Source organism: Alicyclobacillus contaminans DSM 17975, from assembly GCF_000429525.1.
Lineage (GTDB): Bacteria > Bacillota > Bacilli > Alicyclobacillales > Alicyclobacillaceae > Alicyclobacillus_A > Alicyclobacillus_A contaminans.
This window is the reverse complement of sequence record NZ_AUCA01000002.1, coordinates 1-57,671: the sequence shown is the minus strand read 5'-3', so window position 1 is coordinate 57,671 and position 57,671 is coordinate 1. Positions and strand designations below refer to the sequence as shown.

The following is a 57,671-nucleotide window of genomic DNA, read 5'->3' as shown; positions in this document are numbered from 1 at the left end:
CCAAAACGGGCGGAGCCACGCTCCGCCCGCTCAGCCTCGGGATTACTTTTTCAACCACGATCCAATCGCATACGCGTTGACCTGCCGGTTCATCGCCGCAATCGACGTGGTCAACGGAATGCCCTTCGGGCAAACCTGCACACAGTTCTGCGCGTTGCCGCACTCGTGAATGCCGCCTTCACCCATGAGGGCTTCCAGGCGCTCCTGCCGGTGCATTTTCCCGGTCGGATGTTCATTGAAGAGACGCGCCTGCGAAATCGCAAACGGCCCGATGAACGACGTCCGTTCATTCACGTTTGGACACGCCTCCACGCACGCACCGCAGGTGAAGCAGCGGGACAGTTCATACGCCCACTGCCGATCCACCTCCGGCATTCTCGGCCCAGGACCGAGATCGTACGTACCGTCAATCGGAATCCACGCCTTCACGCGCTTCAGAGCGTCGAACATGCGGCTGCGGTCGACAATCAGATCTCGAACCACAGGGAAGGTGCGCGCTGGCTTCAGGCGAATGGGCTGCTCCAATTGATCCACAATGGCGCTGCACGCCTGACGCGGCTTGCCGTTGATGACCATCATGCATGCGCCGCACACTTCTTCCAGGCAGTTCATCTCCCACACCACGGGTGCGACAGGATTTCCGTCTTTATCCACCGGATTCCGCTGAATGGCCATCAAGCACGCAATCACGTTCATGCCCGGCACGTAATCCACCAAAAACTCCTGCGTATACGGCTTGGAATTAGGACCGTCCTGTCGCTCAATGATCAAATGCACCGTCTTCTTCGCTGTTGCCGTTGCAGTTTGGGTCACGACATTAATCCTCCTTCTTGCCGTAGTTCCGTTCACGCGGAGGAATCAGCGAGATGTCCACCTCTTCGTAGGAAATCTCGGGGCCATCGGGCGTAAACGTTGCAATCGTGGTCTTCAGGAAATTCTCGTCGTCGCGTTTCGGGAACTCCGGCTTGTAGTGCGCGCCGCGGCTTTCATTGCGCATGAGAGCGCCGATGGTGATGACACGCGCCATCTCCAACATATTCCACAGGTGCCGCGTGAACTGAGCCGACTGATTCTGCCAGCGCGACTTATCCGGCAGCTTGATTCTCTTCCAGCGTTCCTGAAGCTCCTGAAGTTTTTCGTCGGTCCGCTTCAACCGATCGTTGTAGCGAACAACGGTTACATTTTCCGTCATCAACTTGCCCATCTCACGGTGCAGTTGATACGGGTTCTCCGTCCCGTCCAAACGCATGATCTGTTCAAATTTCTCTTCTTCACGTTTCAGGTATTGATTGAAGACCGCCTCCGACACATCGTTCGCCGACTTCTTCAGGCCCTTGATGTAGTTGACCGCATTCGGACCTGCCACCATGCCGCCGTAAATCGCGGACACCAGCGAGTTGGCGCCGAGGCGATTGGCACCGTGGTACTGGTAATCGGCTTCACCCGCAGCGAACAAGCCCGGAATATTCGTCTGCTGATTGATGTCCACCCAGAGTCCGCCCATGCTGTAGTGGACGGCCGGGAAGATGCGCATCGGAACTTTCCGCGGATCGTCCCCGACGAACTTCTCGTAAATTTCGAGGATGTTCCCGAGCTTCACATTCAGCACATCCGCCGGAATGTGGGAGAGATCCAAATACACTTGGTGCTCTCCGTCAACGCCGAGCCCCATATCCACGACCACATGATAAATCTCCCGAGTCGCGATGTCACGCGGCACCAGGTTTCCGTACTCCGGATACTTTTCCTCCAAAAAGTACCAGGGCTTGCCGTCCTTGTAAGTCCACACGCGTCCGCCTTCGCCGCGAGCCGATTCCGACATCAACCGCAGCTTGTCGTCTCCAGGGATGGCGGTGGGGTGAACCTGAATGAACTCACCGTTCGCGTACTTGACGCCCTGCTGGTACAGTGCGGAAGCCGCCGATCCGGTGTTGATCTGCGAGTTGGTGCTCTTTCCGAAGATCATGCCGTTGCCGCCGGTGCACATGACGACGGCGTCGCCGCGGAAGTAGTGGATCTCCATGGACCGAAGATCTTGCGCCACGATGCCCCGGCAGATCCCTTCGTCATCAATCACCGCGCCAAGGAAATCCCAGCCTTCGTATTTTGTCACCAGACCGGCGACCTCATGTCTGCGCACCTGCTCGTCCAACGCGTACAACAACTGCTGTCCCGTGGATGCTCCCGCAAACGCCGTGCGGTGGTGCTTCGTGCCGCCGAAACGGCGGAAGTCCAACAGACCTTCCGGCGTCCGGTTGAACATCACGCCCATGCGGTCCATCAGGTGAATGATACCCGGCGCCGCTTCGCACATGGCCAGCACCTGTTTTTGGTTCGCCAAAAAGTCGCCGCCGTAAATGGTGTCGTCGAAGTGAATCCAGGGAGAATCCCCTTCACCTTTCGTATTCACCGCTCCGTTGATCCCGCCCTGGGCGCAGACGGAGTGGGACCGTTTCACAGGTACCAGTGAAAACAAATCGACGGGCACACCGGCTTCCGCCGCTTTGATGGTCGTCATCAGGCCAGCCAAGCCGCCGCCGACTACGATAATGCGTTGTCCGCTCATGCTGCGTTCCCTCCTTCGTCGTTTCCGGCCATCACCGGAATGGAACCGAGTCCATCGTCGTTATGCACTGTGGGTAAACGCGAGAATTGCATCGATGCCAATGCCAGCCAGCACGACAAACAGAAGCATCGAGACATAGGCGGTCACGCGCTGCGCCCGTGCGCCCACCGTAATCCCCCAGTGAACGCAGAACGACCACATGCCGTTCGCGAAATGGAACGTGGCCGCGACAACACCGATGATCATAAACCACAGGTAGGCTGGATTCGAAACCAGCTGATGAACCATGTCGAACGTCGGCGCTTTTCCGGAGAACCGAGTCGTCCATGTATGGTAGATGATAAACACAAACGTGATGATGCCCGTGATGCGCTGCAGGACAAACATCACATTGCGCCACCAGGAATACTTGCCCGCGTTATATCCCGAGGTAAACGCCACGTACAGCCCCACGACGCCGTGATACACAAGCGGTAAGAAAATAAAGAAAAACTCAATGTAGGGCAACAGTGGAATGGACTGAATCGCATCCACCGCGTTGTTGAACGACGCTGCACCCTTGGTCGCTGTCGCGTTGGTAAACAGGTGTTCCAACAGGAACAGCCCCACTGGGATTACCCCGGAAAGTGTGTGTAGCCTGCGCAGCAAGTACTCTGTGTGTGGTTTCATCTGTGCCACGCCTTTGCCTCCCTTCTAAATCCACCATAATTACCCGGTCCGGACATATGTAACGGCAGTCTCCGTGACTGCCTGCCAGATTGGGGATTCCCGCTGCCACAGTAAATTGTAATGGTTGTCACAGACAGCGTCAAGAAATCGTTGGCCCCGAAACGTCCCGCTGCACAGGCGTCTCCGATGGCTGTGTGTACTGTTGCACATGCTGTTGAATAGCCTCCGCCAGTTTTCTCGAAATGCCAATGGTTTGAAACGATTCCAGCGGGGCCGTACGAATGGCCTGAAGAGAGCCGAAGTGCTTTAACAACGCCTTGCGCCGCTGCGGTCCAACGCCCGGTATGTCATCGAGCACGGACTGCAACCCGGTTTTTTTGCGCTGTTGCCGGTGGAACGTGATGGCGAACCGGTGAACCTCATCCTGAATCCGCTCCAGCAAATAAAACGCCTGCGAATGGCGATCCATCTGCACGGGCTCGTCCTCATCCCGGAAGAACAGTTGTTTGGTGCGGTGCCGCTCGTCCTTGGCCAAACCGCACACCGGCACATCCAGGTTCAATTCGTTTTCCAACACGTCCAGGGCGGCCGCCAGTTGTCCTTTGCCGCCATCAATCACAATCAGGTCCGGCAGCGGCAGCCGTTCCTTCAGCACGCGGGTGTAGCGACGGCGAATCACCTCGCGCATGCTGGCGTAGTCGTCGGGTCCGGTGACCGTGCGGATCTTGTATTTCCGATATTCCGAGCGGGCCGGCTTCCCATCGATGAAGCACACCATGGCGGCGACCGCATCGGCGCCCTGGATATTGGAGTTGTCAAACGCCTCAATGCGGCGCGGTACCGGAATGGCCAACACTTCGCCGAGTTCCGTAATCGCGCCGAGGGTTCTGTCCATCTTCTTCTCCATCAACCGCAGCCGCTCGTCCAGCGCCACCCGGGCGTTCTCGCAGGCCAGTTCCACCAACTGCCGCTTCATGCCACGCTGTGGGTGAAGGCATTTTGCGTTCAGCCACTCGGCCAGCGCATCGCTGTTTGTGCCTTGCGGAAGCAGAATTTCCTTCGGAATGTCCGGTTGCTGGTAATAGAATTGTTCCACATATGACATGAAATCTTCCGCCGGTTCTCCGTGATGGGGAACGATGTGCACCGAGCGCTCAATGACCTTTCCGGCGCGAACGTAAAATACCTGAACGCACAGCAACCCTTTGTCTGCGTGGTATCCAAACACATCGCGGTCCACGAAGTCGGTGACCGTCACCTTCTGTTCCTGCATCACGCGGTCGATATGCTGAATCAGATCGCGCAGCTCCTTCGCCCGCTCGAAGTTCAGTTTTTCCGCCTCCGCCTCCATGCGCTCCCGCAGCCGCCGCTGCACCTCTGTATGGCCTCCGCTCAGAAACTGTGCGATTTCACGCGTGATGTCCGCGTAGGTGGTCGGTTCCACCGGGAATTCGCAGGGCGCCAGGCACTGCCCGATATGATAGTACAGGCAAACTTTCTTCTTGAGCGTCTTGCACTTGCGGAGCGGATAGAGCCGTTCCAACAATTTCTTCGTCTCCGCCGCGGACGTGGCGTTGGGATATGGGCCGAAATACTTCGCCTTGTCCTTTTTCACACGGCGGACGATTTCCAACCGAGGGTGCGCCTCATTGGTGATTTTGATGTATGGATACGATTTATCATCCCGCAGCATGATGTTGTATTGGGGCGTGTGCTGTTTGATCAGGTTGCACTCCAGCAACAACGCCTCGGCCACGGTATCGGTCACAATGTATTCGAAATCGCGAATCTGGCTCACCATGAGCTGCGTCTTGCCATCATGCACGCCGGAAAAGTATGACCGCACCCGATTCTTGAGAACCTTCGCTTTACCGACGTAGATCACTCTGCCGGATGCGTCCTTCATCAGATAGACGCCCGGCTTGGCGGGGAGCAAACTCAGTTTGTCGCGCAGCCACTCCGTCATCTCGTCCCCTCCCTTCCCCCGGTTTACGACGGTTCACCAATCACCAATTGCTTGACATTATCCGTCTGTTGGACCCATGCCGTGTACTGATCACTCACTGTGAACCACTGGACTGGCCCCGCGAGCGACTGCGCCGGCGTTTGATTCACACCGCCCGTGTCCGCCAACGCATGAAACAGCACCTGAATGCTTCCGCTGTCCGTATCGTCCGGAGTGGTCTCCACCCACCAAGGTTGGCCCGACGTCCCCTGCACCGCCCAGTGCGGTCGTCCGTCCATCGGCGGGCCATCAAGGCGGGACAACTGCCCATCCCAAGACAGGCCGTACCACGTTTCATCGACCCCCACGTCCGCCGACACCTGCCCGGCCACCCCCTGAAAAATCAATCTATCACCGGTGATCACCGGATTCTTCATAAAACCGAACGGTGCAGCCAATTGCTTGGCTTCCCCCAATGCTTGAAGGGGCACGTCTCCCCGAAGGGTATACACGTCAATGGGAAGGCTGACGGGCCCGGACGATTTGGCGGCCGATCCGGTCGTGCCGCCGCTGACGACAGCGGTCTGCACCACCACCTTGCCGTCGCCCACCGCAATCACGCTTTGCTCGCCGCCGTCAAACGTCTTCACCAAACTCGATTTGCCGGTGGTGAGAGAGAGCAGATACAGCTGAGAAATGGTCGTGCTGCTTTCATCCGCCGCGGACCATTCGACCACGGCCACAGCCCACCTGCCCGTCACGCGAAAATCCCAACGCTTCACCACCCAGCCGATGTGCTTCGTATTTCCATTGCTGTCGGCGGAATCCGACGGCGGCAGCAGGTCCATCTTCCCAGCGGGCGTCGGATGCGCCGTCAGGGACTCACCGGAGCCGGTGAACGGAATCTTCTCCACCGTAATGGACGGCCACGAGGTGCTCGTGGTACTCAGCGTAGGAATATACAGTGCGGACGACGTCACAGCCAGATGCTGCAATTCGGTTGTCGATGGAGCGTCGCCAGCCAGGCGAAATTGCGCCAGCACGACACCGGGAAAGTTGCCCACAGGTGGCGGCAGGTTGTTTGCCTTCGAAGCTGTGAGGGCAGACGGCGCGGCTGCCGACACAGTCAGTGATCGTCCGGAAACACCGTAGGCAATGGCAGCGAGCGCCAACACACTCGCAGCGGCCATGCCGTACGTCACCCAGCGCGGCCCGCGTTGTCGCTGTTCCGCGTCCAGCCGCGCCGCGTGCGCAAGCAGCCGTTGGCGCGCCTCTGTCACCTTGGCTTCCGGCACCTCTACGGTGGTCGCATACTCAATCAGTGCGGAGCGGATGGAATCCCACGTATCCGCCTCCCGGTCCGCGCCGGACTCGTGCGTCATCGCCGTTAGGAATGCGGCCTGCAGGCGATGCTCCACGTACTTTCGCGGACGGCGCAAGGTTCGAGCGGTGGTGGACACGGCGCCGTCCACCAACAGAAACGTCAATACCACCAGTTTGTCGTCGTCGGACAACCGGGAAATCCAAAATAAGCGTTGCAATATCTCCGGGGTTTCAACCGCATCCAATGAAGGTGCATCCGTCCGTTTTTCCGCATGCACCGCCATCGCGTCGGGCGACGGTTCGGTCGTTTCAGCCACCGTGCCTGACACCCGCCGGGCATAGCCGAGGCACTCTCGCAGCACAGCGTGCACCACGGCCGCGCACGGCGTGGGGAAATAACGAACGCGCGACAGCGTTTCGTACACGCGAAGCCAGGTGTTCACCACAATGCCCGTTGGAGGTTCATCCATCCCAAACCACAGTTGTGCCGCCGTATAGACCGTACCGAACAACGGCTCCATCCAAGCCTCCACCGTTCGCAACCGCCTCTCCCGGTTGTATCCGCGCGTGTACACCGATTCCCCCTCCATTCGTCACACGGTTTGACCATCTTCATCATATGAAACATCGACCATTCAAGAAAGTCACCGGTCGCATTCCGCCCGCGATATCCTGCACAACAAAAAAGCGACTTCCCAATCGGAAAGCCGCCTGGAACGTGAGTGGTGGGTCATGAAGGACTCGAACCTTCAACCTGCCGATTAAGAGTCGGATGCTCTACCAATTGAGCTAATGACCCACATCCATTGGTGACCCTAAGGGGATTCGAACCCCTATTACCGCCGTGAGAGGGCGGCGTCCTAACCATTAGACGATAGGGCCTTGGCTGCCGAACTAGGACTCGAACCTAGACTAACTGATCCAGAGTCAGTCGTGCTACCATTACACCATTCGGCATTGCCTCTCGTCACAGCGCTCAGCGCCGTTGACAATTTGAGATTATACAGGCCGCCTACCACGTTGTCAACGGCTTATTTCATGGAATTTCTAACCATACACAGAACCACGTCGAGCGGTTGCCGTACGCAAAACCGGCAGAGCACCCGCCCTGCCGGTTTGTATCCCTCGCATCACAATTCTGAGCGATTCGTCCGTATCCAATTTGCGGCGCGGCGCAGTCGCGATTGGCATGCGGCGCGTCCCAGCAGCGCCATGACATCAAACAACCCGGGCCCGACCGTGACACCGGTAATGGCCAATCGGGTCGGGTGAATCAGCATGCCGGCCTTTACCTGCCATTCCGCCGCCAAGCTGCGGTACGTCTGCTCCAACGGCACAACGCCAAACGGTTCCACCTGGTCCAGGATATCCGCCAATCGCTCCAACCGAACATCCACGTCTTCCCCGGCGAAGTGTTTGCGTACGCCTTTCTCATCATAGGCCACCGGGTCTCGGAAGTAATAGGACACGTTCTCCACCAAATCCGCTGCATTCCGCGATCTCTCCTGCGTCGCGGCGAGCACTGTGCGAATCCAGGCCAGCGTGCGGTGGTCCGGATCGGCTTCTACGTAGCCGCGTTCACGCAGCGTTGGCCAAACCATACTCAGCACCACATCCGGTGAGAGGGACCGAAAATACTGAGCGTTCAGCCATTCTAACTTTTTCACATCGTAGACCGCCGCGTGGCGCGTCACCTTGTCCAACCGAAACACCTGGATGGCTTCTTCTCTCGACAGAATCTCCTTGTCCTCGCCCGGAGCAAAACCGAGGAGCAGCAGGTAATTGATAAGGGCGTCGGGTAGAATCCCTTGATCGCGATATTCCTGAACGCTCGTGGCACCGTGACGCTTGCTGAGCTTGCTTCGGTCGGGGGCCAGGATCATGGGTACGTGGGCAAATTCAGGCACCTTCGCCCCCAATGCCTCAAACAGCACCACGTGCTTGGGCGTATTGGAAAGGTGTTCCTCCGCGCGAATGACGTGCGTGATGTGCATGGCGGCATCGTCCACGCAGGAAGCGAAGTGATACGTGGGCATGCCGTCCGGTTTCCAAACCACGAAGTCGTCCAACTCTTCATTAGAGAAGACCACGTCCCCGCGAATGCGGTCATGGACGACGGTTTCTCCCTCGATGGGCGACTTGAACCGGTAGACGGGGGTTTCTCCCGCAGCCATTCGCTCTGCCACCTGCTCTGGAGTCAAATCCCGGCAACGCCGGGCGTAGCGCGGAGCGCGCCCGGCTCGTTGGGCCGCTTCTCGGTCCGCCGCCAGCTGCTCCTGGCTGCAGAAACAGGGATACACTTTCCCTTCATTCAACAGCCGCTGCAGAGCTTCGCGGTAAATGGCGGATCGCTCCGATTGGCGATACGGCCCGAAGGGCCCACCCACATCCGGACCTTCATCCCAGTCGATGCCGAGCCATCGAAACCCTCTCAGAATTTCTTGAAGCGAAGCCTCCGTGGAACGAGCTGTATCCGTGTCATCGATGCGCAGGACAAACGTCCCTCCGGACTGCCGCGCAAACAGCCAGTTGAAGTACGCGGTGCGGGCGCCCCCAATGTGAAGCGAACCGGTGGGACTCGGCGCAAATCGCACGCGCACCGGGGTGTGGTCTTCTGTCATTGCCAATACCTCCAAGCTGCGTATCTGTTCATGCGTAGAATGAAACCCTAAATCTCAACCTGCATGGAGAGGTGATGCTGCTTGACCCATCCAAAGGATCTCATCCGGCCTGTGCACAGCCGCAATTCCGGATGGTACAATCCGGGGCCCATCAACGAGTCGGAATTTCCCAACGCGGAACTGTCGGTGGTTCAATCGCGGGATCTCAACATCCTGCCGGAAGAATTTCCGGAGGGCTCGTACGGCAGTTCCATCGTTGAGCAGAAGCTCGGGAAAACGTCGCCATGGAAACCCGGACAGGCCACCGAAAGTTCTCACCGAGACCAGAATCCCGTCACTTCAGACGACAAAATTCCCCGCGGCGAACGTCCGTACGGCGCTCCGCAGGGAACCATTGAAGGGCAGAACTGAAGCGCGCTGTGAACAGGACAAGCTCCTTTATTGTAGTCCAAGCGGCAGTCGGAGACAAAATGGTATAGTAGTGGATATGTTCAACGGTGACAGGCCGTTGATCCCATCCCTGCAGAGGAGCTGTGGCCATGCATCAATACTGGTTTTGGATTGGGAGTTTCCCGGTCCGGGCGTACAGCACCATTTTTGCCCTGGCGTTTCTGCTTGGTCTGGGTGCAACGCTGTACTTTGCCAAGGCGGACGGCAAGAAGGACCTAGTGCCGCATCTGTGGAACCTCGCGCCCATGCTGTTGCTCGGGGGGATTATTGGAGCGCGCTTTTGGCAGGTGTTTTTCTTTGATTGGCCGTACTACGCGAAAAACCCCGGAGAAATCATCGCCGTGTGGCACGGAGGCCTGTCCATCCAGGGCGGCGTGGCCGGCGCGTTTCTCGTGGGCGCGTGGTACATCTATCGGCACGGCTTGGCGTTTTGGTCGCTCGCCGACGTGATTGCCCCGGGGCTGCTGCTCGGACAGAGCATTGGCCGCGACGCCAATCTCATGAATGGGGACGCGTTCGGCGACCCGACCCACGGAAATTTCGGACTGTTGTATCCCGAGGGCACACTAGCACGCCAAACCTACGGAGACCAGCCTCTGTGGCCGGCCGAGGTGTGGGAAGGCCAGGCGGATGTCATCCTGTTTGCGCTGCTGCTGTTGCTCAAACAGCGGAAATGGCCGGATGGGGTGCTGTTCCTGTACTACCTCGTAGCGTACAACGCCGTTCGCTTTCTGCTCGAAATGCTTCGCGGCGACTCGCCAAGATACCTGTTCCACTGGGACGCCGCGCAATGGACCAGCGCCCCCCTGGTGGTGATTGGCGTCATTCTGTTGGTCTGGCGGTTTTGGCAAAGCAAACAAACCCAACCGTCGTCGAATTGAGTCAACCCCGATGCCTGCGGCATCGGGGTTGCTGACTTTCATTCCCTACACGAAACCGTACACGAAAGGTCTCTTCTCAGACTCGAGCGGCGAGGACCGCCCGCAACGCTTCGAGGCACAGTGCATTTTCCTCCGGCGTTCCATATGTGATGCGCACCCATTCCGAGAGGCCTGCAAATCCCGTGCGGACCATCACACCGCGTTTCATCAGCGCCTCCGTGGTCGCTCTTCCGTCGCCCGTGCGAACGAGGATAAAGTTTCCTTCGGCGGGCGTTGTGCGCAATCCGAGCGCCTGACACTCCGCTTCATAAAACGCACGGGACGTTCGCGCGTGCTCCTGTGATGCGCGGCGGTGCGCAGCATCCGTCAACGCCGCGGCCGCCGCTCGTTGCGCCACCCGATTTACATTGAACGGTTCGCGAACGCGGTTCACGTAACTGAGCAGGGATTCATTCGCCAGCGCATATCCCACTCTCAGCCCGGCCAAGCCGTACAACTTCGAGAACGTGTGCAGTGCCACCACGCGCTCATCCCGAAACAACCCCTCGTCTCCGACCACTCGCTCCGGATTCAGACTGTAATCGTTGTAGGCAAAGTCGAAAATCACCACCACATGCGCCGGCAACGCCTGCAACAGCCATTCCGCCTGCGCGCGGGTCAAGATGGTTCCGGTCGGATTGTTTGGCGAGCACAGGTAAACCAGTTTGGTTCGATCCGTGACCGCATCCGCGATCGCTTCCACATCATAGGAGAAATCCGGGCCAAGGTCCACACGGCGAACCGATGCGTGCATGATGGCCGCTCCGAAGGAATATTGCGAAAACGACGGATGCGGCACCACGACCTCATCCCCAGGCTCCAAGAACGTCTCCGAGACCAGTTTGATAATATCGTCCGAACCGTTGCCCACCAACACCCGCTCCACCGACAGTCCGTGAAAATCGGCAATCGCCTGGCGCAGACGCTCACTGGCGCCATCCGGATAGTGATGCAGCGTGGCAAGTTCCTGCTGTATTGCTTGAATGGCCAGTGGTGACGGGCCCAACGCGTTCTCATTCGCGTTCAATTTAACAACGCGACGGAAACCGTACATTTTTTGCAGCTCATCGTCGGTCAACCCGGGGACATACGGTTCAATGTCTCCAATCCCAGGCCGCACCAGCCTCGCGACGTCCAACATGGCGTGTTCCCCCTTCACCGTACAACCCGGTGCCGCGTCCAGCGAGAATTGCATACCACTCGGTGGACGGCTTTGATACAATAAAGCCTGCAGTATATCGTGCATTCTAGCACACGTTCCCCGGACCAACAATGGGCGCGCCGGATGCGGCACCCATGTGGCCTGGGCATTTGCTATGGAAAGGGGCCAGCCGTGTGGCGACAATTTTCCCAACCTTGTCAGACATACAGGCCGCACAACAGCGTCTGTCGGGTGTGATTTGGAACACGCCCGTGGAATACTCGGAAACGTTTTCCCAGCTGACAGGCAACCGTATCTACTTCAAACTGGAAAACCTCCAGAAGACCGGGAGTTTCAAACTTCGCGGCGCCTTCAATAAGATTGCCAATCTCTCCCCTGTGGAACGACGCCGCGGCGTCATCGCAGCCTCGGCCGGGAATCACGCACAGGGCGTGGCGTTCGCCGCCCGACACCACTCGGTGCCCTGCACCATTGTCATGCCTGAGAGCGCCAGCTTGGCGAAAGTCAGCGCGACACAAGGCTACGGAGCCAGCGTCGTGCTTGCGGGCAACTCCTATGACGACGCCTATGCGCATGCGCTGAAGCTGCAATCCGAGCATGGATACACGTACGTACACGCTTTTGACGATCCGCATGTCATCGCCGGGCAGGGCACGGTCGGCCTGGAAATCATACAACAGCGGCCCTCGGCCCAAGCCATCGTGGTTCCCATGGGTGGCGGCGGGCTAGCGGCCGGCATCGCGGTGGCCGTCAAATCGCTTCGTCCCGACATTCGCGTCATCGGCGTAGAAGCCAGCGCGGCCGCCTGCTTTCGCCACGCGCTGGACACCGGCAGAGTGGAAACCATTCCGGCGCAGCCGACCATTGCGGATGGAATTGCCGTTCGGCGCCCGGGAGATCTCACGCTGGCGCTGGCCAAACAGTACGTGGACGACATTGTGACCGTGGAAGAAGAAGAGATTGCGCGGGCCATGGTGCTGCTGTTGGAGCGCTGCAAACTGGTCGCCGAAGGATCCGCAGCGGCTGCGCTCGCCGCGTGTATGTACGGCAAAGTTCCCGCGGGCATCGGAGAGGTGGTGGTGCTGTTGTCCGGCGGCAACATCGATGTCACCATGTTGTCCCGCGTCATTGAACACGGTCTCGTGGAAGCGGGCAGGTACCTGCGCCTCGCAGTCACGGTGGCCGACAGGCCCGGCGCGTTGCGCGACCTGTTGGACGTGTTGGCCACCCTCGGCGCGAATGTGCTCACCGTTCAGCATCACCGGGTTGGATCGAGCATTCTGCTGGGCCAAACGGAAGTGGAACTGGACTTGGAAACGCGCGACCAACGCCACATCGAACAGATTTTCTCCACCTTGCGGAGCCGAGGGTACACCCCTGCCGCGCGGGGATGAATCGTCCGCCGGGAGCGCCCTGGACGGCCTCCCGGCGGGTCGCATTCCCATCGCTCACCGTCAGAGAGTATAGAAACCAACGGCCATCACCAGATACGCCCCGAATGCCATCGCGCCTTCCAACCAGTTCGATTCCCCGTCCATCATCAGCACACCAACCAACAGCGCCGCCGCGCCCATGCAGGCCAATTCCGGCCAACTGAACAGGAGCGGCATGGGATGGCCGATACACAGACTGGCAAAAAACAGTGCCGGCGCAACGAACATCGCCACCTGCAGACTGCTTCCCACCGCAATTTCAAGGGAGAGGTCCATGCGGTTTTTCCACGCCATCCAAACGGCGGACGCATGCTCAGCGACATTTCCAATCACCGCAACCACCACAACCCCCATGAACACTTCGTTCCAACCGAGGGAAGCGGCCATGGTCTTCATACTGTCCACGAGCCACTCGCTCTCCAGTCCCACCAGCACCGTCGTGACCAACAATATGCCCACGGCTGGCCACAGACGCCAATGGCGCTCTGCCTCTCCTTCGCCGGCGATGGTATCGATGGAAACGAACAGTTCACGGTGTGTGAACAACGAAAAATACAAACCGGAGGCGTAGAGCAGCAGGGACACCGAGGCCACAACGGCAGACAGCGTCAAACTCGCACCGGCCCGAGCCGTCGAAAAAATGGCGGGCAGGATGAACGCCACGCCAATGCTCAACAGCAGCATCGATGCATTGCTGCGGGCCGCGCGAATATTGAAGCGCTGGATGGGGTGACGAACGCCGCCGACAAAAAAACTCACGCCGAGCACGAACAACAGGTTGCCGAGAATCGATCCGGTGATGGACGCTTTCACGAGCGTCGTCAGCCCCTCACGCAACGCGATAATCCCGATGATCAATTCCACCGCATTGCCAAACGTTGCGGACAGCAACCCGCCCAATCGCGGGCCCGCGTGCGCTGCGATGGATTCGGTGCTCCTCCCCATCCATCCGGCCAGCGGAATGATGGTCAGGCACGCCAGAACGAAGATGGCCACATCCCCGGCATGCCAGACGACCGATGCCGCGCTGCATGCGACCAGCACCGCCGTCAGCGGTCCAACCCATTTTTTCAAACGATGTTCCCTCCATCTTCTCTGCTGTGCTTATTTGGAGAACAGTGCATATCCGGATTTGCGCAGGAAGGTGGTCATCCATGTTGCGGCCAGCGCTCCTGCGAGACTCACTGCGTACAGAATCCATTCCGGGATGGATAACTCAAAACCAATCCGGGCAAACAGCCAGACGGACGCGGCAGCGAACAACCCCCAGGAAATCCATGACCGGCGAAACAGCATGTTCAGAAACAACCCGAATCCAAACACCGTGACGAGAAACAACACACCTAACAAAAACCAAAACCCGAACATTCCGCCACCTCCCGAGCCAGCTCCGCACTGATTCCGCTCCATATTGTCGCAGTTTTCATTATACTGAAAGGAGAAAAGGGCGCCAACGAAAGGAACGTGTCAGATGCCAGGTCTTCGTATTGCTTCTTTATGCCCAAGCAACACGGAAATCGTCCATTGTCTCGGACTCAGCGAATCGTTGGTGGGTGTGGATCAATACTCCGACTATCCGACCGACGTTGTGGCACGTCTGCCAAAACTGGGTCCAGATCTGCACATCGACATCGACAGACTGGTTCAGCTGCGCCCGGACCTGACGTTATGCTCGCTGTCCGTTCCCGGTATGGAAGCGGTGGTGGAACAGGTGGCGAACGCGGGACTGAACCACCTCGTTCTGTCCCCGAACGGGTTCTCGGACATCTGGCAGGACATGTGGATGGTGGCACAGGCCGCCGCTCCCCATGTCAACCTCCCCCGCGCCCGGCAGCAGATTGACAACCTGCGGCGTCGGGTGGAAACCATTGCGGAGCAGACGGCCAGGATGTCCCATCGCCCCAAACTGTATTGGGAATGGTGGCCCAATCCCATCGTTTCACCGGCCGGGGACAATTGGCTGTCGGAACTGAGCGTCTACGCGGGTGCAGAGAACATCTTCGCCGCCGAACACGGTCACCAGGTCCAGGACGACGGACGTCGCGTACTGGCTGCCGAGCCGGACTGGGTGCTGGCTGTGTGGACAGGCATCCCCCAGCATAAGGTTCCCGTCCACAAACTCCTTCATCGATCCGGCTGGGATACCATACCAGCGTTTCGAACGGGTCAGGTGCTCATCCTCTCGGAAGGACTGTACTGCCGACCTTCCCCTCGCCTCGTCGACGGTCTCGAGCAATTGACCAGCATCCTGCATCCCGCGCTTCGACATGCGCTGGCGCTCCGCCCCCCGGAGCACTACGCGCCCATCCGATATGGCAGCGGGGCGTGGCGGCACTGAACGTCCTGCCACGCCCCGGACCGGGATCTATTCACATCCGGATTCGAATCAACCACACGGCTGCGCGCGACGGCCCAGTGCAAACCTGCTCGGGCCGTCAGTAGTGCTTCCACGCGTCCGGATCCTCTTCTTCCGGATGGCGGCGGCGATACCACCAACGGTAAATATAGCGAACGAGCAGCACCAGCGCGCACAATGCGACAATCCCGCCGCCAATCCACCGCATGGCCGCATCGTGGAGCTTTCTCGCCAGAAAATCAAACAATTCCCATCCACCGATGGCAAACGCAGCAAACATCCAATCCGGCCAACCTCGAACCATCATTTCCTCCTACAGGGACTCCCCATCAAACAAGGACAACTGTTTGGATTCAACTCGCTCAACTTCCCGCGACCGCACGGGTTGTCCCAACAGCGCCTGCCAATCCTGGGCGTTGGTCACCGCATAGTCGGCCTGGTTATTGTTCATGAGCACATGCACTTCCGACACCTGATGGGCCCATCGCTGCACCATGGGCAACAAGGCCGTCAGTTCATCTTTACCATACAAATAATCGAAACGCTGCTGCGACGATGCCAGGCCCTTCTGGTACCAGGTTTGTTCGTTGCGTCCGTGCAGGCGGAACATCACATACCGCGAGTTGGTCACGTCCGCCACCAGCGGAATGGTGCCGTTCCCAATCTGAGGTTCATCGCAGACCACGTTGACGGCGCGCAATTCACGCAGCCAACGCAGGGTGGATGCGCGCGCCGAGTTGGAGAACCAACTGCGGTGGCGAAACTCAATTGCGACGGCGTATGACGAAAATGCCTCCACGATTTGCTCCACATAGTGCACATGCTTCAAGGATGGAACAAACCAAGGGGGAAACTGAAACAGCACCATGCCCAGCTTGCCGGCGTCTGCCAAGACATCGAGCGCGTCCATGAAATCGCGCATCTGGCGCCGAACCTCGTCTACCGGTGCAGCCCCCCGGTCGTGCAGCGTAAACGTGCGGTATGCCTTGACGTCAAAGCGGAAATCCGCCGGCGTCTGCCGTACCCATTCCTGAACCGTGGCCCGTTGCGGAATCCCGTAATATGTACTATCCACTTCCACCAACGAGAAGTATTGACTGTAATAAGCCAAGCGTTCAGCGGGTTTGACGTGCTTGGGATACAAACGCTGGTGGTCCGCCCAGGCACAAGTGCCAACCCGAATCGTCATCCCAACGTCACGCCTCCCCGTCGCGCCTTTGGCATTATATCATCCTCCCGAACTGCACATCCATCCATGGCTCCGCATTCCGCCGAATACATCGGATGCCTCAACACCGAAATGTGCGGTGCTGCAGTGCGTCTGTCGAGGCACCGTCCGCCACGCACTCCAAAAACACACCTTGACGAAAATCACCGCAGCGCTTGCGCCGCTCCGCGCGAACTCTCGCCACATCTTCCAGGGAGAGTCCCTGTGTCTCCAACCACGCATCGATGCAATCGAGCACATCGGCCAGCGCCTCGAGACTCGCCGTGGACGCAAACTTCTCCGCACTGCGCACCACTTCGTCGCACAGGGCTGCGGGCAACCGGTCGCGTGACAACACCTGATAAACCGGTATGTTCCCCATCGCCTCCAGCATTTCTGGAATTTTGTCGCGGACCAATCGCTGGTGCTCCTCAACGTTCGGAGCGCCGGACGGTCTGCGGGTTTTCTGTGTGAAACGAACATCCGGATTCATGCGTGTCCACCTCCGGGCCATGATGCCTTCACGAAACATTGTGCACAGGTATTTGTATTTTCGAACAAAACATTGGATCATGCAAATGGCAATTCCACAGCAACTTCTTCGCAGGTTCGGGCAGGCTACCCCGCAGGAGGGATACCATGCGAGGAGTTCGGACTCATCACACATCGTCTCGACGCTCGCGGAAGTGCTGGCTGCGGGCTGCTCTGCTGTGCACTGTGTTCGGGTGCGCCATCCTTGTGATGGCTTTGCGCATGCACATGTCGACGCTCGAAGGCCCCCATCCGGACAGCTCCCACTCGATCGTGGTGAAACCCCTTGCCCGGGCCGCGAGCCAGGACAGGATGAATGTTCTGCTGCTCGGATCGGACGCCAGATCCCGTCGAGAACCCGGCAATACCGATACGCTGGTCTTGTGCAGCATCGACTACGCCGACCGACGCGTTGAATGGCTCTCCATTCCTCGCGACACCCGCGTTCAATTCCCTGACGGCCACTTTGGAAAAATCAACGAAAGTTTGGCCATCGGCGGTCCGACACTGACCAAACAACTGACGGAAGACCTGACCGGTACGCCGGTTCATCATTACGTGTTGGCACGCTTCGACGGCGTGGTGCAACTGATTGATGCCTTGGGCGGTGTGACGCTGCCGGTGGAACACCGCATGAACTACGATACGGGGGATACGCGGTTCGGCCATATCCATCTTCGTCAGGGCATGCAGAGATTGAATGGTGAACAGGCACTCGGTTTCTTGCGCTTTCGGCACGATCCCCTCGGAGATATCGGACGAACGGCGCGACAGCGAGAACTGTTAACCGCGCTGACAAAGCAATTGTTCCAACCGACCAACCTGATGAAACTGCCTGGCATCACGCGGCAGGCGACACAGATGACCGAGACCGATCTTTCGATGTGGGAGTTGACACGTCTCGTCAGCGAGGTGCCAACGTACCAACATTTTCGTTTGGTCGGCGCGACATTGCCCGGATCGTTCCACAATCCGGATCCCATGGTTCCGGGCGACCAAAGCTACTGGATCGTCAATCCCGTTCAGACGCGGTACGCGGCCCACCTGCTCTTCGAAAAAGGATGCGCCTGGAGAGAACCGGTTCAGGACATGGCGTATACAACACGCTGGCGTCCGCACAAGCCGCCGCTTGAAAAATAACAAGGCGAATCCGTGTGTTGCCACACGGATCCGCCCCAACAGCACACCCGAATCAGTATTTTTCCGACACAACTTTCGCTTGCGTGAATTGCAACAGCAGGTCGAAGCCGCCTGCCTTTGAGTCGGTGCCGGACATGTTGAAACCACCGAACGGATGCACACCCACCAACGCGCCTGTCGACTTCCGATTGAAGTACAGGTTCCCGACATGGAACTCCTGTCGCGCGTACTCGAGGTGATCGCGGTTGCGACTGAACACGGAGCCGGTCAACCCGTACTCGGTGTTGTTGGCAAACCGAATCGCTTCCTCGAAATCTTTCGCTTTGGTCACAGCCAGCACGGGTCCGAAGATTTCCTCCTGCGAAATCCGCGCCGTCGGCTCGACGTCGGCGAACACGGTGGGTTGGATATAGTACCCGTTGCCCTCCGCTTTGCCGCCGCCCACCAGGAGTCGGCCATCTTGCTTGCCAATCTCGATGTAGGACAGGACCTTGTTATACGCCTTTTCGTCGATGACGGGGCCAACATGGCTGCTTTCGTCCATACCGGGGCCAACTTTCAACCCTTTGGTCAAGTTCACAATCCTGTCCAACATTTCGTCATAAACATCCTGATGAATGATGGCACGGGACGCCGCCGAGCACTTCTGTCCAGCGAAGTTGAACGCGGAAGCCACAATCTGCCGTGCTGCATCGTCCAAATCCGCCTCGTTGTCCACGACAATCGCGTCTTTGCCACCCATTTCGGCCACCACGCGCTTCAGCCAGATTTGCCCCGGCTGAACTTTTGCAGCACGCTCGTAAATCCGGCAGCCCACGGCGCGGGAACCCGTGAAGGAGATAAACCGCGTCTTCGGATGATCCACCAGGAAATCGCCGATAACCTCAGGCGCGCCGGGCACGAAGTTGATCACCCCGTCCGGAACCCCGGCTTCGCGCATGAGTTCCATGAATTTCGCGCCAATCACGTTGGTCGGCGTAGCCGGTTTCAAGACCACCGTATTGCCAGTGACAATGGCGGACACGGTCATACCGGTCAGGATGGCGAGTGGGAAGTTCCAGGGTGGAATGATGATGCCCACACCCAACGGAATGTAATACTGTTCGTTGTCCTCGCCTGGAATCCGCACGAGTTCTTGCCGCTCGCCCATGCGAATGGCCTCGCGCCCATAAAACTCGAGAAAGTCGATGGCTTCCGCGGTGTCCGCGTCGGCTTCCGCCCACGTCTTGCCCGCTTCATAGGTCATCCACGCCGAAAACTCATGCTTGCGCCGGCGCAGGATGGCCGCAGCTTTGAACAGGTAACGAGCGCGTTCTTCGAACGTCTTTCGCTTCCAGCTCTCAAATGCAGACAGCGCAGCCTGCATGGCCTGTTCCGCCAGCGACTGATCTGCTTGGGACACACGTCCAATGACCTGGTCCAACTGCGATGGATTGATGGACACCTGTTTTTGCTCGGTCATAATTGCCTTTCCACCGATGTACAGTGGATACTCCCGGCCGAGTTCAGATTTCACCTTCTCGAGCGCGGCCAGCATGTCCGCGCGGTGTTCCGGGACGCTGAAATTGGTAAATGGTTCATTTTGAAACGGTTTCAGCATGGTTTCCCTCCAAGATGATTCACCCCTGCGGGTGGCCCCCATCCTCGCCCCCGGGGAGGTGTATAGTCTCATTGTACCTGTTCTCATTGAAATGGGCAATTGTTTAACATGTTCTGTAAATTGAACGAAAAGAATCTTTCCGCTTTTGCGAAAAACAACTTACCACCACACGCTATAGTACATTTGCTCCGCCCACGGATCCATCGCGTACGCGCCGTATCCCGCCGTCGGATGATAGGGGGCGAGCAGCGGATACGCGGCGGTGAAGGCGGAGGCCACGCCGCTTTCGGCAGCGTTGCGCAGGGCGCCATACGGCATCAGCCGCTCTGCGCCACGCATCCACCAGGGCAACGCGAGTCCGTCCGCCGTTTCACAGTGCCACACATACCAGTCCCACCACAGGTCGAGCAGCCGTTCATCGTAGGATCCGCTCGTTGGCTGCGGATTGGCGCGCGAAGGGCTTTCCAACGCCCGTGTGTCGTTATCGGTCCACATTCACATCCCCACTTCCATTCTCCTCCGCCTGGTCTGACGGATGTTCCAGAATAGCGTATGAGGTGGGCCGATGGACCGTTCCGAGATCCTGCAAAATCCAATCCACCGCTTCGGACAAATCCGCAACCACCGCATGGGCGTTGGACGGGGGCACCCCAATGCGAACCGTTTTCATCCCGGCTCGCTGCCCCGCTTCCACGTCGCTCTCCCGGTCACCCACCATGTAGCTGAGCGCCGGCGTAAAACCGTGTTTCCGCTGCAGGGACAGGAGCATACCCGGTTCCGGCTTGCGGCAGGAGCAACCGGTCCCCGGCGCGTGAGGACACACCTCGATATCTGTCACAACGGCCCCCGCGGCGCGCAATTCCTGCTGTAGCTTGCGGTGAATGCGGTCAAGGGTGCGGATGGACAGGTAGCCCAATCCCACGCCCCCTTGATTGGTGGCCACATACACTTCCAGTCCTGCGTCGTTCAGTTTGCGGATGGCGGGACCCGCGAACGGAAACAGATAAAGGTCCGCAGGGCTGTTGACGTAATGTCGATGGTCATTGATAACCCCGTCTCGATCCAAAATGACGGCCGACTTCACAGTTCCGCCCCCGCCAGCGCGCACAGGTGTTGGAACACAGCCGCCATATCCGCGTCTCCCAGGTCCTGTGCCTGTGCGCCCAAATACGTGGTGAGGGCGGTGGTCATGCCGGGCAACGCGGCGCTGTATTGCACCGCAAAGCGAGACAGCAGCGCAAGATCCTTTGTCATGTGCTTCAGGGCAAAACTCGGATGGTACTCGTCATCGAGCCACAATGGACGCTTACCGGCCAAAATCGGAGACCACATGCCGGTTTCGCTCAATACGTCCAAAAACCTCTCGCGTCCGAGACCTGACTTCTCCGCCAGGGCCATGCACTCCGAAGCCGCCGCGACGGTGGCTGCCAGCATGCCGTTGACCAACAATTTCATGGCTGCACCACTACCAACCGGCCCCAGGTGATGCACCGACTTGGCCATCGTCGCCAACAGCGGTTTCACCCGATGGAACGCAGATTCGGAACCGCCCGCCAACACCACCAGCGTTCCCGCCTCGGCGGGTCCAACAGATCCGGACACCGGCGCGTCCATCCACTCGACCTGATGTTCTGCAGCCCGCAGCGCGAATTGTTTCGTTTCATCCACACCCACCGTGCTCATGTTGACGATGAGCGCTCCTTGGGAGAGCGCGTGAATCGCACCAGATTCGCCAAATACCACGTGTTCCACCGCAGCTCCATCGGAGAGCATCAGAAACACCACATCCGCATGATCCACGGCCATGTGCAGGGAATCGGCCACCTGGCAGGGGGTCATGTCAACAGACTTTGGCGTGCGGTTGTACACCGTCACGGGATAACCGTGTTTCGCCAGGTTGCGGGCCATGGGGACGCCCATTTGACCGAGACCAATCCATGCGATTTTGTTCATGTGCAGGACCCCTTTCTATTGGATTCGTCCTCTACAATCTCCACGATGCGCGCAACAATACGCAGGAATTCCCGCGTGTCTTCCGCCCCCAGTTGTTCCAGGATGCCGCGTACGCTGCGCGCACGCAGGGTGCGAATGGCGGCGAAGCGCGCCCTGCCCTCGTCCGTCACGCGCACGTGGACCACACGGCGATCATCACTCGACCGAATTCGCTCCACGTAGCCCATTTTCACCAACTCGTCGCACACCTGCGTCACTGCACCTGCGCTCAAACCGGAGACACGGGCGATGTCCGAGGCCTTCGCGTACCGACAGGTGCAGAGATAGCGCAAAGTGAAGATCTGACTCGCAGTCAATCCGGGCGACTGTTCCATGAAAAAACTGCGAATGGTTCGTTGAAAGCGCGTCAGTACATCTTCTAAATCCTGCAATTGTTGTTCATAGTCGTTCGTGGTCGGGTCCGTCATCCATTCACACTCCCGTCACTCCGTTCAGCGGGAGCCGACATCACAGCCGGCCACGCTCGGATTGAATGCCTGTCCGCACCTTCAGTTTACCAATGGATCCGTTCGTTTCACAAAGGCGAGGCCAAGGACGAACGTGCGCAATAAAAAATCTCCGGACCTCAGGTCCGGAGATCACGGTGGCACTGGAACACGAAACCAGTTCCACCGCCGTACAGCGGGCGGGGCGCGCCTGCCTCACGTGAACGACGGCCTACACGGCCGCGCTAGGAACGATTCTGCTTGCCGGAATACCCGGCCCAAATCGCAAGGATAACCAGAATGACGCCAAACACAATACTGTTCCACAGACCTCCGGTATTGTCGGAGAAACCATATACCCACGGCGAAATGAGGACCCACAGGCCAATGATGCCACTCAACCACAGCTGCCACATTGTGACCTCACCTCCTTTCCAGTGGGAAGGTGCGCCCCATTTCATCTATATGCGCGTTCGCGATGTGCAGAACGGCATCTGTCCACGCGGACAGAGCCCGCACAAGGGATCCCCTTACTCACCGTCGCGCCTCGTGTGATTCATCTCACAGGAACCCATCGCATCATGGGGTATACTGTTGGTTTGAGGATTGGATTTCTGAAGGAGGGCGCGCGATGGATGTTCGAAGCGTCTATGAACGGATTGGCGGAGCGGAAACGCTGTCGAAGTTGGTGGACCGCTTTTACGCCAAGGTTCAGGCTCATCCCAACCTGTCGAAACTGTTTCCGGAGGACATCACGCCGATTCGAGACAAACAATACAAATTCTTGACCCAGTTTTTTGGCGGCCCACCCCTGTATACCGACGTGTACGGTCCGCCCATGATGCGCTACCGCCACCTGCCCCATCCCATCACCCCAACCCGCGCGAAGGAATGGTTATCCTGCATGGCGGAAGCCATGGATGAGATTGAACTGACCGGTCCCGTCCGGGACTTCATGATGGAACGGCTCAGCATGGTCGCTGAGCACATGGTCAACCGCGAAGACTCACCCTCCACCGAACCGACGGATTCTCCAGCCAAATAGAAAGGGGCCCGCAACGGCCCCTCTCCAGTTATTGAATTGGCTACCCGCGGAAGTTCGCCGTTGGACGAACGCGGCGCGCCACCCACGCCAACCACACGGCCAACAGAAGATACAGAATCAACGATCCCCAGTTTCCGAGCAGATTTGCACCCGGCAATTGGATTTTCGCGCCAGCGAGCACGGCGAGCAGAATCCCAATCAGCGATTCTCCCGCAATCAATCCCGACGCGGCCAGAATGCCCCGCTCCGTGATTTCCCGTTTCCACTCTTCGCTCTGTTCTCCGCGCGTGCGGGTGACGAGCCAACGGACGACGCCACCGAGAAACACCGGCAGACTCGTGTGAATGGGCAGATAAATTCCGACAGCCACAGCCAGGGATTCCACGCCCAGCAGTTCCATGACCACCGCCGACGCGGCGCCGATGAATATCAGGTCCCACGGCATGCTCGCGTTCATGATGCCTTCGACAATTAATTTCATCAGCACGGCTTTCGGAGCCGGCAATGCTTTGCTGCCAAACCCGTACGCATGATTCAGCAACAACAGCACCCAGCCGATGGTGACACCCGACGCCACTGTGCCGATGAGCATGGCGAACTGCTGGTTCCGCGGCGTTGCGCCGACCAGATACCCGGTCTTCAAATCCTGAGAAATATCGCCGGCGATGGCGACCGCCGTACAGATAATGGCGCCGACAATCAGAGATGCCACCATGCCCGACATCCCGGAGTACCCGGCGGCACGGTATACGGTCGCCACAATCAACAGCGTGGCGATGGTCATGCCCGAGACCGGATCGGAAGAAGATCCAACGATACCCACAATCCGCGAGGATACGGTGACAAACAGAAAGCCCACAATCAAAACCCCGAGCGCGCCAATCACGCCCACCTTCAATTGCGGAGAGAACGCAATGACGAGCAGAATTGCCACGGCCAGCACCAGACTGAGGGTGCGAGGAATGTCCCGTTCCGTGCGCAGGCCGCCGAACGTGCTGTTGCTGTCCATGCTCTCCCGCAATCCTCGAATGGCACCGTAGAAGGTGGCCCACAGCGTGGGCAGCGTACGCAACAGGCTGATGATGCCTCCCGCGGCCACGGCGCCGGCGCCGATGTAGCGGATGTAGTTATCCCAGATGGCCCACGCGTCCATGCTCTGGATGGGACTGGTCCCTGGAGCAATCACGCCACCGTGCTGGCCGAAATACGCAATCATCGGAATCAGAACCAGCCAGGCGAACACGCCGCCAGCGGCCATCAACGCGCCGATGCGCGGTCCGATAACAAATCCAACCCCGAGCAGCGACGGCAGGGTGTCCATGCCAATCATGCCCTGGCGGAAACCCGCCACGCGCATGGAGATTTCGGATGGGAACCACGTCAGACCGTCCTCAATAAATTTGAAGATCCCGCCCAGCGCCAAGCCCCCAAACACCAGTTTCGCCTTCTTGCCGCCTTCTTCTCCGGCCATCAACACCCGGGCGCATGCCGTCCCTTCCGGATACGGAAGCCGGCCGTGTTCTCGGACAATCAGCATGCGTCGCAGCGGGATCATGAACAGGACGCCGAGAATGCCCCCTGTCAGCACGATGAGAGTCAGCGTCAACATGCGCGGGTTGACATGCCACAGAAAGAGGGCCGGCAGCGTGAAGATGGCCCCTGCCGCCAGCGCCTCACCGGCCGTCGTCATGGTCTGAACCATGTTGTTCTCGAGGATGGAGTTGCGGCGCAACAACCCTCGGATGATGGCCATGGAGATCACCGATGCCGGAATGGAAGCGCTGATGGTCATTCCAATGATGAGGCCGAGATATGCGTTGGCGGCCCCGAACACAACGGCCAAGATGACGCCGAGAATGACCGCTGTCCACGTGAACTCGCGGGGGTGTTCGTGCGGTGAGATAAATGGTTGAAATTCATTGGACGGCTTGGATTGCAGAAGTCATCCCTCCCAGTTGAATATCGTGCTGACTTTCGGATGTCTGCCGGTTCCCCTCAACTTGGGTTTAGCATTTGAAGGAAACCCGGAGAATAAACGCGCACGTCAAAAAGGGGCCCCGCCAGCCCCTGTGACGTTCGCCATGGCTCTGGGGAATGTGCCCCAGTCCGTCTCACCGGGCCCATCTGCGTCGTACGCCCTGTGCCTCAGTCCGACTCATATCCGTTGACCACGAGGTCGAGTCGGCCCGTCTCCGGATCCATCACGAGTCCGTGCACCGTCAGTGTCTTTGGCACCAGCGGGTGATTTCGGATGGTGCGCACCGTTTCGCGAACGCTGTCCGGTATGGACTCGATCCGCTTGAACCACGTGTGCAGGTCAATCCCGGCGTGCTCGAGCATCTCGATGGTGGCTCGGGAAATGCCATGCTCCGCCATCCGCTCAAACATGGCTTCCGGATTGATGCTGCCCATCCCGCATCCATAGTGGCCAATCACGCAGACCTCCTCGGCGCCGAGTTCGTACGCGGCCACAAGGATGCTCCGCATGGTGCTGCCGAATGGATGGGAGATAACGGCCCCTGCGTTCTTGATGAACTTGGCATCGCCGTTCTTGAGATTCATGGCACGGGGCAACAAATCGGTGAGCCGAGTGTCCATACAAGAGAGAATGATCAGTTTCTTGTCCGGAAATTTCGACGTCCGATATTGCTCGTATTCGTGGCCTTCCACGAATTTTTGATTGAATGCCAGAATTTCTTCTAAACGATTCAATGCAATATACCCCTTCGCTGTATGATTCCCTGTGCCATAGACTGGCGAAGCACCACGGCGCACCATCGGTCGTGGCTTCCGTGCGGCCTTCACGCACTGCTTTGACGCTGAGCGCTCGATGGGTCACGTCAATTATATCTCACGCTGGCCCGTGAGAAAAAAAGAAAAATTCATCCTCGATTGCCCCCACACCTCCACGGACTCCCTTCATCAGGTGACATATCGCATGCGGCGCCCGTCTCGGCTGGCAGTTCGATGCCTCTGGAACTATAATCCCGATTCAGTGCTGGACGCTGCGGGACGCAGCCCCATGCCCGCGTTCAGTTCACCCCGCAAGCGCAAAAGGAGCGGCCAACTCGGCCGCTCCCCTGTACCTTGCTTCGATGCTCCTCAGATCAGGCTGCCTAGAGGCAGTTTCGAAACGCATCTGTCTCTCACGAACCCTGACGTTCGATGCTACGGATTTCGGTGGGACAAACTCTCTGCCGTCAGCATTTGCTGTAGCCACACGCTTCGCACTCATAGCATCCGCCGGTGCGAACCAAGCTGTGTTGGTGGCAATTCGGACACAGATCTTTCGCCACCGCGTGGTTCCGCAGGCGAGACGCCTCTCTCGTGGCGGATTCCTGTCCGCTGGCCCACTCCTGGAACGCCGCCTTACGCATCGGGAATGTCTCCGAGTGCTCAATCAACGCCTTCGCAATCGCGTCCGGCACCGATGTGATGCGCCGGTCGCCAAACCCGACCGAGTTCGATCCGCCAATTCCCGCAAAATGTTTCACCAGCTCGGCTTCCCGGTTCGGATTGTGAGAATCGCGCAGGTACAGCGTGATGGCACGGCCCAACGCTTCGTTCGCCGCGTAGACATCGCTTCCGGCTTTGCCGATGTTTACGAAAATCTCGAGAGCCAGGTGCTCTTCCGGATCGTCGTTGATGGTGATGTACGCCTTCCCGAGCGGCGTTTCCTTCTTGTACGTCGCGCCGTACAGCACATCCGGACGCCGCCGTTTCACGTACGATCCGCGGGATGCCGCCGACGCCGTCTCTTGTGCGTCCTGTGCATCGCCAACACCTGACACTTCTGCCGTGGACGCCGCGGCGGTGTCCTCATCGGCGTCATCCTTCTTCAGGGACAGCACCTGTTCAGACCGAGACCCGTCGCGATAAATGGTGATTCCTTTACACCCGAGCTCATACGCCAGGTCGTAGAGCCGCTTCGTATCTTCCACCGTGTACGAATTGGGTGCGTTGCAGGTCTTCGAAATCGAGCTGTCAATCCATTTCTGCAATGCGCCCTGTACTCGCACGTGATCTTCCGGTGCCAAATCCATGGCAGTGACGAAGTAGTCGGGCAGTTCCTCGCCAGGATGCGTATCGTAGTATTCCTGTACGATGCCCGCGTTTTCCTCAAACATCCCGAGTCGCGAGTTTCGGAAATAGGACCACGCGTAGTATGGTTCACACCCCGTCGAGCACCCCACCATGGTCCCGGTGGTTCCGGTGGGCGCGATGGTCATGGTGGTCACGTTGCGAACACCGTGTTTCCGAATCGCCTCCACCACGTGCGGGCGTTCCGCAGCCATCTGCTGCATGTACCCGGACTGTAGGAACAGGTCGGCGTCAAACTTTGGAAATGGACCGTTCTCCTTCGCCAACTCCACCGATTCCAGGTACGACCACTCCGCCATCATCCCCATCAGGACATCGATGAATTGCACTGATTCGGGCGATCCGTAGCGCATCCCGCAGTACAACAGCAGATCGTGAAGGCCCATGATGCCGAGGCCGACGCGCCGTTCACTCATTTGGTTGATCCGGTTCTCTTCAAACGGGTAGTACGTGGCGTCAATCACCGCGTCTTGGAAGCGGATTCCAGTCCGCGTGGTCCGCTCGAGTTCCTCCCATTTGACGTGGTGCAGCAGAAAATCCACCCGGTCTTCGTCAAAGTACTTGCTCAACCAACCGCGGATATACGCTTCCTTCTCTTTGTCCTCGAATTCCACACGAATCCCGCTGTCCGCAAAGCCGGTCGCGAATCGGCTCAACACCACCGCGCCCAGGTTACAGATGCCGTTGGCCGGCAGCGGCTGTTCACCGCATGGATTGGTCGCAACCAGCGGGTTGAAGTACCAGGAGTTGGACATCCGATTGGCTCGCCCCAGAAACACCACGCCGGGCTCGGCCGATTTCCACGCGGAGGTGACCAATTCATCCCACAGCTCGCGCGCGGGCAGGACGTCGGTCACTTCCATCCGGCCGCCGCGGGCGGTCCAACCGTCGAAGTCTCCGTCAAACTTCGCCAGAGATTCCGTTGGAACAAACCCAATCTCCCAGGGTTCATCCTGTTCCTTGGCGGCCATGAACCGCTCGGAGATGCCGACGGAGATGTTTGCACCGGTGATCACGCCGTCCACCTGTTTGCATCGAATGAACTTCAGCACATCCGCATGCCGGTCATTCAGAATCAACATCAGTGCGCCGCGGCGCGATCCACCCTGGAGCGTCAACTGACAGCCCACACTCATGATTTCACCAACGCCCACCGGTCCGAAGCCGTCACCGAACACCTGATTTCCTTTGTCGTACAAAAGTCCCCAGGAGTAGGCGCCGGAACTGCGTCCGTTGACGCCGCGAACATAACTGTACCGCGGGCGGAGCGACGACAAGATCAGGGAGACGCGTTTCTTCTCCGCCATGCGCTCCCACATATCACCGAGAGTGGAGGCGATGGTGCTCCGCTGATCTCCCGGATACAGCGCAGTGCCTACCACGTCCGTCATCACCAGCGCTCCACTCTGCAGGATCTGGTCGTACAGCTGCCGCGCCGAAACCTGCTCGGAATACATGACTGGCAGATTTTGCGCCAGCCAGTCCTCAATTCGGCCCGTCCAGATGTCGTCATACCCGTCCACCGTCGTGTCCGGGAACACATAACGCCAGGTCGCATCCTCTTCGACGGCGCGCAGGAATTCTCGGGTGACGCGGACCACCTTCGTGCTGTTGGGGTAATCCGTCGTCAGAAAGTCCGGAAGGTCCGCATGCCACACATCGAGCACCAGGTGCAGCTCCGCTGCCCTCGACCCCTCTGTTTTCGGAATATACGTCCCCTGAGGTGGAATCCGTGACAGATTCATCCCAACGCCGCCGCTGCGGGCTTGAATTTCCAGCGTCTGTCCGAACGATTCGGCATAGTCCCGCATCGTCGGACCAACGCTTGGGATGACAAAGCAGTTGTAGCTCGTGGTTTGCATACCGGTTCCCATGGACGCATTGATTCGACCACCGGGCACATAGCGCCACTGGCTCTGCAATTCGTAAAACCGCTCAGCCCACAGCTCCGGATCATTCGTCACGGCCGCTGCACCGCGGGCCACACGCCGCCACATGTCGCGCGGTGCGGTTTCGAGCAACACGTCAATCTGATGGAACGGCAGGGTTTCCCGCGCACCGTCCTTCAATTCCACCACGGCGGTTTTGTTCTCGTCATCAATCTCCACGACGCGCGCCAACTCGTGGTAGGCCCGCTTCTTGTCCAACACCGCAACCACCAGGGAGCCCACGGTCAGACTTTCCTTCTTCACATCTTTCAGCAGATACCTATCGGCAACAATCCGCTCGCCGGTGCTGCCCAGATAATCCTCAGAAGTAAACGGCAACATACTCTCGTTCAACGTCTGCTCCATATAAGGAACTCACTTCCCTTTGTCAGATGATTCTTTCAATAGCGACAACACTTCCTGGGCGAGAGTTTCAACATCGCGAAACTCACGGTACACCGCGGCGAACCGAACGTACGCGACACCATCGAGGGAACGCAGCGCATCCATCACCTTTTCTCCAATCACGGATGAAGGCACCTCTCGCTCGTACTCGAGATGCAGCGCCCGTTCAATTCCGGACACCACCGCTTCCACCGTCTCCACCGGGATGGGTCGCTTCTCGCAGGATTTCATGACGCCCCGGTACAGCTTTTCCGAGGAAAACTCCTCCCGCTTGGCGTCTTTCTTGATGACCATCAGCGGCCGTTGTTCGACACGCTCATAGGTGGTGAACCGGCGCGCACATTCCGGATTCATGCACTCCCGACGGCGCCGGATGGCTGTGCCATCATCGCTCGTCCGAGATTCTACGACACGGGAATTGTCTGTGTTACAATACGGACACCGCAAAACCATCCGCCTCGCTTTCCGAAAACCGCTTCGAAGAACCTATCCTCCAGACGAGACACCCCTCACTCGCGTAATACAGCTCGTCCCGCTTATGTATAGATACCCTAGATATAGTGTTCTCCCCGCGGGCAAGGACCATTATACACACTAAATATATGGCTATCAAGCCTGCGGAAATTCTGGTGAGATCTCTGACAAGGGCCCGCCATGTCTGCAATCTCAGGGATGACCAACGACCGGATGTCGAAAAATTTTTCACCCGGTTGCACTTCTCGCTGCCCCCCCTTTTCACTCGACGAACAAGTCCGCCACAGAATCCACCGTTTCATCCGCGCGCCATTGGGCTGCCGTCTCCGCCTCGTATGCCACGCCGGTCCGCACGTGAATGGCGTACAATCCAGCCGCCGCACCGCAGGCAATGTCTGTGGCGAGATTATCACCGATGATCAGCGCCTCCTCTACCGCCACCCGGTGACGGGCCAACGCAAAGCGAACAAAATCCGGATTGGGCTTCCCCGCGACGTAGGGCGCAATGCCCGTGGCTGTGGCGACAAAGCTGCCGAGCGCACCGTTGCCGGGCAGGAAGCGTCCGGACACCGGCAGACGCACATCCGGATTGGTCAGAACAAAACCGGCCAGTCTCTGCACCACGTCGCAAAAGCGTGCGAGCATCCGATAGTCCGCATCCGGATCGAGCCCGAGCACCGCTGCCTCGCAGTTGTCCAGGTCTGCCGCAGCATCCCCGGCATACACAGGCTCCAGGTCGACTGCCCGCAGTGCATCCACCACACCGGCCTGGCCAACGTAGGCAATCCGCGCGCCCTTCGTCGCCAACTTCTGGGACAGGTGCCACGCCGCCGCCTCCGCGGAGGTGCATACTTCGGTCGGCTCGGCGGCAATACCGAAACGCGCGAGCTTCAAGCAGACGTCCTGGGGCGGTCGCGTGGCGTTATTCGTAAAAAAGACGGGATGAATCCCGCGCTTGCGCAATCGCGTAACGAATTCCGGCGCCCCCGGGATCACACGGTCGCCGCGGTACAGGGTACCGTCCAAATCAAGCAATGCCAGCCGCCAACGGCGCTCGATATGATGCATTTTCATACCTCCCCGAATGGATCTGGTTTGTCCGCCTGGAAATCGACCCCCGGTTCCGCGCAACCCGTCCGCGCGTTAACCACCCGGGCCATGACGAACAAGAAATCGGACAACCGATTCAAGTACTTGCGAATCATCGGTTGAACCGGCTCGACCTTCTCCAGCGCCACAATCTGCCGCTCGGCCCGCCGCACCACGGTCCTGGCCACATGCCACCAGGCGGCCGCAGGATGCCCCCCCGGCAGCACAAATTGCCGCAGAGGCGGCGTTTCCTCTGACAGCTTGTCAATCATCCGTTCCAATAAATCCACGTCCGATTGGGCGATGTAAAATCCATCCCGTTTCTCCTCCGGTGTGGCCAAATCGCGCCCCACATCAAACAAGTCCCTCTGCACCCGCCTGCCGAAGCGGACGAGGTTCAGCAACTCCGGCACGTCGGCCATCAAAGCCAGCGCCGCGCCGATCGCCGAGTTGGCCTCATCCACGGTCCCGTAGGCCTCCACGCGCGGGCTGTCTTTGCTCACGCGGCGGCCGTGAATCAAACTGGTTTTCCCCTCATCTCCGGATCGTGTGTAAATTTTCACGTTTATTCCCCTCCTTACACGCTACCGCTGTCGCACGTCGGAAAGTGATGTACGATAGAACCATCCATCATCCGCATCTGAACATAGGAGGGATGCCGCTGTGGCCATCGCCATCGAAAGACTCACAGAACACGTGCTTCGGGTTGCCCTGCCAACCCCCACCCTACCGCCTTCCTATGAAACAAACACCTACGTGATTCACCAGGGAGAAGAAGCTCTGGTGGTGGATGTCGGCAGCGACGATCCGGCAATCATTGAAGAATTAGCCAGTGTTCTGCGACAACTCGGCGTTCTCCGGGTCCACGCCCTGATCGCCACCCATTACCATCGCGACCACACGCAAGGATTTCCGTTGCTGCGACGCCATTTTCCGGCACCCATCCAGATTCACGCGCTCGATCTCGCGAATCTACGGACATCTTTGCCAGATGTTCACATCCAGCCCGTACCCGACGCATATCATTTGGGCACCCTGCGCGTGGCGATCCAGCATCATCCCGGCCACACGCACGGCCACATCCATCTTCACATTCCAAATGACGACGTGCTGTTGGTGGGAGACCACCTTTCCGGCGATGGTTCCGTCTGGGTGGGACCGCCCGATGGCCATATGGCGCACTACTATGCCGCGTTGGAAGCCATTGCGAACAGCGGTTGCCGCATCGTCGGCGCGGGCCACGGACGCATTGCGCAAGATGCAGAAACGGCAGCCCGGGAACTTCTCCTTCGGCGTCAGCGGCGCGAAGCGGAGATTGCGGCATTGATACGCCAATCACCGCGAACCCTGAACGAGTTGGTCTTCCTCTTGTACGGCAACAGCATACCCGAAGCTGCCACGTGGGTGGCACGGCGCACGGTTCAGGCGCATATTGAACATCTGTTGGCACAGCGACAGATTGAACGAACCTGGCACACGGCAGGCCACATGGTCTACACGGCGCCGTCGCACAACCCCGTGTCTCCCTAGCTGTCATGCTGCGCCTGTCAAACGAGTGGAGACTACCTGGCAGCGGGGCCCGGTACGGATAGCGAATTCGCGCTCTCTGCCGCAGTCGTACAGGCGTTCAATGCGCGCAGTACGGCGACGGTCGGGATGGCGGCTCGGTATTCTCCCGACTCAATGCCGGACAACAAAACGGACGGACGTTCCCAGCGAACCCATTCGTGTTCCGACTCGTGCAGACGAGGTTCCGGTCCTTCGCCCTGGATGGCAAAGATGAAAAAACGCGTATCGAACCGTTTTGGCATGTGTGGTGGGGTCACCCACCGGCCAACAAATTTCAGGGCCTCGGCGTTCATGCGCCACGCATGGGCGCTCACCAGGCCCCTCAGCGTCGCATCCCCGGACAGCAGAGCACGCTGCTCATCGTCCCGGAGCGCGTACACGCCCGACTCGCAATCCACCCCGCACAGCCAACCGATTTCCTCCGCGCATTCGCGCAAAGCCGCCCTTGCGTACACTTCGTCGTCCGATTGCTGCCGTCCGCGCACGCGTCCCCGCCACCAATCGGGACCCGCCGCCCAGTCTTCGGCATCCAAAGCGCCGCCGGGATACGCCAGGTGTCCCGGCAAGAAACGCATGGACGCGGATCGTTTGAGAATGAGCGCCTCCAGTCCAAACCGGCCGTCCCGAACCAAAATCAACGACGCGGCCGGGCGAATGGGTGGCGCCTCGCGAATCGCCGTGGTTTCCATGTCGCTCCATCCCTTTCCGTAGGTGTTCCAATCCGAACAGGGTGACCATCCGACGCATCCCGCGTCCCTCAGTTGACGATGTATAATGCAAGTACAGCGGTTTCAAAAGGAGTTGACGACACTTGGCCCATCCCTTCTGGAGCTACTGGACGCTGCTCAGCCGCCTGGTTCCACTGGACCGATTCGGCGAAGCTGCCGCATTTGACAGTTCCCTCGAAACGGCGACAGTCCGGGCGGTTTGGACCAGTCTCTGGGCCGGTGTGATCACCGCCACCGCAGTTCTGATGCACCACATTCACGCCATACGGTTCGAGTTCCACCGCTTATCCTCACCACACCCACAAGCGGCCATCTGGTTTGGCATTGCCCTCGCGGTGGGGTGGCTCGCGTCCGGTCCCGCCTGCTACGGCCTGCTTCGGCTCTACACACTGGTTCACCATGTGCTCGTCTTGAACGTTTTCAAATGCCGCGGCCAACGGTTGCGGCTGCTCAATCTCCACACGCAACTGCTTCCGCTCACCGCGCCCTTGGCGGCGGCTTACGCCTGCTGGCCGGTGGCGCCGCGTCTGGGCGCCAGTCTCACCACCGCCGTGGTTGCCTACAGCGTCTGCATCCAGGCTGTCGCATACAACGCGATTTTCCACCGCCGTCGGCTGGGAGGCTTGGGATTGCTCCTCGGAGGCTCGGTCATCACCTGGTTTGTGCTCGCTGTCGGTGCCCTTGCCATCGCCATCTCCGTCGCAGTGCTGTGCTTTTTTGCGCTGTTGCTGCTGCGCGCGGTCAGGCCCGCAGGCTGAGCGGCAAGTGATATTCGCCCGTAAATACCTCGACGGCCTCCCCCGTCATCAATACACGGCCGTCATCCGCCATCTCAATATCCAGGTCTCCACCGAGCAAGTGGACGCGTACCCGTCTATCCAGCCAGCCTTCTCGAACGCCGGCCGCCACACTGGCGCACGCTCCCGTGCCGCACGCGAAGGTGATGCCGGATCCGCGTTCCCACACGCGAAACACCAGTTCCTTTCGATTTCTCGGACTGACGAATTCCACATTCACCCGGTTCGGAAAATACCGATGCCTTTCCAACTGGGGGCCAAAGACGTCCACCGGCACCTCCTCCGCGGACGCCACGGGCAGCACCAAGTGCGGGTTCCCCATCGATACCGGCAGTCCGCGAAAAGTTTCGTCACCAATTGTAATCTCAACCCGTTCCCCTTCGTGGGCGGGACCTTGATAGTCCACGGCCGCCGGGCCAAACCGGGGCACCCCCATGTCCACGGTGACCGAATTCACCCGCCCGTCGGCTCCCACATGCACCTCGGCCTCGACCACACCGGTCTGCACCTCAATCCGGAACGTTTGAGATTGCACATATCCGCGTTCGTACGCGTACTTCGCCACGCAACGCAGCCCGTTTCCGCAATTCTCCGCTTCCGATCCATCGGCGTTAAAAATGCGCATCCGAACCTCCGCATGGGCAGAGGGTCCAATGAGGATGAGCCCGTCCGAGCCTATCCCCTTCCGCACATCACTCACCGCCATCGCAAGACTCGGCAGCGAAATGCCCGACAAATCTTCCTCAAACTCACTGACGTACAGATAACAATTGCCCAGCGCATGCATCTTCGTCATTCTCACGCTGCCCCGTCACTCCTTCACCGGGCTTCACTTCTGCATCGCATCGCCCGTCCTGCTGCCGCATCCAACGTATGCTTTCAGTCTATCACACCATCCGGGTCTATGCGGCGAGGGAAGGATTCTTTGCACACCCCCTTGCACAATACCAGGATCCACGCTATAATGTGTCTCGTCGCTTCAATACGCGGTCGTGGCGGAATTGGCAGACGCGCAAGATTCAGGTTCTTGTGGGCGCAAGCTCGTGGAGGTTCAAGTCCTCTCGACCGCACCAATTGCATACATAGTAAAATCCCTTCGCCGACGGCGGAGGGATTTTTGTTGTGCACGTCGGTGCTCGACGGGAATCCCTTCGTGCGCGCCCGACTTTGGTTCGATTTTCCACTTGCATGATCACGAGGAAGCTTGTACAATAGCCAATGTCGCTGCTGAACAGCGCAACCGAATATGCGGTCGTGGCGGAATTGGCAGACGCGCAAGATTCAGGTTCTTGTGGGCGCAAGCTCGTGGAGGTTCAAGTCCTCTCGACCGCACCAGACAATGATTTCAACTCGTGCGATGTCCCATCTGGGGCTTGTACGAGTTTTTTACTGTAGTGCACGGTTTCGGCCGGTCTGCGGGAACGCGTTCGGTGACCGTCTGCTCATGCGTTGTGTACATGGTATCGAGCGCGTTCGCGAACACTAGAGATGCTCAGATTTCATGATTGCGAGGAGTGTTCGCCGTGACCGATATTCCGTTTGTTGAACCACCATCCGTTCGCACCACGCCCAAACAGGCGCCCAAACTCGGCAAACCAGAGGCTTCGCCAAGAAAAACAAAGCAGACTGCCCCCGTGAGTTCCTTGGTTGACGTGGACAGTCCGGATGATTTTCGGTATGAAGGACGAGTCGATACAGATTCTTTGCCATCGCAGCAGACACGCTGCGTTCCCGTGGACAACCCGGACGATTTGGAGTAGCAGGCAACACCTATCCGCGTCAACTGAACGGCCGGACGAATCCTCCCGGTTTCTGATGAGCAGCACACACGCCATACGGAAAAACGCCGCTTGCTGATAAGTGAAACACGGTGCGCATCCTCCGCTTGACCGAAGAAGCGTTTACCAACAGCCCACAGTGCGGACACCATACCAGCGGACTTTCGTCCGGCCGATTCCGATAATCGACCATGTGCAGCATCTCCCTTTCTGGTGTAGTTGCATGTCGAATGTCAACACAATAACACGTTGAGCGACAGAAAGGTGTCGAACGATGTCGCTGCGCCAAAAATAATTTCGTGTTGCCAACGATGATTTCCCGGCCTCCGTCCACGCCGGGGTATAACGGCTCGGCGTCTGGGGCATCGTAGTCAGTGTAAGGAGGCTGATGTGTGATGGTGACGCAAACCTTCTGATGTCTTCATCGGCAAGGGGTGTGGTTGCGACAATACGTCAGTTCAGCCTTACCGCGAACGGGGCGGCGACGCAGGTCGACCGCCTCTTCGCCATCGCCAAGCTGGCACCGAATACTGGATTCGGCTGCCATCCGGCATCTTTCAGGGAACCGAGACTGAGTTGGGGGGATGGCGATGAAAACATCACCGCGTACGCCGGGCTATGCATTTCGTCACTTCGATGCGCACAGGTTTCGCGCAGATGCCGTGCACATGCTGCACAAATACGACATCCGCGGCAACCATGAAACCACCATCCCTCCGCGGACGGCCGACGGTGAGGATGCTGAACGCATCGGTGACCGTGGCAAACGCTCTCCACTCAAGTGATGGCGGTGTCAGGAAGGTGCCAGCGTCGGCCCTTTCCTGACGGTCCCGCAGTGAGGTGACGTTTCGACAGATCGTTTGAAAATTCGATGAAACCGTGACAGAAGCTTCACAATACCGCTTCCCTATGAGGTTGCGCGCCAGGCGCCACGTGGTACACTGGTGCCAAGCAAGGGCGGATGGTTGTGGATGAGGAAGTGGCATAAGAAGGTGAGTACAATGCAGACCCCAGACAAAATCAATCCGATGGCTCATTTTGAGAGGATATGGCGCATTGGCGAACGGATTGCGGTGCTGGCCGCAGTGATGATTGTCAGTGGTACCATTGGCTACGTTTCCATCCATGCACTTGCCTAATCGACTGCGTGATACGCGGTATATTTGGCCGATGCTTATGTTTCATGTAAAAAGGGCGCGTCTGCGCCCTTTTTGCATGGGTACCCTCCGAATATCCAGTGAATCAGTGTAATAAATCCCGCGCTCCGACATAATGTCCTCTCCAGTAACTGTCGGACAGAGAGGCCAACTGAACTCCGCTCCCCTGCGCGCTGATGAACTGATTTCCTCCAAGGAAAATACCCACATGCGATGCCCCTGGACCGTTTGTATTGAAGAATACCAGGTCACCGGGTGCCAGATTGGCGGACGAAACCGCTTGTCCCATTCCATACATGCTGTAGCTGGAATGCGGAAGGTTCATTCCGAAGTGCCCATAGACGTACGCGACCAACCCGGAGCAGTCAAATCCACGCGGTGAAGATCCCGCCCACTGATACGGTACACCGACGAATTGCCTCGCATAGGACGCGATGGCCTGCCCCTTTTCCGCGAGAGCGGTGTCCAACAGCCCGCCCCCAGAGCGGCTGCTCGTCTGGGTGCTTCCCGGAACGGCCAGGCGTTGTCCAACCCGAAGTACAGAAGATGAAGAGAGGTGATTCAACTGTTCCAGTGTGCTCACCGTGGTGTGGAACCGCTGTGCAATCGACCACAGGCTGTCCCCCCGCTGAACCACGTAGGTTTTGGTGGAGGCGGCTGCCTTCGTGGCCAGGTGCACTGACGACGGCGCCTCGGATGCAAAAGCCGTGGCCGGCATCGCAGCCATGGCGGCCATCGCGGATGCCGTCATCCATCGAAACCAACGTTTCACGCACAAAGCCCCTTTGTTTCCTGCGAGGTTAGTTGACGGGCTCGGGAAAAAGGGCTGTCGTTCCCTACGGCCGACGGTTCAGTGGTCCCGTGTGCCGATTCGCCCCAAGATTTGCGAAGTCCCCCGCCTCTGAGCGCCACAGAGTTCGGAATAATGAACACGCTAGTCTAATTATAAAGATACCTTCCCAATTCGGCAATCAAAGATTCCTAGAATTCATAGAGTACGAAACCGCTTGCAAAATGGTCGGCTGGTATGCGGTAATGAAAGTACGACGTGCTGTACTGCAGCCAGACGGGAGGGGTTGAATGTGAATAAAGTTTTTACATCCGCTGCGGAGGCGGTGCGAGACATCCCCGACGGAGCGACCCTATTGGTCGGGGGATTTGGATTGGTTGGCATTCCGGAACACTTGATTCTCGCGCTGCGCGACCAAGGGACGAAAGATTTGACCTGTGTCAGCAACAATTGCGGTGTGGATGACTGGGGACTCGGACTCCTGCTCCAAACTCGGCAAATTCGCAAAATGGTGTCCTCGTACGTTGGCGAAAACAAGACCTTCGAGCGTCAATTCCTGAACGGCGAACTGGAGGTGGAACTGGTGCCGCAGGGCACCCTCGCGGAACGAATTCGCGCCGGCGGAGCCGGTATTGGCGGCTTCTACACGCCAGCGGGCGTGGGTACCGTCGTGGCGGAAGGCAAGGAAACGCGGGTCATCGACGGGCGTGAGTACGTGTTGGAACTGCCCATTCGGGGCGACTTTGCGCTGATTAAAGGGTGGAAGGCAGACACACTCGGCAATGTCGTATACCGAAAGACGGCGCAGAATTTTAATCCCATCATGGCAACGGCGGGGCGCGTGACCATTGTCGAAGTGGAGGAACTGGTGGAGCCCGGCGAGCTCGATCCGCACATCATTCACACACCGAGCATTTACGTGCAGCGCATTGTCGTCGGCGCCTGCTATCAGAAGCGCATCGAACGGCGAACCACGCGTCCGCGCCCAGCTGCGGAGTGACACATGGAGTGCATCTTCGGTTTCTATCTCGCGAAAGGAGAGATTGACCTTGCCTCTCACACGTGATCAGATTGTCCAACGGGCTGCCCTCGAGATTCAAGACGGGCATTACGTGAATTTGGGCATCGGTATGCCCACCCTGGTTGCGAACCACCTTCCGGACTCCATCACCGTCATTCTCCATTCGGAGAACGGATTGCTGGGAACCGGCCCCTACCCCTATGAAGGAGAGGAAGATCCCGACCTCATCAATGCTGGCAAAGAGACGGTGACTGTTTTGCCGGGCGCCTGCTACTTCGATAGCGCCGAGTCCTTTGCCATGATTCGCGGCGGTCACATCGACGTGGCGATCCTCGGTGCCATGGAGGTCTCCGAACAAGGGGACCTGGCCAATTGGATGATTCCAGGAAAAATGGTGAAAGGCATGGGTGGTGCCATGGACCTCGTGCACGGAGCGAAGCGGGTCATTGTCACCATGGAACACGTGAACAAACAGGGCGAACCCAAGCTGCTGAAGCAATGTCAATTGCCGTTGACCGGCAAGCGGGTAGTGCACAGGGTGATCACGGATTACGCCGTGCTCGACATCACACCGCAGGGCTTCTTGCTTCGGGAAGTGGCCGAGGGGCATACGGTGGACGAGGTTCGACGCCTCACCGGCGCCGACGTTCACCTCTCTCCCGAAGGCGTCACCACCATGCGAACGTCGCGCGCATAATTCGCCCCCAGTGCCGCCGTTCAGCCGACAGCCGAGCTTCTCGGCTGTCGGTCCTTTCACACCGCTGTGCGCCCTAGCCTTTGATTCCGCTTTGGGTTGCGCTTTGATACAATACAGAAGGTGCAGCTGTGGAATCATCTTCACGGTTCAGCAGCTGTTGTCTATGACGCACGAGAGGAGGCTCCCGCTGTGCCAGTGAGTGCAGACGATTTCCGGCAGGCGTTGGGCCGGTTTGCCAGCGGCGTGACCGTGGTCACAACCACCGATGCAGAAAAGCTCGGCGGAATCACGGTGTCGGCTTTTTGTTCATTATCTCTCCAACCCCCGTATGTGTTGATATGCATTGACAAACGATCCACCCTGATTCCCATGCTGCAGCGCAGCCGGGTGTTCGCTGTGAATATCTTGAGTGATGCACAGGCTCACTTGTCGAATCAGTTCGCATCGAAAAGCGGAGACAAATTTTCCGGCGTCGCCTACCAATTGGGTCAACTGGGCGTTCCCCTGTTGGAAGACGCGCTGGCCCATGTGGAATGCAGCGTACGGCATGAATGGGACGGTGGGGACCACCTCGTCTTCGTCGGCGAAGTCGAAGCCACGTCCGTTCACCCGGATGGGCAGCCCTTGTTGTATTATCGCGGACAGTATGGCCGATTCGAGGCGCAAAACGCCTGACCACGAACTGCAAAACAGCCAATCGAACCGTTGTCGATTGGCTGTTTTGATGGATACACTCTCTCAGATCTCCTCCACTGGTGCGTCCACGTTCAGACCCAGGCGCTGCGCCACCCATGGTGTGGTTGTGGCCTGCACCAAAATGGTGGCCAGAATGGCCAGGAATGTAATGGCTCCGACAATATCGGCGCCCTCAACCTCCGAAGCGGCCATCATGCCCGCCAATGCGGCGGGAATCACGCCGGTCTCGCGCACCCAGAACATGAACATCACTTCCCGGGCCGACCACCGCGCCCGCCGATCCACCAAGACGGACGATAGCACGGACGATGGACGTGCCACAAACATCAGGATGGCCACCAACAGCAGCCCCACCCACAGATAGCGATACACCAGGTGAAAATCCACTTGCGTGCCGAGCAGGACGAAGATCAACATGCGAAAGATCAGCGTCACCGCATTGCCGGTGTGATGAATGTTGGCCTCGGTCTGCCGCGCCAAGGGCCAGCCGAACGTCGAGCCGTTCCCAGCAACGACGCCGGCCGTAAAAGCGGCCATCATCCCGCTGGCATGCACCATATCGGCGACCGTGAACGCGCCGAGCGCCAGCGTCAACATGACGATGGATCCGTACTCGTGAAACACACCGAGCCCCTGTTTCGACACCAACCACAGGGCTGCCAACCCGAAAACGAAACCCACCACAAGGCCCATCACGGCAGACGACACGAACGACCAAACGGGCTGGTACCAGGGCAGACTCGCGCCGGAGGTGACGAGACGGATGAGCGTGAACACCAGCACGGAGGCGGTCGCATCGTTGAACGCGGATTCTGATTCCACGGTTTGTTGAAGTCTCGGTTCGATGGGAACGCGCTGAAACACCGGAATGAGCGTCGCCGGATCTGTGGATGCAATCACACTGCCTACCAGCAGGGACACAAGCCAGGACGTGCCCAACAGGAAATGGGCAAACAAACCGACCACGAAAGCGGATACGAGAACCCCCAACGTGGCCAGCAAGCCGATGCTCAACCACACCTGGCGCAAAATCGCCATGCGCACGGCACGGCCTCCTTCAAACAAAATCAAGGTTGCGCCCACATTCAGAACGAACTGGTTGACCTCCGTGCCGGTCGGCTCCGAAATCCAGTTGAGGACGGCCGGTCCGAGCAGAATGCCCAACAGCAGATACGCCGCCACATCGGGAATGCGCGGCTTTTCCGTCAGCCTTCCCACGATGAGCCCGCCCACCAGCACCACGACCAGCACCGCAACGGCATGACTCCAAGAATTCATATGTAGCAACGCCGGATACCTCCAAACCCAAGACGATTCCAACCGACGCTACCGGTCTACCAGAGACCAGGCATCCAGTATATCATATGGAGGCAGTCTCATGGCTTGAGGAGGAATAGGACCGTGGCAGTCCCGTTTCCCGAACGTGTGCAAATCGTACGCAGTCCCCGCCGAAAGAAGACCGTCACATTGACCGTCGAGCGCGGTGTTGTCCGTGTGCTCGTGCCGGCCGACCTGCCGGAGGTCGTGCTGCAACGCATCCTGAAGTCGCGGGAAGCATGGATTCGGCAGCAGTTGGCGAAAGTGGAGACCGTCTCCGACCGCCCATGGCATGAGCGATCGTACCTGTTTCACGGCAAGGCATACCCTTGCCGTTACCATCACCAGCCGAACCAACGCCGTTGGACGTGCACGCTCGAGGATGGCGCGTTTCACGTGTCCGGCCCCAAGGCGAGCCCTGCAGAATCAGACATTCACACGGCATTGTTCCGCTGGTATCGAATGATGGCACGCCGGGACTTTCTGCAGCGATTGGAGCGATGGCGCACGGTCATCGGCGTCACCTATCTCAGAGTGCGCATCGGGAACCAGCGAACACGCTGGGGCAGCTGCAGCAGCCAGGGCAGCATCCAGCTCAATTGGCGGTTGATTCAGGCACCGCCAACCGTCATCGACTACGTCGTCGTTCACGAACTCTGCCACCGTCTGGAAATGAACCATTCGTCGCGCTTCTGGAACCACGTGGAACGAACCCTTCCGGATTACCGGGTCTGCCGGGAGTGGTTGAAAAGACACGGCCAGCGTCTGCATGAACTGCAGGTGTGAACCCACGAGAAGCACGGTTCACAGAACAAGCGCGCCGGACAGCCAATTCCCAACGGACGGAGAAAACGCTATACTGGTACTGCCCAGCTCACGGCTCGGCATATCAGTCCGAAAACTCACGGAATATTCAGCCTCTTATCTCTCAAAACCCTGTTGAACACGGGAGGATGAGCCATGAAAATTTCTCCACTGGGTGCCCTCATCGTCAGTTGCGGAGGCGTATTGGCCATCATACTCTGGGTCATTGGGTACATCTTTCTCCCGAATGACGTAACCCATCGCCAGCTGTCAGCCAACCCCAAAATTCAGACCTCCGTGGCTGTGACCGAGACCAACACTACGTCGAGTACGGCACCGCAAACCGCCGCCTGGTACGCGCTGGACAAGGCGCCAAAAACCCTGGATCTCAGCATTACCTCGAACAATGGAGACAATCCCATGAACTTCAACGGATACAGCAAAGGCGCCCTCAAGATCACGGTGCCCGTGGGCTGGACGCTCAAAGTGACGTATACCAATCAGCAGACCACCGCCCACAGTGTTGGGTTTGTCCCATTCTCGGAGCGGGAATCCCCGAACGGATCGTTCACCCCCGCATTTCGCGGTTCCACCGGACCGGCGGACAAATTTCAAGCGGGTGTCCCCGAGAACCAACCTTACTCATTTTCCTTCGTGGCAGATAAAGCGGGACAGTACGCGATGGTCTGCGGGATACCCGGTCACGCAGCCGGAGGCATGTGGGACGAATTCGACGTGGATGCCAAGGCCAGCGCACCCACCATCACGACGGGCCAAGGAACGGTGACGGTTCATCAGACACAATCATGAGCCCCTACCAACCGGCCGCCCCAACACCGGGCGAACGGTCTCATCCGCTGTGTTTCAGGACTTGATCCAACATCTGCTGCAGTTCTGATCTCGTGACGGCGCCGACGTGCGCGACCACGACGGCGCCAGAGGAGGAGATGATGAAGGTGGTGGGTGGAGCAATGACGCCGTAAGCGTCCACGAATTGACCGTGCGGATCTACCAATGTCAGATACGAAATGCGATGGTCTCGCACAAACCGCTCCGGACCCGATTGACTCATCTCCGTTTGGGAGAAATCCACACCGACAAAGGTCACGCGGCCACGATACTGATGGGACAAGGCGTTCAACACCGGAGCTTCGTCATTGCAAGGTCCGCACCAGGACGCAAACACATTGATGACCAGCGGCTGCCGCAGCTTCAGCAGGTCATCCAGCGAGACCGTGCCGCTTCCGGTCAACTTGGGCAAATCAAAGCTGGGGGCAGTTCGTCCCTCTGCCGACGTGCCTTTCCCCACTTCGTTCACTGCCATGGTGGTTTGCGCGGGCGAGCCACACCCGCTCAATGCCACTGCCACGCATATCATCGCTGTACCGGCCAAACGCAAGGACCACCGCGCACCCATGGAGCAGCCTCCTTACGGCGTATTGGACAAAAATGAAGCAACCACCTCAACATATTCGTCCGGTCGCTCCAGATGAACCGTGTGACCGGCATTCGAGACAACCTGCCGCCGAACGTCGGGGATTCGTTGGGCCATTCGATCCGCGATATCACAGAACTTGGCATCGAGTGCGCCGGTGACCAGCAGAACCGGCATCGTGAGACGTGACAACGAATCCCATAAACTCGGCTGAACGCCCGTTCCCATGCCGCGAAGACTATTTGCCAGACCATGCGACCGCTGCTGTAAACGGATCTCTCGCTGCCGTTCGAGAACATCCGCCGGCAACCTCGACTGCGTTTCAAACAGCGGTAATTGCTCCCACCGGGCCACAAACGCCGGCACTCCGTCCGCTTCAATGGCATCGGCCAAGCGTTCATCGGCGGCCTGACGGCGGATGCGCTCCTCCTCTGCGTCCAACCCCGGAGATGCGCTTTCCAAGCACAGGCTGGCCACCCGATTCGGCGCGTCCTGTGCAATGAACAGCGCGAGCCGTCCGCCCATGGAGTAGCCCAATAGGTGAAAGCGCGCCCACCCCAACTCGGACATGACGGAAAGCACATCTCGAGCTACCACTGGCATGCGATACGCCGACACGTCCCACGGCGCGGAAGACCGCCCGTGTCCGGTGATGTCCACCGTGATACAGGGCCGCACCTGGGCCAATTGGCCCACTACCGTTTGCCAAACCGCACCGCTTCCGGTGAAACCGTGCAGCAGGAGGAGCGGCAGCGTGTCTGTGGAATGGTCCGGCGTTTGGATCACCACATACCACTCGCGGTCCTCGACGGAAATCACTCGTTCCATCGCTCCACCCCCGCCAACGCCGCATCCACGGCGGCCATCAACGCCTGGTGCCATCGTACGTTATCATCACCATCTGTCCTCAGTTCCAGCACGCGCAGCCCCGATAACGCCCACAGGTCCGCAAACGCCGTGGAGAACGACGTCCAATCCCGAACCTGACAATAGACGCCGCCGTACATCTCCACCACCGGTTCGAAGGCTAAACCGTGCGCCGTTCGAAAGTACGGGAACGTGTCCGCATGGGCCGCCTGAGGCAAAAACGAAAAGATGCCGCCGCCGTCATTGTTGACCAAAAGGACCAGCACATCCAGCGCATGCTGCTTGGCCGCCAACAGCCCGTTGAGATCGTGGTAGAACGAAACGTCACCGATGACCAGCACCGTCGGCCCCTCGTGCGCCGCCGCGGCGCCGAGCGCTGTCGAAACCACTCCATCGATGCCGCTCACCCCTCGGTTCGACAGGGTGCGCAGCCGCCGCGTCTGGCGGAGGAAAAAGTCGTCCATGTCGCGGACCGGCATGCTGTTGCCAGCAAACAACAGCGTCCCGTCGGGCAGGTTCCGAGACAGTTCCACAAACAGGCGCCCCTCGTTCCATGCCGGCTTCTCCGCCCACTCTGCGACGACGTTCCGGGCGGTTTCATTCAGTCGCATCCACTGTTCCGTCCACGCGGATCTTTGTCCACGCTCCACCTCACCCAGCAGGACGTGGCAAAAGGCGGCCGGATCCGCATGCACGAGATGCGTCGCGGTCAGGAACGGATCGACCCATTGTGTATTGGGGGAGATGACCACCTGCATCGCGTCACCACATTGCGACAGGAACTGCCCGAGCGCCTTCGAAGTTGGCGTGCGCCCAAACCGCAGCACGACATCCGGATGATGCGCTTGCTTGATCCGGTCCGTACGCAGAAACAGGTCGTACGTGTCCATCACCAGTTCGGTCGACGATGGGGCACCCCGCAATTGCGACAACGGATCAGCCAAGATTGGCCACTGCAGGGCATCGGCCAAGGCCAACAGTGCATCGGCAGCCTCCTCGCTATCCTGCGGGCCGCAGATGATAAGCCCCCGCTGTGCCTTCCGCACCAAGGACGCCACCTGGAGCACGGCCGGCCGGCTGGGCTGCAAGTCCGCCGCGTGCCAGGATTGCAGCAGGCCTTCCTCGGGACCAACGTCGGCTGCCCAAGCGGGAACCTCCCGAGGCGGCACGAGCGGTTCGCGGAACGGCCAGTTGATGTGCACGGGTCCCCGTGGTGCCGAGGAAGCTTGGACCACGGCGCGCCACGCGGTGGCGCGTGCGTGGCGAACCAATCCGGGTTCCGGCACGGGGACGGGCATCTCCACCGACCATTTGGCGTAATCGCTGTACATGAACGCTTGACGAACGGTCTGGTTGCTGCCCACGTCGTGCAGTTCCGGCGGCCGATCCGCCGTGATGAGAATGAGCGGCACCTCCGACTGCCGCGCTTCCATCACGGCCGGAAAATAGTTGGCCGTGGCCGTGCCGGACGTGCAGATGAGCACCGTCGGGCTGCCGCTCGACCGCGCCAGTCCCAGTGCAAAGTACGCCGCGGATCGCTCATCGAGCAACGTCCACAGTTGAAAGCCGCCGTGCCGAGCCACCGCCATGGTGAGCGGCGTGGACCTCGATCCGGGTGAGATGCACACATGCCGAACGCCCGCCCGCCGGAGCGCTTCCACAAACGCGGTGACAACGTACAAGCCGTCGTTTTCCGTCACGGGCTGTACCTCCCTTCGAGCGGCAGCAGCGCAGTTCGAACCGCCCGCATTTTCATCCACGTCTCCTCCCACTCAAGGGCTGGATTTGAATCCCCCATGATGCCGGCGCCTGCGAACACGTACGCCGTGTCGCCCCGCACCAAAGCGCTGCGCAGCGCGACCGCGAATTGACCTTCGCCACGGCCGTTCATCCACCCCACGGGGCCCGCGTACCAACCGCGTTCCAAAGACTCGCGCTCGGCAATCACAGCGAGCGCCTTCTCGCGTGGCCGACCGGCCACGGCAGGCGTGGGATGAAGCTCGTCCACCAAATCGAGCACCGACTGCTGCTCCCGCCGTCGTCCCCGGATGGGCGTATGCAAGTGCTGCACGTTGGCCAGGCGCTTCACCTGCGGTGTCGGTGGCCAAGTGAGATCCAGGACATCTGCGGTTTGCAACTGTTCCACAATCCACGCCCGAACCACCTCGTGTTCCAGGCGATTCTTGGCACTCTCCAACAACTGTGCTGCCAAGTGTTCATCCTCGTCGGCAGTGCGGCCGCGCGCCTCCGTACCGGCCAAACAGTCCACATCGACCGTCTCCCCGGACACCGAGACCAGCCGCTCGGGGCTCGCCCCGAGAAAGCACTGTCCACTGTGCCAGACGGCGAACACCTGACTGTCGGGATACTTGCCTTCGAGCTCCGCCAATACATCGGCCAGCGGCCGGTGTATGCCATGCACCGCCTCATACCGAGCTAAGACCACTTTTTCGTATTGCCCGCTGCGAATCTCGGCCGCACTGCTCGACACCTGCGCACACCAAGCGGCCTCCGCCATCGGTCGACACGGAGGCACGGGTTCTTTCCTCCCATGGATTCCGGACGCCGCTGCCCCCCGTTCGAGCCACCGCAGCTCTCGGCGAACGCCCTCCAACTGCGTCTCCAGTTCGTCCGCCGTGTGAATGGCAACGGTTGCAACCACCCGCGCGGTGTCCTGACCTTGCCATTCCACTACGATGTGGGGGAGCACGAACTTCGCTTCAGGCCACCCTTCCCACATTTGCGATGGCCGCTTCGGAGCAAACGACATCCCCCCGAACCAGCGCACATCGGCTGCGGCTTGCCGAACGTCCGCAGCATCGGCGGAATGGATGGCGTACGCGTCCATCTGCCGACGCAGCCCTTCCACCCGTCCGGATCCAGCGCCTGTGATCACCAGCGCCCGTCCCAATGCCAAATATGCAGCGGAAGCACCGGGCAACGCCCAGTACATGCGTTCACTGTCTTCCGGATCCGCACCGGCCAGCTGCCGCAGCCGCTCGCGCGACACCGCGCGTTGAAACGACGCGGTGACAATCCAGCCGCAATGCGGATGCTGGGCGGTATTCAGCGCACAGTGCGCCGCTTCCCGCAGCCGGTCAATCACCGTTTTCGCGGTCGGATTCTGTTGTTCCATCACTTGCTGTCCAGCCATTCGCGCAACTTCCTTCGCATCAACTTTCCGGAGGCGTTCCGCGGCAGCGCGTCAACAAAGTAAAACGCCTTCGGCACCTTGTATCCAGCCAATCTCTCCCGGCAATGCCGTTCCAACGCTTCGGCCAGGTGTATGTCTTCTCCGGCCGCATGCACGAAGGCCACCGGCACGTGTCCCCACTCCGGGTGCGGTTGACCGGTTACCCCCACGTCCAATACCGCTGGGTGTGTCGACAAAACGCTCTCGATTTCGGCCGGATATACATTTTCTCCTCCGGAGACAATCAGGTCCGTCCGCCGATCCAGGACGTACAGATACCCTTCCTCATCCAGATACCCGATGTCCCCAGTCTGAAACCATCCATCGCGAAACGCGGCCGCCGTGGCCTCGGGCCGATTCCAATACCCCGGTATGACCGTGGGGCCACGCAGCACAATCTCGCCCACCTGATTGGCTTCGACCGGCCGCCCCTCGACCCACACGGCCACCTCCGTGACCGTCAGCGGTTTTCCAGACGATCCGAGCTTTCGCAAGCCATCCTCCGCTCGCAGCGTCGTCACCTGTGAATTGGCTTCGGTCAACCCGTACGACTGGGAAACAGGAACCCTCAGAGCCTGGCATCGCTCCAACAGGGCGCGGGTGGCCGCGCTGCCTCCCAGCAAAACCGCCCGCAACGACGCTGGATACGGCCGCTGTCTGTCCGCCAACATGCGTTGAAGCATCACCGGCACCACAGACAGAAGGTGAATCGATCCCCTGTCCAGCGCGGCATTGACTGCCGCAGCATCAAAACCATTGTGAACCACCGCCGTCGTCCCGTAGATGAGACTGCGCATCAGCACGGATAGACCGCCCATGTGGAACAGCGGCATCGGCGCCAACCACCGGTCTCCGCGGTGAACCCCGAACAGGAGCGCGCTGTTCATGGCCGACCACCACTGATTCCCATGGGTGATGACGGCCCCTTTGGGATGCCCGGTTGTACCGGAGGTATACATGATGGCCAGCGGTTGCTCCAACGCAATGTGCGCACGCCCCGCCTGAGATCCTGCGGTCCCATCCACCACCGCCTGTGGCAGAGCCACCGCGGTCACATGGAACCCCAGTTCCCGTTCGACGGCGTGCGTCAGCGAGGCGCTGTCTTCGTCGTGAATCACAACCCGGGCGCCCGCATCCCGAAGCTGCCAGGCCAATTCCGAAGGGGTCAACCGCAGGTTCAATGGAACCGCGATGGCGTCCGCCTGCATCACCCCGTGCAGGCCAACCGTGAACCACAGGCCTCTGCGGCACAACAGCGCCACGGGTTCACCCGGCTGAACACCGGACTCCCGCAGGACGCCCGCCAACCGCCGAGCCACTTGCAACAACTCCGAATAGGTGAACGCTCCGTCCGGCGCCTCAATGGCCACCACATTTGGATGGTCGGCTGCCCGTTTCGACAGCCAATCGGGCAAAATGGGCAGGATTGGATTCGCTTCCATCCTCACACCTCCCGCCAATAAAAAACCAACCGCCCCACCTGTACAGGAGGGGCGCCGCTTGCAATCCGGTCAGGGCAGCCGCGGGAACTTGCTGAAGTCCGGTTTGCGTTTCTCGAGAAACGCGTTCTTCCCTTCCCGTGCTTCATCCGTCATGTAGTACAGCATCGTGGCATCTCCCGCCAACATCTGCAGACCAGCCAGACCGTCCGTGTCCGCATTGAACGCCATTTTCAAGAAGCGAATGGCAATCGGGCTCTTTTCCAAAATTTCACGCGCCCATTGAATGGAGGTTTCCTCCAGCTTGTCCAGGGGCACCACGGTGTTGACCAATCCCATTTCCAATGCTTCCTGCGCGGAATACTGGCGGCACAGGTACCAGATTTCCTTGGCTTTCTTATGTCCCACCGTCCGCGCCAACAGCGTTGCACCATAACCGGCATCAAAGCTGCCGACCTTCGGCCCCGTCTGCCCGAAACGGGCATTGTCCGCCGCGATGGTGAGATCGCAGACCAGATGCAGCACATGTCCGCCGCCGATGGCGTACCCAGCCACCACGGCAATGACCGGTTTCGGCAGTGCGCGGATTTGTCGCTGCAGGTCCAGGACATTCAGGCGCGGCACGTGGTCGTCCTCGCCGACATAGCCGCCGTTTCCGCGCACGCGCTGGTCTCCCCCGGAGCAGAATGCCTTGTCCCCCTTTCCCGTCAGCAGAACCACACCCGTTTCTGCGTCATCTCGCACGTGGTTGAACGCATCAATCATTTCCTTTACCGTTTCCGGGCGGAAGGCGTTGTGTACTTCCGGGCGATTGATGGTGATACGCGCGATGCCCTCCGCCTTTTCGTAAATGATATCCTGATACGGTTTCACAATTTTCCAGTCCAACATGTCTGTCCTACGCCTCCGTCTATCCATCTATGCGTTCCCTCGAGCAGGTTGTCTACCACAAACCAGATCCAGTATAGCAAACTCCATAGGCACCCGAAAGTTAACCAATTCCTGCGCATTGTCTGGCCGCCCCCCGTTTGATAATATCGAAGGATGGTAGACTAACAGGTGGGGGAGGCTTCGATTGTGACTCTCCGCAGTCAATTCTCAGTCTGGTGGCGCCTGCTGCGCCCATTCACGTTGACGGCTTCCTTGGTACCCGTGCTTATTGGCACAGGGCTTGCCGTGTCGGAAAACCAGTTTCGGCCGTCCTTATTTATCTGCTTCTTGTTGGCCTCGATTTTGATTCAGAGCGCGACGAACATGTTCAACGAGTACTACGACTATCGTCGGGGGTTGGATGATCACAACATGGTCGGCATCGCGGGGACCATCGTGCGCGATGGCGTTCACCCGAAAGTCGTGTTGCGACTCGCTTGGTTGTTCGTCGCCTTGGCCGTACTGCTCGGCGTGTACATCTGTGCAGCAACGTCGTGGTGGGTGGCGGTGGTGGGCATATTGTGTCTCTGCGTCGCCTACTGCTATTCGGGCGGCCCCGTGCCGTTGGCCTACACGCCGTTCGGCGAGTTGGCTGCGGCCGTCGCCATGGGACCGGTCATTGTGTTGCTCGCCTACTACGTGGAAACGGGGAAAATTACGGGTGACGCGTTCATCACGTCAATCCCCATCGGACTGTTGATTGGCGCGCTGCTGCTCGGAAACAACATCCGTGATATGGAACAGGACAGAGCCGGCGGCCGGCGGACCTTGGTGATTTTGCTGGGTCGCGACGCAGGGCGAATTCTGTTCGCGACGGTGTTCGCCATCACCTATCTGATTGTGCTCGTCCTCGTCATCCTGGGCGTGCTGACCGCGTGGGAACTGCTGGTTCTGCTGACGGTGCCGACGGCCGCATACGTGGTGAAGCAGTACTACCGGTATACGGAGCCGAAGCAACTGCACCCGGCGATGAAGGGCATCTCCGTTTTGTTGCTCCGATTCGGGGCACTGATGTTTGTGGGCTTTCTCTGCTCCACCTTTCTCTCATTTCGCTGAGCCTCATCTCGTAAAACGGGCGGGCCGTGCCTTCGCACAGCCCGCCCTTCTCACATCACCGCCATCCATCACTTTCGATACGATGTCGGCGCTGGCAGTTTGCTCAATTGGACGACCTGTCCGTCCAAATACGCAGTCATCTGCTGACCCGTCTGCTGGTTCACCCAAAGAATAGGAATCATCCCTGCGCCATCCGGAGACGGTGTATTGGTCACCACGTAATCCCCCACGTGCACGGAATCCAAGTGGCTGCTGCTGCGTGAATCCCCGGCGTATACCGTGGCATCGTATCCTCCTTTCACCTGTGCGCGATACACATTGGTAAACGTGAGATAGTTTTCGTCCACCCATCCGGACACGCCGTTGCTCGCCGTCACGTGACACCATTCCGTCACAATGGAGTTCGCGAGATACCCCTGTTCCATGCTGTCCACCACGAGTTTGGTGCCGTTCGGCAAATAGTTGTTGGCGGGGAACATGGTGTTCCAGGTGGTCGCATCGACGACACCGGTCGCACTCAGGTCATGCTGGCTCTGCCACGTGGCCACCGCCTGCTTCGTCATCGGGCCGTATATACCATCCGCCGTCGTGCCGACCAGGCTTTGGATCTTTTTCACCGCCGAGCTGATGTTGTAGCTGCCGCTCACCTGTTGCGTACCCGGGAACATGTTGGAGGAGCCGGTTCCGGGATCACTGAACACGCCCAACTGGCCGATGGCACTGCTGGACACCGTCGCAGTCGCGTGGTTCATCCGGTAGATGGGTTCCCCCTTTCCCGCACTGACGGGAGGCTGCACGTTCTGCGGGTATTGCGGATAATCACTCGCCTTCCCACCCGTTTCCGTCACAAATTGCTGCATCACATTGGCAATCCCGGAAGACCAATTCGGGTCTGTGGCGTAATGCTGGTTCATTCCGTCCAAGGTCGGAGTCACATAGTACATTGATCCTGGCTCGAGATAATCATTCCGGACGAAGTACGCTTCATATTGAATCGCGTAGTCGGAGGACGGAAACGTTCCGGCGTAATCCGCGGGATTGCTGTCATAAGCTCCAAATCCAAACAGGTTGTTTTTCGCCTGATAGATGGAGCTCGTCCCCCAGGCTGTCTCGATGATGGCGTGACTGACCAGATAGGTGGCATCCACGCCGTATGAGTTCTGCGCGCGAATGAAGGAAGCGCCAAGTCCGGCCAGGGGCGATGAATGACTGGTCAACCACTGGTCAATCACCGAAGCGGTCACGCTCGACGGCGCCGGGAACCGGAGGTCCACATTCTGATACGGGTTCTCCGAACTGTTGGTGCTCACCAGTTTCCCGCTGTAATGACCATCGGTGGTCACCAACAGGTAGTACTTTCCGTTCACCAGGAGGTATTTCTCACCCGTTGTGGCGAAGGTCGGCGCCGCCGTACCGGTGGGGCCAGATTGACTGCTTGTCCACTGGTCTCCGTTCAGATAATAGTAGTTGGCCGGATACTGCACGACGATATTCGCCAATGCATCCACCACATATCCCTGAGGCTGGTTTTGAATGGACGCCGCCGCAGCCTGCTGAGAGGTATAATCGCCAACGACCTGTCCGGGGCCGCTGAACGCGCGATAATCCGGAACTTTGTACACCACGTTTCCATAACCGTCTTTGACTACCGCGCCCGGCACCGTGGAAGCAGCCGCCTGCGCGTCTGACTTGCTGTAGTAATCTTTCACCTTGGTTCCGTTTGCGTTGTACACGGTGAACAGCGTCGACTGCTGTGCCATATACCAATTCGTTCCATCCCAGTCGGTCGGTTCCACAACGCCGACTCGTTGCAATTCGTTCATCACATACCAAATCGGCATATACGTGGTCGTTGTCTTATAGCCGGTCGCCGGATCTTTGTATACAATGCCATCCACCCGCTTGACCAGTTTTCCATTGATTTCAATCTGCAGGGAACCGGTCCCCACATCAATGGGCGGATTGCTGAAATTGGCCGTCATCCCTTGCGGCAGTTTGAGGTTCCAGTGGGTCCCGTCCCAGGTGGACTGAATGTTGATGGTTGCGAGGGCCTGCTCCACGTACCAGATGGGGATGTACGTCGTGTTGTTCCAGACGAACGCCATCGGACTGTTCACCTGTTTTCCGTTCATCCAGATTTGCGTGCTGTGCAGGTCTCTCTGTCCGGGTGATCCGCTGCTGCCGGACGTGGATCCGCCGCTCCCCGTGGACGATCCGCTCAATCCCAGCGCGCTCCACGTCGCCGGTCCCACCACTCCATCCACTGTGAGGTGATGATCCTTCTGAAACGATTCCACAGCACTTTGCGTCGCTTTTCCAAAAACGCCATCCGGCGTGCCACACGAATATCCTTTCGCATTGAGCGCTGTCTGCAATGTCTTCACGCTCGCGCCCGTATCTCCCAACTGCAGTGTCGGCATGGCCGCGTACACGTAGGTCGGGGTCACGGCTCCAACGCCTGCGGGCGTGAGCACCCCCATTGCGAGTGCGGCCATCAGCCACTTCTTTCCTTTCACTTCGACGCCTCCTTCATCGATAACACACGGTCAACACTCAAGCTGCTGCCGAAGGTGGCAGTCAAACAACCCTTGCCTGAACGGCGTTTTACGCACTCCATGACAAATTGCAAAAGTTCCGATAGCATGATGGCACAGAGAGGGGCAAATCGCTGCACGCGCATTCACCGGCTTCGCCAAGGCAGTGCGTCGCGCCGGAACAAAGCCAGCCGACCTATGTCCATACTACTAGACTCCGGCTCGGACTTCTAGTAGAAATTGCCGCAGGTTCCGGAGTTGTGGTTCCAATGGCAAGGAGCGGTCAGCAATCCGTGATGACGCCCGCTCGTCACGACCGCTCCATTGCAGCGTGTCCATTTCCATTTCGGAAGGAAGTATTTGAAAAGCTGATTCACTGCCCCCCATCAACGGGTGTGCAGATTCGTGTCAGCGCCTCCGTTACATCCACCATCGGCCGATCGCACGCAAAGTATTCGCAGAGATAGGTCGCCGTCCGGTCCGCGATGGGCCTCTGCGATTCCAGGAATGGAGCCAGTTGGACCATGGTTTTCAGCGCCGGCCCCGTCGTCGGACGATGTATCACCACTGCATTCGGCAAAAAGGTGCGCTGCAGCGCGGTCAATAGCTGCCGCGCACGGCCGTCTCCGGCATCCGCCACCACAATCTCTCGCGCTCCGCCCGTTGCAAACTGATACGCCATGAGAAACATCGTGTGCCCCATCGGAAAGTGCCCGACCTGCGCCGCAAACGCGGAAAAGAGGCGACTGGCGAAGTCTTCGTAATGGGTCCGGCCCGTCAATCTGGCCAATCTCACCAAATTGTACGCAGCCACCGAATTTCCGGATGGTGTGGCGCCATCGTAGATTTCTTTCGGTCTGGCAATCAATGCTTCCGCATCCCGGCCGTAAAAGTAGAATCCACCATTCTCGTCGTCCCAAAACCATTGGAAGGCATCTTCCTGCAATTCGAGAGCCCGTTCCAAATACAACGGCTCATATGTGCTTTCGTATAACTCGATGCAGGCCCAGGTGAGAAACGCGTAGTCGTCGAGGTATGCAAGATGGGCGGCATCCCCATCTCGGTACCGTGCCAGCAATCGCCCTTCTCGGGTCCGCAGCCGACTCTGAATGAATGCATGCGCTCGCTTTGCCGCATCCACGTATTTCGGTTCGCCAAATGCCGCTCCCGCCTTTGCCAGCGCCGCAATCATCAATCCATTCCAACCGGTCAGCACTTTGTCGTCTCGATGCGGATGAACCCGCAATGTCCGGTGGTTGTACAGCTTCTCGTTTGCCCGCCGCACCTCGTCGGCCCAGGCCGACGGATCTATCCCTTCAGCCTGGCAGAACGACTCATGTGAGATTGCAATCCGGTTGGGGATGTTCCTGCCTTCAAAGTTGCCTTCCTCAGTAATGTCGTAGTATCGACAATACCGCTGTCCCAACGCTTCACCCAGGACTTCCACAATTTCGTCGGGCGTCCACAGGTAGAATTTCCCCTCTTCTCCTTCAGAATCGGCATCCTGTGCCGAGTAAAATGCCCCTTCCGAATCGGTCATCTCGCGCAAGACGTATGTGAAAATGTCTTCCGCGAGTTGCCGGTAGGTTCTCGACTGCGTGATCTGGTACAGTTCCGTGCACACCATGGCCATCAAGGCGTTGTCGTACAGCATCTTTTCAAAGTGGGGAACCAGCCACTCCCTGTCCGTCGCGTAGCGGGCAAAGCCGAATCCCACGTGGTCATATATACCGCCTCGGTACATCGCCCGGACCGTCCGTTCGACCATCTCGAGGGCGTGCTTCTCTTGGCGAGCGTGGCCATAGCGGAGCAGGAACATCAGGTTGTGCGGCGTGGGAAACTTCGGCGCATCGCCAAATCCGCCAAACGTCTCGTCGAGCGCTTCAACAAACCCGGCATACGCCGCATCCAGCCAGTTGTCGTCGGGATCCCCCTCCATCGTGCTCTCCATCGCGGGTTTCAGTTGGGCCAGAATTTGCAGGCTCGCCGCCGTGATTCCGTCGGGATCGGCCGTCCAGCGCGCGTGAATGGTGCGCAAAATCTCGAGCAATCCCATACGACCATAACGCCGCTCCTTTGGGAAATAGGTCCCCGCGAAGAACGGCCGCTGCTCCGGCGTCATCACAATGGTGAGCGGCCAGCCCCCCTGCCCGGTCAGCGCCTGACAGACCGTCATGTAGATGTGGTCAATGTCCGGCCGCTCTTCGCGGTCCACCTTGACGGCCACGAAGTGTTCATTCAACACGCGAGCTACTTCTTCGTCTTCAAACGACTCCTGTTTCATCACGTGACACCAGTGACAAGTCGATAAATTGCCCCATCAGTATTTGGTAAAATAAACGCATATTCGTAGCCCCGCAGGGCTACGAATAGCCGATTGACAAAAAGACTGGCTTACTCTCACGTTTGGCCTTATGAAACGCTTCCGGAGACCACGGATACCAGTCGACCGGGTTGTACGCGTGCTGAAGCAGATATGGACTCTTCTCGTGTATGAGCCGATTAGGTTTTCGTTCGCTCATCGGCGAGCCTCCTCGAAGTATTCTCACTTTGAGTATAGCCGTAAAAAATGACATCGACGCATTATCACGCTGGTGTCGCCTGTTCCATCTGTTACTGCCGGAGCATAGCATCCGAAATCTGACGGTGTAAGTTGTCCCGGAAATGATGGGTTCATTGTCAATAATGGCGGGAAGGAGGTCGCCCCCCTGCCCGCATTGTTGAACTGACTAGATGTTGATGGAGATCAAGTACGTTTTGTTCTTCATAAGCGCGAGTGGAACATCGCCCATGATGACGTACCATGTCCGCCCCATCTCGATTCGGCAGTCTACCTTTCGGCGCCCCATGTGAAGCTGAAAGCCCTCGCCGCAGTGCAGGGCAGTCATCTGCTTCCCAACATTCGCAAACCAACGGTCATATTCTTCGACGTACCGCAACACCGCTCTCCTCATTAACACAACTCCCCTTGTATGACGACGTTCACAATGTGGTCGTCGATGATGTGGTGCTTGATCTGTGCACCGTGAGCGTCAAATAGCGCACACCTAGCGCCAGGCCCTCTTCTGCGAGATGATCCCCCAAGAATCCAATCATGTACCATGGAAAACACAGTGACGGTGACCATCGACCAAATTGAATCTCTGCAACAGCGCTGCGCAACCCTGGAGTTCAACTCCGAGTTTTCCTGCTCCAGGGTTGCGCAGCGCTGTTGCAGAGATTCAATTTGGTCGATGGTCACCGTCACTGTGTTTTCCATGGTAAAGAGATTTCGGCCGCTGTGTCGAAATCTCTTTACCATGGAAAACACAGTGACGGTGACCATCGACCAAATTGAATCTCTGCAACAGCGCTGCGCAACCCTGGAGCAGGAAAACTCGGAGTTGAAGAAGCAGGTGAAGCTGCTGCTGGAAGAGCTTCGCCTGGCCCGCCATCGGCATTTCGGGACATCCAGCGAACG

56 protein-coding genes, 5 tRNA genes and 1 riboswitch are annotated in these 57,671 nt (G+C 58.8%); of the genes, 20 read left to right on the top strand and 41 right to left on the bottom strand.

Annotated features, from left to right (window positions below; genetic code table 11):
* Positions 1 to 42: 42 nt before the first annotated feature.
* The 9 genes from sdhB to gltX all read right to left on the bottom strand — a co-directional run bounded on the left by sdhB (position 43) and on the right by gltX (position 9,124).
* The gene (gene sdhB, locus G463_RS0101555; protein ID WP_035485091.1) at positions 43 to 813 is read right to left on the bottom strand and encodes a succinate dehydrogenase iron-sulfur subunit; all 771 of its coding nucleotides are present in this window, start codon (positions 811 to 813) and stop codon (positions 43 to 45) included.
* A 4-nt stretch (positions 814 to 817) separates the two neighbouring features.
* The gene (gene sdhA / locus G463_RS0101550; RefSeq protein WP_026973790.1) at positions 818 to 2,566 is read right to left on the bottom strand and encodes a succinate dehydrogenase flavoprotein subunit; all 1,749 of its coding nucleotides are present in this window, start codon (positions 2,564 to 2,566) and stop codon (positions 818 to 820) included.
* A 60-nt stretch (positions 2,567 to 2,626) separates the two neighbouring features.
* Complete coding sequence (locus G463_RS0101545; protein WP_026973789.1) at positions 2,627 to 3,235, bottom strand: succinate dehydrogenase cytochrome b558 subunit; 609 nt, start codon at positions 3,233 to 3,235, stop codon at positions 2,627 to 2,629.
* A gap of 139 nt (positions 3,236 to 3,374) precedes the next feature.
* Positions 3,375 to 5,201: an excinuclease ABC subunit UvrC gene (gene uvrC / locus G463_RS18105; RefSeq protein WP_051321788.1), complete on the bottom strand. Its 1,827-nt coding sequence runs from the start codon at positions 5,199 to 5,201 to the stop codon at positions 3,375 to 3,377.
* Between the two features lie 23 nt (positions 5,202 to 5,224).
* Positions 5,225 to 7,078 carry a hypothetical protein gene (locus G463_RS0101535; RefSeq protein WP_026973788.1) on the bottom strand — a complete coding sequence of 618 codons (1,854 nt, stop codon included), beginning with the start codon at positions 7,076 to 7,078 and terminating at the stop codon, positions 5,225 to 5,227.
* A 148-nt stretch (positions 7,079 to 7,226) separates the two neighbouring features.
* Positions 7,227 to 7,302: transfer RNA gene (locus G463_RS0101530), tRNA-Lys, on the bottom strand.
* 8 nt (positions 7,303 to 7,310) lie between these two features.
* Positions 7,311 to 7,385, bottom strand: a tRNA-Glu gene (locus tag G463_RS0101525).
* 1 nt (position 7,386) lies between these two features.
* Positions 7,387 to 7,460, bottom strand: a tRNA-Gln gene (locus G463_RS0101520).
* Positions 7,461 to 7,633: 173 nt separating this feature from the next.
* On the bottom strand, positions 7,634 to 9,124 hold the full coding sequence (gltX, locus tag G463_RS0101515) for a glutamate--tRNA ligase (protein WP_026973787.1): 1,491 nt from the start codon (positions 9,122 to 9,124) through the stop codon (positions 7,634 to 7,636).
* Between the two features lie 81 nt (positions 9,125 to 9,205).
* Here gltX and G463_RS18100 point away from each other — a divergent pair, with 81 nt between their 5' ends.
* Positions 9,206 to 9,535 (top strand): hypothetical protein, encoded by a 330-nt coding sequence (locus G463_RS18100; RefSeq protein WP_035485088.1) that lies wholly within the window; start codon positions 9,206 to 9,208, stop codon positions 9,533 to 9,535.
* A 128-nt stretch (positions 9,536 to 9,663) separates the two neighbouring features.
* Entirely contained in the window at positions 9,664 to 10,455 is a 792-nt protein-coding gene (lgt, locus tag G463_RS0101505) for a prolipoprotein diacylglyceryl transferase (protein WP_026973786.1), read from the top strand.
* A gap of 76 nt (positions 10,456 to 10,531) precedes the next feature.
* Here the strand turns inward: lgt and hisC are convergent, their stop codons facing one another.
* On the bottom strand, positions 10,532 to 11,635 hold the full coding sequence (hisC, locus tag G463_RS0101500) for a histidinol-phosphate transaminase (protein ID WP_051321787.1): 1,104 nt from the start codon (positions 11,633 to 11,635) through the stop codon (positions 10,532 to 10,534).
* Positions 11,636 to 11,838: 203 nt separating this feature from the next.
* On the opposite strand from hisC, the gene ilvA reads away from it, so the two are divergent.
* Positions 11,839 to 13,050 (top strand): threonine ammonia-lyase, encoded by a 1,212-nt coding sequence (gene ilvA / locus G463_RS0101495; RefSeq protein WP_245575655.1) that lies wholly within the window; start codon positions 11,839 to 11,841, stop codon positions 13,048 to 13,050.
* A gap of 60 nt (positions 13,051 to 13,110) precedes the next feature.
* On the opposite strand, the gene cax is transcribed toward ilvA, so the two are convergent.
* Entirely contained in the window at positions 13,111 to 14,163 is a 1,053-nt protein-coding gene (cax, locus tag G463_RS0101490; protein WP_051321785.1) for a calcium/proton exchanger, read from the bottom strand.
* 30 nt (positions 14,164 to 14,193) lie between these two features.
* On the bottom strand, positions 14,194 to 14,457 hold the full coding sequence (locus G463_RS0101485; protein WP_026973782.1) for a hypothetical protein: 264 nt from the start codon (positions 14,455 to 14,457) through the stop codon (positions 14,194 to 14,196).
* Positions 14,458 to 14,560: 103 nt separating this feature from the next.
* On the opposite strand from G463_RS0101485, the gene G463_RS18095 reads away from it, so the two are divergent.
* Positions 14,561 to 15,427 carry an ABC transporter substrate-binding protein gene (locus G463_RS18095; protein ID WP_051321784.1) on the top strand — a complete coding sequence of 289 codons (867 nt, stop codon included), beginning with the start codon at positions 14,561 to 14,563 and terminating at the stop codon, positions 15,425 to 15,427.
* A 97-nt stretch (positions 15,428 to 15,524) separates the two neighbouring features.
* Here G463_RS18095 and G463_RS0101475 read toward each other — a convergent pair whose 3' ends face one another.
* From G463_RS0101475 to G463_RS0101465, 3 genes are all read right to left on the bottom strand, one after another.
* Positions 15,525 to 15,749, bottom strand: a complete 225-nt coding sequence (locus G463_RS0101475) for a hypothetical protein (RefSeq protein WP_026973781.1) — start codon at positions 15,747 to 15,749, stop codon at positions 15,525 to 15,527.
* 9 nt (positions 15,750 to 15,758) lie between these two features.
* The gene (locus tag G463_RS0101470) at positions 15,759 to 16,634 is read right to left on the bottom strand and encodes a DUF72 domain-containing protein (protein ID WP_026973780.1); all 876 of its coding nucleotides are present in this window, start codon (positions 16,632 to 16,634) and stop codon (positions 15,759 to 15,761) included.
* 100 nt (positions 16,635 to 16,734) lie between these two features.
* Complete coding sequence (locus G463_RS0101465; RefSeq protein ID WP_026973779.1) at positions 16,735 to 17,145, bottom strand: nucleoside triphosphate pyrophosphohydrolase; 411 nt, start codon at positions 17,143 to 17,145, stop codon at positions 16,735 to 16,737.
* 146 nt (positions 17,146 to 17,291) lie between these two features.
* Here G463_RS0101465 and G463_RS18090 point away from each other — a divergent pair, with 146 nt between their 5' ends.
* Positions 17,292 to 18,323 carry an LCP family protein gene (locus tag G463_RS18090; protein ID WP_051321782.1) on the top strand — a complete coding sequence of 344 codons (1,032 nt, stop codon included), beginning with the start codon at positions 17,292 to 17,294 and terminating at the stop codon, positions 18,321 to 18,323.
* Between the two features lie 52 nt (positions 18,324 to 18,375).
* Here G463_RS18090 and pruA read toward each other — a convergent pair whose 3' ends face one another.
* The 6 genes from pruA to G463_RS22095 all read right to left on the bottom strand — a co-directional run bounded on the left by pruA (position 18,376) and on the right by G463_RS22095 (position 22,777).
* On the bottom strand, positions 18,376 to 19,923 hold the full coding sequence (gene pruA / locus G463_RS0101455) for an L-glutamate gamma-semialdehyde dehydrogenase (RefSeq protein ID WP_026973778.1): 1,548 nt from the start codon (positions 19,921 to 19,923) through the stop codon (positions 18,376 to 18,378).
* Between the two features lie 159 nt (positions 19,924 to 20,082).
* Positions 20,083 to 20,418: a hypothetical protein gene (locus G463_RS0101450; protein ID WP_026973777.1), complete on the bottom strand. Its 336-nt coding sequence runs from the start codon at positions 20,416 to 20,418 to the stop codon at positions 20,083 to 20,085.
* On the bottom strand, positions 20,405 to 21,007 hold the full coding sequence (locus G463_RS18085) for a D-glycero-alpha-D-manno-heptose-1,7-bisphosphate 7-phosphatase (protein ID WP_084171119.1): 603 nt from the start codon (positions 21,005 to 21,007) through the stop codon (positions 20,405 to 20,407). The genes G463_RS0101450 and G463_RS18085 overlap by 14 nt, the downstream gene beginning before the upstream one ends.
* Complete coding sequence (locus G463_RS18080; RefSeq protein WP_035485082.1) at positions 21,004 to 21,876, bottom strand: NAD(P)-dependent oxidoreductase; 873 nt, start codon at positions 21,874 to 21,876, stop codon at positions 21,004 to 21,006. Before G463_RS18080 ends, G463_RS18085 begins: the two co-directional genes overlap by 4 nt.
* On the bottom strand, positions 21,873 to 22,343 hold the full coding sequence (locus tag G463_RS18075) for a MarR family winged helix-turn-helix transcriptional regulator (RefSeq protein WP_051321781.1): 471 nt from the start codon (positions 22,341 to 22,343) through the stop codon (positions 21,873 to 21,875). The genes G463_RS18080 and G463_RS18075 overlap by 4 nt, the downstream gene beginning before the upstream one ends.
* A gap of 263 nt (positions 22,344 to 22,606) precedes the next feature.
* Complete coding sequence (locus tag G463_RS22095; RefSeq protein ID WP_026973776.1) at positions 22,607 to 22,777, bottom strand: SPW repeat protein; 171 nt, start codon at positions 22,775 to 22,777, stop codon at positions 22,607 to 22,609.
* A gap of 215 nt (positions 22,778 to 22,992) precedes the next feature.
* On the opposite strand from G463_RS22095, the gene G463_RS18070 reads away from it, so the two are divergent.
* Positions 22,993 to 23,406, top strand: coding sequence for a globin domain-containing protein (locus G463_RS18070; RefSeq protein ID WP_051321780.1), 414 nt, complete (start codon positions 22,993 to 22,995; stop codon positions 23,404 to 23,406).
* A 40-nt stretch (positions 23,407 to 23,446) separates the two neighbouring features.
* Here the strand turns inward: G463_RS18070 and G463_RS0101420 are convergent, their stop codons facing one another.
* From G463_RS0101420 to G463_RS0101395, 6 genes are all read right to left on the bottom strand, one after another.
* Positions 23,447 to 25,309 (bottom strand): OPT family oligopeptide transporter, encoded by a 1,863-nt coding sequence (locus G463_RS0101420; RefSeq protein WP_281171048.1) that lies wholly within the window; start codon positions 25,307 to 25,309, stop codon positions 23,447 to 23,449.
* A 242-nt stretch (positions 25,310 to 25,551) separates the two neighbouring features.
* Positions 25,552 to 26,118: a beta-class carbonic anhydrase gene (locus tag G463_RS0101415; RefSeq protein WP_026973774.1), complete on the bottom strand. Its 567-nt coding sequence runs from the start codon at positions 26,116 to 26,118 to the stop codon at positions 25,552 to 25,554.
* A gap of 488 nt (positions 26,119 to 26,606) precedes the next feature.
* Complete coding sequence (locus G463_RS0101410) at positions 26,607 to 29,801, bottom strand: adenosylcobalamin-dependent ribonucleoside-diphosphate reductase (protein WP_051321779.1); 3,195 nt, start codon at positions 29,799 to 29,801, stop codon at positions 26,607 to 26,609.
* A 9-nt stretch (positions 29,802 to 29,810) separates the two neighbouring features.
* Entirely contained in the window at positions 29,811 to 30,287 is a 477-nt protein-coding gene (gene nrdR / locus G463_RS0101405; RefSeq protein ID WP_026973772.1) for a transcriptional regulator NrdR, read from the bottom strand.
* Between the two features lie 288 nt (positions 30,288 to 30,575).
* Positions 30,576 to 31,382 (bottom strand): HAD-IIA family hydrolase, encoded by an 807-nt coding sequence (locus G463_RS18065; RefSeq protein WP_035485077.1) that lies wholly within the window; start codon positions 31,380 to 31,382, stop codon positions 30,576 to 30,578.
* Between the two features lie 2 nt (positions 31,383 to 31,384).
* Positions 31,385 to 31,966: a cob(I)yrinic acid a,c-diamide adenosyltransferase gene (locus tag G463_RS0101395; protein ID WP_026973771.1), complete on the bottom strand. Its 582-nt coding sequence runs from the start codon at positions 31,964 to 31,966 to the stop codon at positions 31,385 to 31,387.
* Positions 31,967 to 32,066: 100 nt separating this feature from the next.
* Here G463_RS0101395 and G463_RS18060 point away from each other — a divergent pair, with 100 nt between their 5' ends.
* Complete coding sequence (locus tag G463_RS18060) at positions 32,067 to 32,933, top strand: MBL fold metallo-hydrolase (protein WP_051321778.1); 867 nt, start codon at positions 32,067 to 32,069, stop codon at positions 32,931 to 32,933.
* A gap of 32 nt (positions 32,934 to 32,965) precedes the next feature.
* On the opposite strand, the gene G463_RS0101385 is transcribed toward G463_RS18060, so the two are convergent.
* The gene (locus G463_RS0101385) at positions 32,966 to 33,661 is read right to left on the bottom strand and encodes an NUDIX hydrolase (RefSeq protein ID WP_026973770.1); all 696 of its coding nucleotides are present in this window, start codon (positions 33,659 to 33,661) and stop codon (positions 32,966 to 32,968) included.
* 122 nt (positions 33,662 to 33,783) lie between these two features.
* On the opposite strand from G463_RS0101385, the gene G463_RS0101380 reads away from it, so the two are divergent.
* A complete protein-coding gene (locus G463_RS0101380; RefSeq protein WP_026973769.1) occupies positions 33,784 to 34,458 on the top strand; it encodes a hypothetical protein in 675 nt (224 codons plus the stop codon).
* Here the strand turns inward: G463_RS0101380 and dapF are convergent.
* Positions 34,442 to 35,293 (bottom strand): diaminopimelate epimerase, encoded by an 852-nt coding sequence (dapF, locus tag G463_RS0101375; protein ID WP_245575654.1) that lies wholly within the window; start codon positions 35,291 to 35,293, stop codon positions 34,442 to 34,444. The two genes, G463_RS0101380 and dapF, sit on opposite strands and share 17 nt — an antisense overlap.
* Positions 35,294 to 35,483: 190 nt before the next feature.
* Between dapF and G463_RS0101370 the strand changes: the two genes are divergently transcribed.
* From G463_RS0101370 to G463_RS22680, 5 genes are all read left to right on the top strand, one after another.
* Positions 35,484 to 35,570: transfer RNA gene (locus G463_RS0101370), tRNA-Leu, on the top strand.
* Positions 35,571 to 35,745: 175 nt separating this feature from the next.
* Positions 35,746 to 35,832, top strand: a tRNA-Leu gene (locus tag G463_RS0101365).
* Positions 35,833 to 36,020: 188 nt separating this feature from the next.
* On the top strand, positions 36,021 to 36,257 hold the full coding sequence (locus G463_RS0101360) for a hypothetical protein (RefSeq protein WP_026973767.1): 237 nt from the start codon (positions 36,021 to 36,023) through the stop codon (positions 36,255 to 36,257).
* A 608-nt stretch (positions 36,258 to 36,865) separates the two neighbouring features.
* Positions 36,866 to 37,060 carry an RNA-binding protein gene (locus G463_RS0101355; protein ID WP_026973766.1) on the top strand — a complete coding sequence of 65 codons (195 nt, stop codon included), beginning with the start codon at positions 36,866 to 36,868 and terminating at the stop codon, positions 37,058 to 37,060.
* Positions 37,061 to 37,276: 216 nt separating this feature from the next.
* Complete coding sequence (locus G463_RS22680; RefSeq protein ID WP_156900042.1) at positions 37,277 to 37,414, top strand: hypothetical protein; 138 nt, start codon at positions 37,277 to 37,279, stop codon at positions 37,412 to 37,414.
* Between the two features lie 103 nt (positions 37,415 to 37,517).
* On the opposite strand, the gene G463_RS18055 is transcribed toward G463_RS22680, so the two are convergent.
* Complete coding sequence (locus tag G463_RS18055) at positions 37,518 to 38,204, bottom strand: C40 family peptidase (RefSeq protein WP_051321777.1); 687 nt, start codon at positions 38,202 to 38,204, stop codon at positions 37,518 to 37,520.
* 2 nt (positions 38,205 to 38,206) lie between these two features.
* Positions 38,207 to 38,365, bottom strand: a riboswitch (cyclic di-AMP (ydaO/yuaA leader).
* 149 nt (positions 38,366 to 38,514) lie between these two features.
* On the opposite strand from G463_RS18055, the gene G463_RS0101340 reads away from it, so the two are divergent.
* The 3 genes from G463_RS0101340 (at position 38,515) to G463_RS0101330 (ending at position 40,615) form a co-directional block, all read left to right on the top strand.
* Positions 38,515 to 39,222: a CoA transferase subunit A gene (locus G463_RS0101340; protein ID WP_026973765.1), complete on the top strand. Its 708-nt coding sequence runs from the start codon at positions 38,515 to 38,517 to the stop codon at positions 39,220 to 39,222.
* A gap of 49 nt (positions 39,223 to 39,271) precedes the next feature.
* Positions 39,272 to 39,940, top strand: coding sequence for a CoA transferase subunit B (locus tag G463_RS0101335; RefSeq protein WP_026973764.1), 669 nt, complete (start codon positions 39,272 to 39,274; stop codon positions 39,938 to 39,940).
* Between the two features lie 189 nt (positions 39,941 to 40,129).
* Complete coding sequence (locus G463_RS0101330; protein WP_026973763.1) at positions 40,130 to 40,615, top strand: flavin reductase family protein; 486 nt, start codon at positions 40,130 to 40,132, stop codon at positions 40,613 to 40,615.
* A gap of 63 nt (positions 40,616 to 40,678) precedes the next feature.
* Here G463_RS0101330 and G463_RS0101325 read toward each other — a convergent pair whose 3' ends face one another.
* On the bottom strand, positions 40,679 to 41,914 hold the full coding sequence (locus G463_RS0101325; protein WP_026973762.1) for a cation:proton antiporter: 1,236 nt from the start codon (positions 41,912 to 41,914) through the stop codon (positions 40,679 to 40,681).
* Between the two features lie 123 nt (positions 41,915 to 42,037).
* Between G463_RS0101325 and G463_RS0101320 the strand changes: the two genes are divergently transcribed.
* Positions 42,038 to 42,739, top strand: a complete 702-nt coding sequence (locus G463_RS0101320) for a M48 family metallopeptidase (RefSeq protein WP_026973761.1) — start codon at positions 42,038 to 42,040, stop codon at positions 42,737 to 42,739.
* Between the two features lie 174 nt (positions 42,740 to 42,913).
* On the top strand, positions 42,914 to 43,567 hold the full coding sequence (locus tag G463_RS0101315) for a sulfocyanin-like copper-binding protein (protein WP_026973760.1): 654 nt from the start codon (positions 42,914 to 42,916) through the stop codon (positions 43,565 to 43,567).
* A 40-nt stretch (positions 43,568 to 43,607) separates the two neighbouring features.
* On the opposite strand, the gene G463_RS18050 is transcribed toward G463_RS0101315, so the two are convergent.
* The 6 genes from G463_RS18050 to menB form a co-directional block, all read right to left on the bottom strand.
* Positions 43,608 to 44,174 carry a TlpA family protein disulfide reductase gene (locus tag G463_RS18050; protein WP_051321776.1) on the bottom strand — a complete coding sequence of 189 codons (567 nt, stop codon included), beginning with the start codon at positions 44,172 to 44,174 and terminating at the stop codon, positions 43,608 to 43,610.
* A gap of 12 nt (positions 44,175 to 44,186) precedes the next feature.
* A complete protein-coding gene (menH, locus tag G463_RS0101305; RefSeq protein WP_084171115.1) occupies positions 44,187 to 45,020 on the bottom strand; it encodes a 2-succinyl-6-hydroxy-2,4-cyclohexadiene-1-carboxylate synthase in 834 nt (277 codons plus the stop codon).
* The gene (gene menD / locus G463_RS18045) at positions 45,008 to 46,759 is read right to left on the bottom strand and encodes a 2-succinyl-5-enolpyruvyl-6-hydroxy-3-cyclohexene-1-carboxylic-acid synthase (RefSeq protein ID WP_035485075.1); all 1,752 of its coding nucleotides are present in this window, start codon (positions 46,757 to 46,759) and stop codon (positions 45,008 to 45,010) included. The genes menH and menD overlap by 13 nt, the downstream gene beginning before the upstream one ends.
* Positions 46,756 to 48,213 (bottom strand): isochorismate synthase, encoded by a 1,458-nt coding sequence (locus tag G463_RS21475; RefSeq protein ID WP_051321775.1) that lies wholly within the window; start codon positions 48,211 to 48,213, stop codon positions 46,756 to 46,758. Before G463_RS21475 ends, menD begins: the two co-directional genes overlap by 4 nt.
* The gene (gene menE / locus G463_RS0101290) at positions 48,195 to 49,694 is read right to left on the bottom strand and encodes an o-succinylbenzoate--CoA ligase (RefSeq protein WP_035485072.1); all 1,500 of its coding nucleotides are present in this window, start codon (positions 49,692 to 49,694) and stop codon (positions 48,195 to 48,197) included. The genes G463_RS21475 and menE overlap by 19 nt, the downstream gene beginning before the upstream one ends.
* A 69-nt stretch (positions 49,695 to 49,763) precedes the next feature.
* Positions 49,764 to 50,582, bottom strand: coding sequence for a 1,4-dihydroxy-2-naphthoyl-CoA synthase (menB, locus tag G463_RS0101285; protein WP_026973757.1), 819 nt, complete (start codon positions 50,580 to 50,582; stop codon positions 49,764 to 49,766).
* Positions 50,583 to 50,768: 186 nt separating this feature from the next.
* On the opposite strand from menB, the gene G463_RS0101280 reads away from it, so the two are divergent.
* Positions 50,769 to 51,677 (top strand): 1,4-dihydroxy-2-naphthoate polyprenyltransferase, encoded by a 909-nt coding sequence (locus G463_RS0101280; RefSeq protein ID WP_084171129.1) that lies wholly within the window; start codon positions 50,769 to 50,771, stop codon positions 51,675 to 51,677.
* A gap of 68 nt (positions 51,678 to 51,745) precedes the next feature.
* On the opposite strand, the gene G463_RS21470 is transcribed toward G463_RS0101280, so the two are convergent.
* From G463_RS21470 to G463_RS0101260, 4 genes are all read right to left on the bottom strand, one after another.
* Positions 51,746 to 54,193 (bottom strand): peptidoglycan-binding protein, encoded by a 2,448-nt coding sequence (locus G463_RS21470; protein ID WP_051321773.1) that lies wholly within the window; start codon positions 54,191 to 54,193, stop codon positions 51,746 to 51,748.
* Between the two features lie 391 nt (positions 54,194 to 54,584).
* On the bottom strand, positions 54,585 to 56,495 hold the full coding sequence (locus G463_RS18030) for a DUF255 domain-containing protein (protein ID WP_051321772.1): 1,911 nt from the start codon (positions 56,493 to 56,495) through the stop codon (positions 54,585 to 54,587).
* A 79-nt stretch (positions 56,496 to 56,574) separates the two neighbouring features.
* Positions 56,575 to 56,733, bottom strand: a complete 159-nt coding sequence (locus tag G463_RS23905; RefSeq protein WP_342663808.1) for a DUF255 domain-containing protein — start codon at positions 56,731 to 56,733, stop codon at positions 56,575 to 56,577.
* 207 nt (positions 56,734 to 56,940) lie between these two features.
* The gene (locus tag G463_RS0101260; RefSeq protein WP_035485069.1) at positions 56,941 to 57,165 is read right to left on the bottom strand and encodes a DUF5348 domain-containing protein; all 225 of its coding nucleotides are present in this window, start codon (positions 57,163 to 57,165) and stop codon (positions 56,941 to 56,943) included.
* A 147-nt stretch (positions 57,166 to 57,312) separates the two neighbouring features.
* On the opposite strand from G463_RS0101260, the gene G463_RS18025 reads away from it, so the two are divergent.
* Positions 57,313 to 57,671: coiled-coil domain-containing protein (locus tag G463_RS18025; RefSeq protein WP_483756921.1), on the top strand; the 359-nt coding region annotated here is incomplete at its 3' end.

What these genes read in the sequence shown, in the direction of transcription:
- sdhA (WP_026973790.1), bottom strand. Translation starts at nt 2,566, where the DNA reads ATGAGCGGACAACGCATTATCGTAGTCGGCGGCGGCTTGGCTGGCCTG.
- G463_RS0101545 (WP_026973789.1), bottom strand. Translation starts at nt 3,235, where the DNA reads ATGAAACCACACACAGAGTACTTGCTGCGCAGGCTACACACACTTTCC.
- uvrC (WP_051321788.1), bottom strand. Translation starts at nt 5,201, where the DNA reads ATGACGGAGTGGCTGCGCGACAAACTGAGTTTGCTCCCCGCCAAGCCG.
- gltX (WP_026973787.1), bottom strand. Translation starts at nt 9,124, where the DNA reads ATGACAGAAGACCACACCCCGGTGCGCGTGCGATTTGCGCCGAGTCCC.
- lgt (WP_026973786.1), top strand. Translation starts at nt 9,664, where the DNA reads ATGCATCAATACTGGTTTTGGATTGGGAGTTTCCCGGTCCGGGCGTAC.
- hisC (WP_051321787.1), bottom strand. Translation starts at nt 11,635, where the DNA reads ATGTTGGACGTCGCGAGGCTGGTGCGGCCTGGGATTGGAGACATTGAA.
- G463_RS0101485 (WP_026973782.1), bottom strand. Translation starts at nt 14,457, where the DNA reads ATGTTCGGGTTTTGGTTTTTGTTAGGTGTGTTGTTTCTCGTCACGGTG.
- G463_RS18095 (WP_051321784.1), top strand. Translation starts at nt 14,561, where the DNA reads ATGCCAGGTCTTCGTATTGCTTCTTTATGCCCAAGCAACACGGAAATC.
- G463_RS0101475 (WP_026973781.1), bottom strand. Translation starts at nt 15,749, where the DNA reads ATGGTTCGAGGTTGGCCGGATTGGATGTTTGCTGCGTTTGCCATCGGT.
- G463_RS0101470 (WP_026973780.1), bottom strand. Translation starts at nt 16,634, where the DNA reads ATGACGATTCGGGTTGGCACTTGTGCCTGGGCGGACCACCAGCGTTTG.
- G463_RS0101465 (WP_026973779.1), bottom strand. Translation starts at nt 17,145, where the DNA reads ATGAATCCGGATGTTCGTTTCACACAGAAAACCCGCAGACCGTCCGGC.
- G463_RS18090 (WP_051321782.1), top strand. Translation starts at nt 17,292, where the DNA reads ATGCGAGGAGTTCGGACTCATCACACATCGTCTCGACGCTCGCGGAAG.
- pruA (WP_026973778.1), bottom strand. Translation starts at nt 19,923, where the DNA reads ATGCTGAAACCGTTTCAAAATGAACCATTTACCAATTTCAGCGTCCCG.
- G463_RS0101450 (WP_026973777.1), bottom strand. Translation starts at nt 20,418, where the DNA reads ATGTGGACCGATAACGACACACGGGCGTTGGAAAGCCCTTCGCGCGCC.
- G463_RS18080 (WP_035485082.1), bottom strand. Translation starts at nt 21,876, where the DNA reads ATGAACAAAATCGCATGGATTGGTCTCGGTCAAATGGGCGTCCCCATG.
- G463_RS18075 (WP_051321781.1), bottom strand. Translation starts at nt 22,343, where the DNA reads ATGACGGACCCGACCACGAACGACTATGAACAACAATTGCAGGATTTA.
- G463_RS22095 (WP_026973776.1), bottom strand. Translation starts at nt 22,777, where the DNA reads ATGTGGCAGCTGTGGTTGAGTGGCATCATTGGCCTGTGGGTCCTCATT.
- G463_RS18070 (WP_051321780.1), top strand. Translation starts at nt 22,993, where the DNA reads ATGGATGTTCGAAGCGTCTATGAACGGATTGGCGGAGCGGAAACGCTG.
- G463_RS0101410 (WP_051321779.1), bottom strand. Translation starts at nt 29,801, where the DNA reads ATGGAGCAGACGTTGAACGAGAGTATGTTGCCGTTTACTTCTGAGGAT.
- G463_RS18065 (WP_035485077.1), bottom strand. Translation starts at nt 31,382, where the DNA reads ATGCATCATATCGAGCGCCGTTGGCGGCTGGCATTGCTTGATTTGGAC.
- G463_RS0101385 (WP_026973770.1), bottom strand. Translation starts at nt 33,661, where the DNA reads ATGGAAACCACGGCGATTCGCGAGGCGCCACCCATTCGCCCGGCCGCG.
- dapF (WP_245575654.1), bottom strand. Translation starts at nt 35,293, where the DNA reads ATGACGAAGATGCATGCGCTGGGCAATTGTTATCTGTACGTCAGTGAG.
- G463_RS0101355 (WP_026973766.1), top strand. Translation starts at nt 36,866, where the DNA reads ATGAAAACATCACCGCGTACGCCGGGCTATGCATTTCGTCACTTCGAT.
- G463_RS22680 (WP_156900042.1), top strand. Translation starts at nt 37,277, where the DNA reads ATGCAGACCCCAGACAAAATCAATCCGATGGCTCATTTTGAGAGGATA.
- G463_RS0101325 (WP_026973762.1), bottom strand. Translation starts at nt 41,914, where the DNA reads ATGAATTCTTGGAGTCATGCCGTTGCGGTGCTGGTCGTGGTGCTGGTG.
- G463_RS0101315 (WP_026973760.1), top strand. Translation starts at nt 42,914, where the DNA reads ATGAAAATTTCTCCACTGGGTGCCCTCATCGTCAGTTGCGGAGGCGTA.
- G463_RS18050 (WP_051321776.1), bottom strand. Translation starts at nt 44,174, where the DNA reads ATGGGTGCGCGGTGGTCCTTGCGTTTGGCCGGTACAGCGATGATATGC.
- menH (WP_084171115.1), bottom strand. Translation starts at nt 45,020, where the DNA reads ATGGAACGAGTGATTTCCGTCGAGGACCGCGAGTGGTATGTGGTGATC.
- G463_RS21475 (WP_051321775.1), bottom strand. Translation starts at nt 48,213, where the DNA reads ATGGCTGGACAGCAAGTGATGGAACAACAGAATCCGACCGCGAAAACG.
- menE (WP_035485072.1), bottom strand. Translation starts at nt 49,694, where the DNA reads ATGGAAGCGAATCCAATCCTGCCCATTTTGCCCGATTGGCTGTCGAAA.
- menB (WP_026973757.1), bottom strand. Translation starts at nt 50,582, where the DNA reads ATGTTGGACTGGAAAATTGTGAAACCGTATCAGGATATCATTTACGAA.
- G463_RS18030 (WP_051321772.1), bottom strand. Translation starts at nt 56,495, where the DNA reads ATGAAACAGGAGTCGTTTGAAGACGAAGAAGTAGCTCGCGTGTTGAAT.
- G463_RS23905 (WP_342663808.1), bottom strand. Translation starts at nt 56,733, where the DNA reads ATGAGCGAACGAAAACCTAATCGGCTCATACACGAGAAGAGTCCATAT.
- G463_RS0101260 (WP_035485069.1), bottom strand. Translation starts at nt 57,165, where the DNA reads ATGAGGAGAGCGGTGTTGCGGTACGTCGAAGAATATGACCGTTGGTTT.